The sequence below is a fragment of the Mycolicibacter sinensis genome (genome assembly GCF_001667375.1).
In the GTDB taxonomy this organism is placed as follows: domain Bacteria; phylum Actinomycetota; class Actinomycetes; order Mycobacteriales; family Mycobacteriaceae; genus Mycobacterium; species Mycobacterium sinense_A.
The window spans coordinates 1-43755 of record NZ_LZIN01000001.1 but is presented as its reverse complement, the minus strand read 5'-3'; the positions used below and the strand labels follow the sequence as shown (position 1 = coordinate 43755).

At 68.4% G+C, this 43755-nt stretch carries 46 protein-coding genes, 2 pseudogenes and 1 riboswitch; of the genes and pseudogenes, 20 read left to right on the top strand and 28 right to left on the bottom strand.

Going from position 1 to position 43755, the window contains the following annotated elements; all coding sequences use genetic code 11:
* Window positions 1–243 precede the first annotated feature (243 nt).
* Both A5771_RS00240 and A5771_RS00235 read left to right on the top strand, forming a co-directional pair.
* Window positions 244–1602, top strand: coding sequence for a hypothetical protein (locus A5771_RS00240; RefSeq protein ID WP_082946967.1), 1359 nt, complete (start codon window positions 244–246; stop codon window positions 1600–1602).
* Complete coding sequence (locus A5771_RS00235; protein WP_064853193.1) at window positions 1595–2266, top strand: maleylpyruvate isomerase family mycothiol-dependent enzyme; 672 nt, start codon at window positions 1595–1597, stop codon at window positions 2264–2266. The genes A5771_RS00240 and A5771_RS00235 overlap by 8 nt, the downstream gene beginning before the upstream one ends.
* A gap of 2 nt (window positions 2267–2268) precedes the next feature.
* Here A5771_RS00235 and A5771_RS00230 read toward each other — a convergent pair whose 3' ends face one another.
* The 4 genes from A5771_RS00230 to A5771_RS00215 form a co-directional block, all read right to left on the bottom strand.
* The gene (locus tag A5771_RS00230; protein WP_234782875.1) at window positions 2269–2880 is read right to left on the bottom strand and encodes a hypothetical protein; all 612 of its coding nucleotides are present in this window, start codon (window positions 2878–2880) and stop codon (window positions 2269–2271) included.
* Window positions 2881–2917: 37 nt separating this feature from the next.
* Window positions 2918–3760, bottom strand: a complete 843-nt coding sequence (locus A5771_RS00225; RefSeq protein WP_064853191.1) for an LLM class flavin-dependent oxidoreductase — start codon at window positions 3758–3760, stop codon at window positions 2918–2920.
* Window positions 3761–3773: 13 nt separating this feature from the next.
* Window positions 3774–5231, bottom strand: coding sequence for an aldehyde dehydrogenase family protein (locus A5771_RS00220; protein ID WP_064853190.1), 1458 nt, complete (start codon window positions 5229–5231; stop codon window positions 3774–3776).
* A 126-nt stretch (window positions 5232–5357) separates the two neighbouring features.
* The gene (locus A5771_RS00215; protein ID WP_082946966.1) at window positions 5358–6293 is read right to left on the bottom strand and encodes an oxidoreductase; all 936 of its coding nucleotides are present in this window, start codon (window positions 6291–6293) and stop codon (window positions 5358–5360) included.
* Window positions 6294–6344: 51 nt separating this feature from the next.
* Between A5771_RS00215 and A5771_RS00210 the strand changes: the two genes are divergently transcribed.
* Entirely contained in the window at window positions 6345–7571 is a 1227-nt protein-coding gene (locus tag A5771_RS00210; protein ID WP_064853189.1) for a cytochrome P450, read from the top strand.
* A gap of 12 nt (window positions 7572–7583) precedes the next feature.
* Here the strand turns inward: A5771_RS00210 and A5771_RS00205 are convergent, their stop codons facing one another.
* Window positions 7584–8087: an SRPBCC family protein gene (locus A5771_RS00205; RefSeq protein WP_064853188.1), complete on the bottom strand. Its 504-nt coding sequence runs from the start codon at window positions 8085–8087 to the stop codon at window positions 7584–7586.
* Window positions 8088–8114: 27 nt separating this feature from the next.
* Window positions 8115–9878: an N-acyl-D-amino-acid deacylase family protein gene (locus tag A5771_RS00200; RefSeq protein ID WP_064853187.1), complete on the bottom strand. Its 1764-nt coding sequence runs from the start codon at window positions 9876–9878 to the stop codon at window positions 8115–8117.
* An 81-nt stretch (window positions 9879–9959) separates the two neighbouring features.
* On the opposite strand from A5771_RS00200, the gene A5771_RS00195 reads away from it, so the two are divergent.
* From A5771_RS00195 to A5771_RS00185, 3 genes are read left to right on the top strand one after another with little or no spacing between them, the layout of a single operon-like run.
* Window positions 9960–10577, top strand: a complete 618-nt coding sequence (locus tag A5771_RS00195; RefSeq protein ID WP_165606171.1) for a TetR/AcrR family transcriptional regulator — start codon at window positions 9960–9962, stop codon at window positions 10575–10577.
* Complete coding sequence (locus A5771_RS00190; protein ID WP_064853185.1) at window positions 10574–11395, top strand: mycofactocin-coupled SDR family oxidoreductase; 822 nt, start codon at window positions 10574–10576, stop codon at window positions 11393–11395. Before A5771_RS00195 ends, A5771_RS00190 begins: the two co-directional genes overlap by 4 nt.
* A 47-nt stretch (window positions 11396–11442) precedes the next feature.
* The gene (locus A5771_RS00185; RefSeq protein WP_064853184.1) at window positions 11443–12624 is read left to right on the top strand and encodes an acyl-CoA dehydrogenase family protein; all 1182 of its coding nucleotides are present in this window, start codon (window positions 11443–11445) and stop codon (window positions 12622–12624) included.
* A 13-nt stretch (window positions 12625–12637) separates the two neighbouring features.
* Here the strand turns inward: A5771_RS00185 and A5771_RS00180 are convergent, their stop codons facing one another.
* The 5 genes from A5771_RS00180 to A5771_RS00160 are packed head-to-tail and all read right to left on the bottom strand — an operon-like array spanning window position 12638 to window position 18159.
* Window positions 12638–13891, bottom strand: coding sequence for an amidohydrolase family protein (locus A5771_RS00180; protein ID WP_064853183.1), 1254 nt, complete (start codon window positions 13889–13891; stop codon window positions 12638–12640).
* A 10-nt stretch (window positions 13892–13901) separates the two neighbouring features.
* The gene (locus A5771_RS00175) at window positions 13902–15179 is read right to left on the bottom strand and encodes an amidohydrolase family protein (protein WP_064853182.1); all 1278 of its coding nucleotides are present in this window, start codon (window positions 15177–15179) and stop codon (window positions 13902–13904) included.
* 16 nt (window positions 15180–15195) lie between these two features.
* Window positions 15196–16410 (bottom strand): amidohydrolase family protein, encoded by a 1215-nt coding sequence (locus tag A5771_RS00170; protein ID WP_064853181.1) that lies wholly within the window; start codon window positions 16408–16410, stop codon window positions 15196–15198.
* A gap of 4 nt (window positions 16411–16414) precedes the next feature.
* Window positions 16415–17212, bottom strand: coding sequence for an acetoacetate decarboxylase family protein (locus A5771_RS00165; protein WP_064853180.1), 798 nt, complete (start codon window positions 17210–17212; stop codon window positions 16415–16417).
* Complete coding sequence (locus A5771_RS00160) at window positions 17209–18159, bottom strand: SDR family oxidoreductase (protein WP_064853199.1); 951 nt, start codon at window positions 18157–18159, stop codon at window positions 17209–17211. The genes A5771_RS00165 and A5771_RS00160 overlap by 4 nt, the downstream gene beginning before the upstream one ends.
* Window positions 18160–18219: 60 nt before the next feature.
* Here A5771_RS00160 and A5771_RS00155 point away from each other — a divergent pair, with 60 nt between their 5' ends.
* On the top strand, window positions 18220–19110 hold the full coding sequence (locus A5771_RS00155) for an IclR family transcriptional regulator (RefSeq protein ID WP_064853179.1): 891 nt from the start codon (window positions 18220–18222) through the stop codon (window positions 19108–19110).
* A 1-nt stretch (window position 19111) separates the two neighbouring features.
* On the opposite strand, the gene A5771_RS00150 is transcribed toward A5771_RS00155, so the two are convergent.
* Window positions 19112–19855 (bottom strand): SCO6745 family protein, encoded by a 744-nt coding sequence (locus tag A5771_RS00150; protein WP_064853178.1) that lies wholly within the window; start codon window positions 19853–19855, stop codon window positions 19112–19114.
* A gap of 28 nt (window positions 19856–19883) precedes the next feature.
* Between A5771_RS00150 and A5771_RS00145 the strand changes: the two genes are divergently transcribed.
* Together A5771_RS00145 and A5771_RS00140 are read left to right on the top strand one after the other, a co-directional pair.
* Window positions 19884–20321 carry a hypothetical protein gene (locus A5771_RS00145; protein ID WP_064853177.1) on the top strand — a complete coding sequence of 146 codons (438 nt, stop codon included), beginning with the start codon at window positions 19884–19886 and terminating at the stop codon, window positions 20319–20321.
* An 81-nt stretch (window positions 20322–20402) separates the two neighbouring features.
* The gene (locus A5771_RS00140; protein WP_064853176.1) at window positions 20403–21431 is read left to right on the top strand and encodes a fused (3R)-hydroxyacyl-ACP dehydratase subunits HadA/HadB; all 1029 of its coding nucleotides are present in this window, start codon (window positions 20403–20405) and stop codon (window positions 21429–21431) included.
* Here A5771_RS00140 and A5771_RS00135 read toward each other — a convergent pair.
* A complete protein-coding gene (locus A5771_RS00135) occupies window positions 21358–21999 on the bottom strand; it encodes a TetR/AcrR family transcriptional regulator (protein ID WP_064853175.1) in 642 nt (213 codons plus the stop codon). The genes A5771_RS00140 and A5771_RS00135 overlap by 74 nt on opposite strands.
* A 110-nt stretch (window positions 22000–22109) precedes the next feature.
* Between A5771_RS00135 and A5771_RS00130 the strand changes: the two genes are divergently transcribed.
* Window positions 22110–22550, top strand: a complete 441-nt coding sequence (locus tag A5771_RS00130) for an SRPBCC family protein (protein ID WP_234782873.1) — start codon at window positions 22110–22112, stop codon at window positions 22548–22550.
* Complete coding sequence (locus A5771_RS00125) at window positions 22547–23413, top strand: alpha/beta fold hydrolase (protein ID WP_064853173.1); 867 nt, start codon at window positions 22547–22549, stop codon at window positions 23411–23413. Before A5771_RS00130 ends, A5771_RS00125 begins: the two co-directional genes overlap by 4 nt.
* Here A5771_RS00125 and A5771_RS00120 read toward each other — a convergent pair.
* Complete coding sequence (locus tag A5771_RS00120; RefSeq protein ID WP_064853172.1) at window positions 23349–23885, bottom strand: nuclear transport factor 2 family protein; 537 nt, start codon at window positions 23883–23885, stop codon at window positions 23349–23351. The two genes, A5771_RS00125 and A5771_RS00120, sit on opposite strands and share 65 nt — an antisense overlap.
* 11 nt (window positions 23886–23896) lie before the next feature.
* The gene (locus tag A5771_RS00115) at window positions 23897–24748 is read right to left on the bottom strand and encodes an LLM class F420-dependent oxidoreductase (RefSeq protein ID WP_064853171.1); all 852 of its coding nucleotides are present in this window, start codon (window positions 24746–24748) and stop codon (window positions 23897–23899) included.
* A gap of 112 nt (window positions 24749–24860) precedes the next feature.
* Between A5771_RS00115 and A5771_RS00110 the strand changes: the two genes are divergently transcribed.
* From A5771_RS00110 to A5771_RS00095, 4 genes are all read left to right on the top strand, one after another.
* Window positions 24861–25709, top strand: a complete 849-nt coding sequence (locus A5771_RS00110) for an SDR family NAD(P)-dependent oxidoreductase (protein WP_064853170.1) — start codon at window positions 24861–24863, stop codon at window positions 25707–25709.
* Complete coding sequence (locus tag A5771_RS00105; RefSeq protein ID WP_064853169.1) at window positions 25690–26301, top strand: TetR family transcriptional regulator; 612 nt, start codon at window positions 25690–25692, stop codon at window positions 26299–26301. The genes A5771_RS00110 and A5771_RS00105 overlap by 20 nt, the downstream gene beginning before the upstream one ends.
* A 266-nt stretch (window positions 26302–26567) precedes the next feature.
* Window positions 26568–26740: riboswitch (M-box (ykoK) riboswitch) on the top strand.
* A 279-nt stretch (window positions 26741–27019) separates the two neighbouring features.
* Window positions 27020–27319, top strand: a complete 300-nt coding sequence (locus A5771_RS00100) for a PE family protein (protein WP_064853168.1) — start codon at window positions 27020–27022, stop codon at window positions 27317–27319.
* Window positions 27320–27330: 11 nt separating this feature from the next.
* On the top strand, window positions 27331–28533 hold the full coding sequence (locus A5771_RS00095; RefSeq protein ID WP_234782871.1) for a PPE family protein: 1203 nt from the start codon (window positions 27331–27333) through the stop codon (window positions 28531–28533).
* A 54-nt stretch (window positions 28534–28587) separates the two neighbouring features.
* Here the strand turns inward: A5771_RS00095 and A5771_RS00090 are convergent, their stop codons facing one another.
* The 9 genes from A5771_RS00090 to A5771_RS00050 form a co-directional block, all read right to left on the bottom strand.
* Complete coding sequence (locus A5771_RS00090) at window positions 28588–29250, bottom strand: hypothetical protein (protein ID WP_234782870.1); 663 nt, start codon at window positions 29248–29250, stop codon at window positions 28588–28590.
* Window positions 29247–29984 carry a DUF1906 domain-containing protein gene (locus A5771_RS00085; protein WP_082946968.1) on the bottom strand — a complete coding sequence of 246 codons (738 nt, stop codon included), beginning with the start codon at window positions 29982–29984 and terminating at the stop codon, window positions 29247–29249. The genes A5771_RS00090 and A5771_RS00085 overlap by 4 nt, the downstream gene beginning before the upstream one ends.
* A gap of 64 nt (window positions 29985–30048) precedes the next feature.
* Window positions 30049–30645 (bottom strand): hypothetical protein, encoded by a 597-nt coding sequence (locus A5771_RS00080; RefSeq protein ID WP_064853165.1) that lies wholly within the window; start codon window positions 30643–30645, stop codon window positions 30049–30051.
* Window positions 30646–30675: 30 nt separating this feature from the next.
* Window positions 30676–31593 (bottom strand): LLM class F420-dependent oxidoreductase, encoded by a 918-nt coding sequence (locus A5771_RS00075; RefSeq protein WP_064853164.1) that lies wholly within the window; start codon window positions 31591–31593, stop codon window positions 30676–30678.
* A gap of 27 nt (window positions 31594–31620) precedes the next feature.
* Complete coding sequence (locus A5771_RS00070; protein ID WP_064853163.1) at window positions 31621–32436, bottom strand: SDR family NAD(P)-dependent oxidoreductase; 816 nt, start codon at window positions 32434–32436, stop codon at window positions 31621–31623.
* Between the two features lie 28 nt (window positions 32437–32464).
* Window positions 32465–33874, bottom strand: coding sequence for an aldehyde dehydrogenase family protein (locus A5771_RS00065; RefSeq protein WP_064853162.1), 1410 nt, complete (start codon window positions 33872–33874; stop codon window positions 32465–32467).
* On the bottom strand, window positions 33871–34479 hold the full coding sequence (locus tag A5771_RS00060) for a VOC family protein (RefSeq protein WP_064853161.1): 609 nt from the start codon (window positions 34477–34479) through the stop codon (window positions 33871–33873). The genes A5771_RS00065 and A5771_RS00060 overlap by 4 nt, the downstream gene beginning before the upstream one ends.
* A complete protein-coding gene (locus A5771_RS00055; RefSeq protein ID WP_064853160.1) occupies window positions 34476–35423 on the bottom strand; it encodes an acyl-CoA thioesterase in 948 nt (315 codons plus the stop codon). Before A5771_RS00055 ends, A5771_RS00060 begins: the two co-directional genes overlap by 4 nt.
* 99 nt (window positions 35424–35522) lie before the next feature.
* The gene (locus A5771_RS00050; protein ID WP_165606169.1) at window positions 35523–36413 is read right to left on the bottom strand and encodes a carotenoid biosynthesis protein; all 891 of its coding nucleotides are present in this window, start codon (window positions 36411–36413) and stop codon (window positions 35523–35525) included.
* Window positions 36414–36503: 90 nt separating this feature from the next.
* Between A5771_RS00050 and A5771_RS00045 the strand changes: the two genes are divergently transcribed.
* Entirely contained in the window at window positions 36504–37304 is an 801-nt protein-coding gene (locus tag A5771_RS00045; RefSeq protein ID WP_064853158.1) for a DUF1906 domain-containing protein, read from the top strand.
* A 17-nt stretch (window positions 37305–37321) separates the two neighbouring features.
* On the opposite strand, the gene A5771_RS00040 is transcribed toward A5771_RS00045, so the two are convergent.
* Both A5771_RS00040 and A5771_RS00035 read right to left on the bottom strand, forming a co-directional pair.
* The gene (locus A5771_RS00040) at window positions 37322–37705 is read right to left on the bottom strand and encodes a DUF4267 domain-containing protein (RefSeq protein WP_064853157.1); all 384 of its coding nucleotides are present in this window, start codon (window positions 37703–37705) and stop codon (window positions 37322–37324) included.
* Between the two features lie 36 nt (window positions 37706–37741).
* Entirely contained in the window at window positions 37742–38461 is a 720-nt protein-coding gene (locus A5771_RS00035) for an NUDIX hydrolase (RefSeq protein ID WP_064853156.1), read from the bottom strand.
* 153 nt (window positions 38462–38614) lie between these two features.
* Here A5771_RS00035 and A5771_RS00030 point away from each other — a divergent pair, with 153 nt between their 5' ends.
* The 4 genes and pseudogenes from A5771_RS00030 (at window position 38615) to A5771_RS23635 (ending at window position 41976) form a co-directional block, all read left to right on the top strand.
* Window positions 38615–39526, top strand: a complete 912-nt coding sequence (locus A5771_RS00030; protein WP_064853197.1) for an MBL fold metallo-hydrolase — start codon at window positions 38615–38617, stop codon at window positions 39524–39526.
* 427 nt (window positions 39527–39953) lie between these two features.
* Window positions 39954–41453, top strand: a complete 1500-nt coding sequence (locus A5771_RS00025) for a bifunctional phosphatase PAP2/diacylglycerol kinase family protein (RefSeq protein WP_064853196.1) — start codon at window positions 39954–39956, stop codon at window positions 41451–41453.
* A pseudogene (locus A5771_RS23640) lies at window positions 41450–41629 on the top strand (FAD-dependent oxidoreductase); the annotation flags it as partial. The gene A5771_RS00025 and the pseudogene A5771_RS23640, both read left to right, overlap by 4 nt.
* 113 nt (window positions 41630–41742) lie before the next feature.
* Entirely contained in the window at window positions 41743–41976 is a 234-nt protein-coding gene (locus A5771_RS23635; protein ID WP_064853154.1) for a hypothetical protein, read from the top strand.
* Here A5771_RS23635 and A5771_RS00010 read toward each other — a convergent pair whose 3' ends face one another.
* Entirely contained in the window at window positions 41977–43356 is a 1380-nt protein-coding gene (locus A5771_RS00010; RefSeq protein ID WP_064853195.1) for an acyl-CoA dehydrogenase family protein, read from the bottom strand.
* A gap of 117 nt (window positions 43357–43473) precedes the next feature.
* Window positions 43474–43755: pseudogene (locus A5771_RS00005) on the bottom strand (PE-PPE domain-containing protein); the annotation flags it as partial.

Genomic DNA, 43755 nt, shown 5'->3' with positions numbered 1-43755 from the left:
GCCGAATCCCCCGTCGAGTCCCCCGTCCCCGCCGAGCGTGAAGGCAGCTTCACTCCCGGCGCCCAACGTGAAGGCAGCTTCACGTTCGCGCCGACACCCCCGCTGCCGGCAGGCTAAACATCTTACTGTTACGCCAAGATACTCTTATTTTTCTTAATTTACCTGTATCGTGGGTCCCTTGCGTCGGGAGAGGGGCTTGCATTGGGCGAAACGAGGACGTCTGCGGTAGTGCTGGGAGCCGGTATGGCCGGCCTGCTGGCGGCACGGGTGGCAGCGGAGTTCTACGACTCCGTCACGGTGGTGGACCGCGACCGGCTGCCCGACCACCCGGCGCACCGCAAGGGGGTGCCGCAGGGCCGACACCTGCACAGCTTCCTGTCCGGCGGCACCGGCATCCTCGGTGAGTTGTTTCCCGGCATCCTCGACGACCTCGCCGCCGCCGGCGCGGTGGTCATCGACAACGCCGACCTATCCGGGCGCTATGCCCGGATCGGCCGGCACGAGCTGAACCGGACCGGCAGGCTCGCCGATCCCCGGGCGCTGGCGGTCTACAGCGCGAGCCGGCCGTTCGTGGAGTTTCACGTGCGACAGCGCGTGGACAAGCTCGGCAACGTCGCGTTCCTCGACGGCCATGACGCGCTCGAGCCGGTGGTGGAACACGGGGTCGTCACCGGCGTGCGAATCACGAATCGGCGCAACAGGTTGACGCAGATTCTGCACGCCGATCTGGTCATCGACGCGACGGGGCGATCCGCCCACACCGCCGCGTTCCTCGCCGATCACGGCTTCGGCAGCGTGCCCGAGCAGCGGCTCGAGCCGGCCTCGGGCTACTCGAGCCAATTGCTGCGTATCCCGCCGGGACGGATCACCGACCAGATGATCTTCATCAACGGGGGCCGGGCCGAGCCTGGGCTGTTGCTGGCGGCCTACGAGCACGACACCTGGATGCTGGCCATCGCCCACCACGGCGACTATGGCGCTCCCCCAGCCGATTTCACTGCCATGCTGGCCGCGGCCAGGCAGCTGCTGCCGCCGGCCATCATGGCCGGGCTGCGCGACGCCACGCCGGTGGGCGACATCGCGGTCTCCCGTGACACCGGCGCGCTGTGGCACCGCTACGACCGAATGCCGCGCTTCCCCGCCGGGCTGGTGGTGATCGGCGACGGCCTGTGCCGGCTCAATCCGCTCCACGGGCAGGGCATGACGATGGCTGCGCTTGAAGCGCTCGCGCTGCGCGACTGCCTGCGGCAGCGCGGATCCGATTTGCCGCAGCGGTTCTTTCGGGCCGCCGGCAGCCGGATCGCACCGATCTGGGCTGCGAACGCATCCAGCGATGCCTCACCCGATCACTCGCACCCGATCCGCCACCGGCTGCGCGGGTGGTTCGCCGACGCGGTGGGAACAGCCGCCGCCCGCGACATCGCCGTCACCGAACGCATCCTCCGGATGCGCAACCTCGTCGACCCGCCCTCGCGGCTACGCGACCCGGTGCTGCTGTGGCGGATCCTGCGCGCCAACCTGCCAGGCCGCCGCCTTGCGCATCATGAACCGCGTTTGGGCACACTGGCTCCGGTCCCGACTGCAGGAGGCTCCCATGCTTGACGCGATCTACCGCGCCGCTCGCGACCGGATCGGGGCATTGGCTGCCGGGCTCGGCGATCACCAGCTGCGGACCCCGGTTCCAGCGACGCCCGGCTGGACGGTGCACGATGTGCTGGCCCATATGGTCGGCGGCGCCGCAGACGTCCTGGCCGGCCGGCTCGACGGCGCGCCGGGCGACTCCTGGACCGCGCGGCACGTCGCCGAACGCCGCGAGCGTCCGGTCGAGGAGTTGCTCGCCGAGTGGGAGCGCGCGGCCCCGGCGGTCGAGTCGAGCCTGCCGCAGCAGCACAAGGGTCCGAACCTGGCCGCGGACGCGATCTGCCACGAAGCCGACCTGCACGAGGCGTTGGGTCTGCCGCGCACCGGCCGCGAGCACTGGCAGCCGTTTCTGGAGGTGATGGTTCATCTACCCGGCAGGCGCTTGGCCGACACCGCGACGCTGGTGATCACCGATGAGTTGGGGCAGCAATGGCGGAGCGGCTCAGGGGTATCGGTGTTGGAGTTGCGCGCCGACGGCTACGAGCTGCTGCGGGGCGTGTTCAGCCGGCGTTCGCGTCGCCAGATCGCCGGCTGGGACTGGTCACTCGAACCGCCCGGTGAAGTGGTCGACCGTTTCGGCGCGTTCGGGCCACGCGACGACGACCAGCCGGTCCCGACCGGCTGAGTTCACCCGTTGCAGGCGGTCAGCCGTGGCGGGGAGAATGTCACCGAGCCGACTCCGCCGACGATCATTCCGTTCTCGGCCAGCGTCATCGCGGTCACATACGAGCAGGTCTGAATCTCGGTCAGCCCGTTGAGGTAGACCACGTCGAAGGTGTATGCGAAGTTGCGCACCAACTGTCCCGCCGTCCAGGGCACGTCGACGACGAAGCCCAACGACGATCCCGACCGGGCGCCGAGCACCCGGGGTCCCGCCTCACCGATGTGCGGCGTGATCGAGAAGGGCACGCCGTCGCGTTTGGTGCCGGTCAGACCGGTGCTGTTGATCCGGTAGCCGGTGGCGGCCGCGGGCACCAACGGGCCGGGGCGGATATTGGTGCTGAACAGAATCGAGTAGTTCGTGCCGCCGACGACGGCGGTGGTGCTGAAGCTGGTCGAGGTGAACTCCTCGGGCAGTTGCACCACGCAGTTCTCGATCAGTTCGTTCGGGTCACCGCAGTCCTGCGAGCCGGGCGGCGCCGCCAGGACACGTGGCGCAGTGAGCGCGAGACCGACGGCCGGCACCGACCAGGCGGCGCCGCGCACAAAGGTGCGCCGGGAAATGGACTTGCTCGACATCTCCGTCACGGGTGCCCCTTCCTGCCGGGCGTCGCTGTCATTCTCCCAGGGCCGAAATTACCCGCTTTCCGAATTCGGCGATCGTCTCCGGCGCCGCGAAATCGGAGAACCACACATAGAACCGCTGTGCGCCCTGGCTGCGCAGGCCGGCGAAGTAGTCGACCAGTTCATCGGCGCGACCACAGACCAGTCCGGGGCCGAGCTGGCTGAACCGGCGGTGCGCCTTGGCGGTCACCGTCTCGGCATCAGCGCTGTCGCCGATGAAGCCGACCATCTGCTGCACCGAGGCCCGCGCCGAGCCGACCTTGGGCAGCAGATCCGGCAGTTCGTCGACGTGGGTCGCCGGCAGATTCCACCAATCCGCATACCGGGCCACCAATCCCAGCATCCGCGGGCCGCGCCCGGCGAGCAGCAGCGGGATCGGAGCGCCCGGCGTCGGCAACTGGGTGTCCTCCCCCCCGGCCCAGTAGCGCCGCAGCGCGATCACGGTCTGTTCCAGGGCACTGACCCGCTGACCGGCGGTCGGTGCACCGAGCCCGAACCGGGACAGTTCGTCGGGCATCGACCCGGAGCCCAGACCCAGCTCGAACCGCCCGCCGGAGGCCTCGGCCAGCGTCACCGCCTGCTTGGCCAGCACCGCCGGATGCCGAAACGCGTCGCAGAGCACCAGGTGGCCGATCTTCAGCCGTTCGGTGCAGGCGGCGACCCAGGTGGCGATCGTCATCGCTTCCCAGATCGGGGCGGCCGGGTCCATCGGGGTTTCCAGGTGGTCGATGAACGCCACCCCGTCGTAGGCACTGTCCTCGGCGGTGCGCGCCCGCAGCACGATGTCGTCGACATTCTGCCTGCTCTGCGGCAAGAACAAGAACCACTCGGTCATCGATTGCCCCGGACTACAGCGCCGCCCAGATCGACTTGGTCTTCAGATAGGCCTCGATGCCTTCGGCGCCGAATTCCTTGCCGACGCCGGACTGCTTGTAGCCGCCGAAGGGTACGTTGTGGTCGAACGTCAGCTGGCAGTTCAGCCCCACCATGCCGGCGTTGAGCCGCTTGCCCAGGTTGTGCGCGCGGGCCAGGTTGGTGGTCCAGGCGGTGGCGGCCAGCCCGTAGCTGGTGTCATTGGCCATCGCCACGGCTTCGTCGTCGTCGTCGAACGGCAGAATCGTGACGACCGGGCCGAAGATCTCCTCCTTGTAGAGCCGGCTGGTGGCCGGATCGACCCCGGTGACCACGGTGGGTTTGACGAAGTAGCCCTTGCGGTCCAACCGGTAACCGCCGCTGACGATCTCGACGCCGTCCTGTTTGCCTTGGTCGATGTAGCCCAGTACCCGGTCGAGCTGCTTCTGGCTGACCAACGGGCTGATCATGGCGCCCTCGTCCTTGGGGCCGCCCAGCACCAGGTTGTCGCCGATCATCGCGATACCGGCTACCACGCGCTCATAGACGCTGCGCTGCACGAAGACTCGCGAACCGCAGACGCAGCCCTGACCGGAGTGCACGAAGATGCCCATCGAGGCCATCATGATCGCCATGTCCAGATCGGCGTCGTCGTAGATGAGTACCGGGGACTTGCCGCCCAACTCGAGGGTGACCTTCTTCAGGTTGTCCGCGGAGTTGCGCATGATCTGTTTGCCGACCTCCGTCGAGCCGGTGAAGGCGACCTTCTCCACATCGGGATGCGCGGTGATCGCCGCACCGGCGGTGGCGCCGTAGCCGATCACGAAGTTGGTGACGCCCTCGGGCACACCGGCCTGGGCGATCAGCCGCTCCAGCAGCACCGCCGACAGCGGGGTCTCCTCCGCCGGCTTGACGACACTGGAGCACCCGGCGGCCAGGGCCGGAGCGACCTTGGCGCAGGCGTTGAACAGTGGGCCGTTCCACGGGTAGATCAAGCCGACGACGCCGTACGGCTCCTTGTGGGTGTAGGCGTGGAAATTGGCGTGGGTGCTGTTGACTCCGCCCTCCATCTGGACCTGGTAGCTGTTGCCGTTGATCTTGGTGCACCAGCCGGCGTAGTAGCGGAAGAACTCCGCGCAGGTGGACACGATCATCTCGGCCTGCGCCGGCGGCATGCCGGCGTCCAGGGATTCCAGCTCGGCGAACTCCTTGGCGTGCTCGTCGATCAGGTCGCCGAGTTTCCACAGCACCTTGGCGCGCTGGCGGGCCGGGATGTCGGTCCACACGCCCGATTCGTAGGCGGCCTTGGCGGCGGCCACCGCCTCGTCGACGGCTTCGGGCCCGGCATCGCGGAACTCGGTGATCTGCTCCTCGGTGGCCGGGTCGATCACCGGGATCACCTCGCCCGTGCCGGGGCGCTTCGCCAGATCATCGATTACCGACTGCAGTGCCATGGGTGGACCCTTCCAACGAGAACAGAGATGCTGGGCATCTGCTTAGCATCCGGCCCGCGGCCGGGTCAAGGTCAACCGTGACATTTCGTCCGCGATCTGTAAAGGAATGTGTGGCGCTCGCCCTGGTCAGGCGGTGACCGGGTAAGCCACGCCGGTGAGTTCTTCGGCGATCTTCCAGAGCCGCTGCTGGGCGTCGACGTCGTGGGCGCGGCCGGCGGCGCGGACCAGCACCGGCGGGCCGATCTGCTCGAAACGCCCGCCCGGGCCGTAGAACTGGCCGCCCGCGGCGGTCAGATCGGTGGCCGCCCGCAGCGTCGGCAGTGCACCGTCGGTGGGGTCTTGGGTGAACCAGCCCGTCAGATGACGGAAGCGACGATTGAACACCCAACGCACCGAACGGGATTGCTCGCGCAGGATTCCGGTGCGGGTGCCGCCGGGGTGTGCGGCCAGCGAGATCGCCCGGCTGCCCAGCGCTTCGAGTCTGCGCTGCAGTTCGAACACCGCCATCAGCTGAGCGAGTTTGGACTGGGTGTAGGCCACCGCCGGGGTGAACGACGCCGCCAAGTGCAGATCGTCGAACGCGATCCGGCCGCCCCGGCTGGTTTTGCTGTTCACCGCAATGATCCGCCCCGCCGACGAGGCCAGCACGCGGTCCAGCAGCAGACCTGTGAGCGCAAATGGCCCAAGGAAATTCGTGCCGAAGTCGCCCTCGAAGCCGTCGACCGTCAGCTGTCGGGTCTGGTGCATGACGCCGGCGTTGTTGATCAGGGTGTCGATGACGGGGTAGCCGGCTCGTAACTGCTCCGCACAGGCGCGCACCGACGCCAGGTCGCTGACGTCAAGGCGAACCACGTCGATGCGCGCGCCCGGAACCGTCGCAAGAATGTCCGCGCGGGCGGCCGCCGCGGCGTCGCTGTTGCGGCAGGCCAGCACCACGGTGGCTCCCAGGCGCGCCAGTCCCCGGGCGACTTCGAGGCCGACGCCGGTGTTCGCCCCGGTCACGACGGCTGTCCGGCCGTCCTGGGACAAGCCGTGCTCCAGGGTCCAGTGCGGCGCGTTCACAGGCCGAACTATAGAGGGGACACCGTTTTCGCTGTGTAGGGTCGGTGATTGATGCACGACGACATCGACCTCACCGACCTGGACCGGTTCACGTCCGGCTTCCCGCACCACGTGTTCGACGTGCTGCGCCGGGAATCGCCGGTCTGGTTCCATCCGGCCACCGCTCATACGCCCGGCGGTGAAGGATTCTGGGTGCTCAGCCGCTACGCCGACATCGTGGCCGCGGCCACCGACCACGAGACGTTCTCCTCGGAGACCGGCGGCGAGCGCGACGGCGGCGGCACCACGCTGGAGGACATGCCGCAGGGTTTCGCCGTCGGCGCCCTGCTGAACATGATGGACGATCCGCGGCACGCGAAATTCCGAAAGCTGCTGATGCCCAGCATGACTCCGCGGGCACTGCGCGGTATCGAGGAGGATCTGCGCCGGCGCGCGGTCGACATCGTGGATGCCGCGCTGGCCAAGCACGACTGCGATTTCCTGGTCGACGTCGCCGCCGAGCTGCCGCTGCAGGCGGTCGCGGAGCTGGTGGGTGTCCCGCAGGAAGATCGCCACGAGCTGATGAACTGGGCCAACGTCACGCTGGATTACGAAGATCGCGAGATCGGCGAGGTCAACGACCGGCTGATGCAGGCGCAGGCCCGGATGGTGGCCTACGGCACGGATCTGCTGGAACGCAAGCGGGTTCAGCCCGCCGATGACCTGCTCTCGGTGGTGACGCACGCGGAGATCGACGGCGCGCCGCTCACCGCCAACGAGCAGCGTATGTTCCTGAGCCTGATCATGGCCGCGGGCAGTGAGACGACGCGCAATTCGATCGCGATCGGGATGGCGGCGCTCAGCGTGCACCGCGAGGCGTGGGAACGGTTGCGCGCGGATCGGGAGCTGCTGCCGGTGGCCGTCGAGGAGCTGCTGCGCTGGGCGTCGTCGACGCCGTATAACCGGCGGACCGCCACCCGCGATGTCGAACTGCACGGCCGGCAGATCCGCGCCGGCGACAAGGTCAGCCTGTGGTGGGCCTCGGCGAATCGCGACGAATCGGTGTTCGCTGATCCCTACACCTTGAATATCGCCCGGAACCCCAACCCGCACTTGACGTTCGGTCGCGGCGTACACTTCTGCCTCGGCTCGACCCTGGCCCGCCTCGAGATGCGGGTCATCTTCGACGTGCTGTTGGACCGGGTCGGCGCCGTCACCTTGACGGGGCCGATCGAGTACGTCCGCAGCAACAAGCACGCCGGGGTCCGGCACATGCCGGTCACCATCGAGGCCCGCTGAGGGCGGCTACCCCTATCCGCGTCCCGCCGTGGCAAACCGCTTGTCGGTGTAGCGGCGCAAATTGGTCAGGAAGCGGCGAAACGCCAGATTCATCAGCGGCCCGCTCACCGGGGAGAACAGTTTCGCCGGTCCGGTAAGCCGGTTGGCCAGGGTCCAGGTGAGCCGGCAGCCTTGAGCGGTGGCCTCGATGCGATAGTCCTCGACGAAGACCGCCAGCGCCGAGGTCGAGCTCGCGTTGAACCGAAAGGCCATGTGCCGGCCCGGTTCCCAGGCCAGGAACTCCTCGTCGCCGACGATGCCGCCGCGCATGTCGACGACGCGTGTGGTGCCGACGCCGTGCGGTTCGGGACTGGTCCAGATCACGTTGGTGATCACTGAGGCCCAGTGCGGCCAGGCTTCGGCGTCGGCGAGCACCTCCCAGATCTCGTCGGGCGTCACCGCCAGGTCGACGCTGTTGCTGAACCGCTGCGGCGCCCGGTCGAGAAATTCGAGGCCGACCTGCTCACACGGGTACATCCGAGACAACTGCTGCTTCCTTTCCAGTTAGCGCGCGCCGCGCACTACACGGCCCGGCCGCGCGCCGGTGTCGGCGCCGTGGCGCCGGGTGACAGTACCGCTGACGATCGTGGCAACATACCCGCTCGCGTCCTGCAGCAGCCGGCGGCCACCGGCCGGCAGGTCATAGGCCATCCGGGCCGGGTGCAAGGTCAGCGCATCCATGTCGATCACGTTGATGTCGGCCTTCTTGCCGACCTCGATGACCCCGCGATCGGTCAGACCGAACAGCGCCGCGGTGTCCCGGCACTGCTTGCGCACCACGTACTCCAACGGCAGCTTGTCCCCGCGATGCCGATCGCGGGCCCAGTGCGTGAGCAAGTAGGTGGGATAGGAAGCGTCGCAGATCATTCCGCAGTGCGCGCCGCCGTCGGAGAGCCCCAGCACCCCGGCGGGATGGGTGAGCATCTCGCGGATCGCATCGTGGTTGCCGTCGGCGTAGTTGAAAAACGGCAACATCAGCATGGTTCCGGCATCGGCCCGCAACATCAGGTCATACAGCGTGGACAATGGATTCTCGCCGCGCGCGGCGGCGATCGCCGCCACCGAGCGGTCCGGAGTCGGCTCGTAGTCCGGCGGATCACCCAGGTCATAGATGCGATGCAGCGAGTGCTGCACCAGCGCGAACATCGCGTCGAACTGCACGGAGGCGTCGGGCGGCAGATCCTCTTCGGACAGGATCGCGGCCTTGACCGCCGGCTCGGCGAGCCGTTGCGCGAGTTCCGCGCGGCTGCACTCGGCTTTCAGCCGGCGGTAGGTCGGCCGGTGGGTGAACGCGTGGTGCCCGGGGAAGCCGAGCAGCATCCCGAACGGCCGCGCGGCGATCTGCGGATACAACGCACTGCCGGCCTGGTGGGCGGCCGCGGAGACGTCCAGCTGCTCGCGCCACAAATTCGGGTCGGCATCGACCTGGATCAGTGCGAACGACAGCGGCCGGTCGATCTCGCCGGCGAGGCGCTGCATCCATTCCAGCTCTTTCTTCGGCGCGACGATGTCCTCACCGGCCGCACCTTGCGGGGCCAACTCGAACACCGCCTGCCCGCCGGCCGCCATGGCCCGGCCCAGCCCGAACAGTTCGTCTTCGGCGGCAAAGGTTCCGGGCACCGGTTCGCCGTCCATCGCCCGGTGCGCCAGCGTGCGTGACGTCGAGAAGCCCAGTGCGCCAGCCTCGATCGCTTCCTGAACCAGTCGGCTCATCGCGGCGATGTCGTCCGGGGTGGCCGGCTCGTTGCGGGCGCCGCGCTCTCCCATGGCGTAGGCGCGGATCGCCCCGTGCGCGACCTGGCTGCCGACGTCGACGGCCAGCTTCTGACGCTCGAGTTGGTCGAGGTACTCCGGGTAGCTCTCCCAGCCCCAGGTGATGCCTTCGGTCAGGGCGGTGCCAGGAATGTCCTCAACACCCTCCATCAGCTTGATCAGCCACTCTTCGCGGCCCGGCTTCACCGGAGCGAAGCCCACCCCGCAGTTGCCGGTGACCACCGTCGTCACACCATGGCCGCTGGACGGCTCCAACAGACTGTCCCAGCTCACCTGGCCGTCGTAGTGGGTGTGGATGTCGACGAAACCCGGCGCGACGATCCGGTCGGTGGCGTCGATGGTCTCGGCGCCCTCGCCGGTCAGGCCGGGATCGTCGGTTCCGGTGCGGCGGCGGACCGCGACGATCCGGCCGTCTTTGACTCCGACATCGGCGAGGTAGCGGTCGGCTCCGGTTCCGTCGACGACGGTTCCCCCGGTGATCGTGAGGTCGTACACGGACAGCTCCTTCGATCAGGGTATCGGACGTGCCGAGAAAGGATATTGGTCAATTTGTACACATCTCGATAATGTGTGCAAGTGCCCGGCGATCCGAAGACGCTCCCGACGCCATTGCTCGTCGCGGCCGCTGAGACGCTGCGCCACCTCGGCCCGCGCCGGTTCAGCCTCACCGCCGTCGCCGAAACGGCCGGCGTGTCACGGGGCACGGTGCACAACACCCTGGGGACCCGAGACGCCGCGATCAGCGCGGCGCTGGATCACCTGTCCGCGGCCTTCATCGAATCCCTGACCGCTGAGATCAACCAGCAGACCACCCTGGCCGATCAGGTGGCCGCCGCGGCGGTGCTCATCTCGGCGCATCGCCGCAAAAAGGCGAGCACCCCGCGCGGCATCAACCAGGGTGTACTGATTCTTTTGCTGGAACACGGCAACGAGGCGTTGATCCGGCGCTCCGTCCAGTTGTGGAAGCCGCTGGTACGTGCCGCCAAGCACCGCGGCGAAGTGGCGGCAGGGACCGACGCCGGCCGGGCCAGTGAATGGATCATGCGCATGCTGTTCAGCTTCGAGTTGCTGCCGCCCATCCACGTGGACCTGGACAGTCCCCGCGCCGTGCGCCGCTTCGTCGGCGACCACATCGTCGCCGGTCTGAACGGGGCGAGCCACCCAACGCAGCAGGTTAAGGAGATCTCCGCATGACCGACTCCGCACTGTCCGGCAAAGTCGCCTACGTGACCGGGGCTGCCCGGGGGCAGGGCCGCTCGCACTGCGTCCGGTTGGCCCGCGCCGGGGCCGACATCGTGGCCATCGACGCGTGCGCTCCGGTGACCGACCACAACGGCTATCCGCCCGCCACATCCGAAAACCTCGCCGAAACCGTGCGTCTGGTCGAGGGCGAGGGCCGCAAGATCCTCGTCGGCGAGATCGACGTGCGCGACCTGGCCGGCCAGCAGCGCATCGTGGCCGACGCCATCGAGCAGTTCGGGCGCCTGGACATCGTCGTCGCCAATGCCGCGGTGCTCAACTGGGGCCGGCTGTGGGAGATCTCGGCGAGTCAGTGGCAAGACACCCTGGACATCAATCTGACCGGCCTGTGGAACACCGTCAAAGCCGCTGTCCCGTCGATGATCGCCGCCGGCAACGGCGGGTCCATCATCGCCGTCAGCTCGGCGGCGGGAATCAAGGCCGTGCCCGGCTGCGGCCACTACTGCGCCACCAAGTTCGGCGTCGTCGGCCTGACCAACTCGCTTGCCGTCGAGCTCGGCGAATTCGGGATCCGGGTCAACTCGGTGCACCCGTACGGCACCGACACTCCGATGGGCAACGACGTGTCGATCTACGAGATGCTGCGCGACCACCCCAACTACATCCACAGCTTCTCACCGGGAGCGCTGCCCACTGACTCCCTGATCTCGCCCGAGCAGGTGTCCGACATCGTGGTCTGGCTGGCCGGCGACGAGTCGTCGCTGATCACCGCCGCACAGATCCCCGCAGAAAAGGGCTACCTCAAGATCTGATCTTTGACACCATCGTTTTCGAAGTCCACGACGCAAAGGACGACAACATGGGTGAGCGGGTAATCGACCGGCTGATGGCTGTCGCCGATGACTTGCGCGAGCAGGCCGGCGAGGCGGAGAAGATCGGCCGGCTGACCGATCAGACGGTCAAGGCGATGAAGGACGCCGGCTCGATCCGCCTGTTGCAGTCGGCCGAACACGGCGGCTACCAGGTGCATCCCCGGGAATGGGCCGAGACCGTGATGGCCACCGCAGCGCTGGACCCCTCGGCGGGATGGGTGACCGGCGTCGTCGGCGTACACCCCTATCAGTTGGCCTACGCCGATCCACGTGTCGGCCAAGAGATCTGGGGCACCGATGTCGACACCTGGATGGCATCGCCGTATGCGCCGCAGGGCATCGCCAAGCCGGTCGACGGTGGTTATCTGTTCAACGGGCACTGGCAGTTCAGCTCCGGCACCGACCATTGCGACTGGATCATCCTCGGCGCCATCGTCGCCGGTGACGACGGGGTTCCGGTCATGCCACCGACCATTTTGCACATGATCCTGCCCCGTACCGACTACGAGATCGTCGACGACTCCTGGGATGTGGTGGGGCTGCGTGGAACCGGATCCAAGGACGTCGTCATCAAAGACGCGTTCGTCCCGAGCTACCGCACCATGGACGGCCTGAAGGTGATGGACGGAAGCGCCCAACGGGAAGCCGGTATGACCGATCCGCTGTATCTGATGCCGTGGTCGACGATGTTTCCGCTCGGCATCTCCTCGGCGGTCATCGGCATCGCCGAAGGCGCGCTGGCCGCCCACCTGGACTATCAGCGGGCGCGGGTCAGCGCCACCGGAACGGCAATCAAAGATGATCCCTACGTGATGTATTCGATCGGTGAGGCGGCCGCCGACATCAACGCCGCCCGCCAGGAACTGTTGGCCAACGCCGACCGGATCTACGACATGGTGGCCGCCGGGAAGGACGTCTCGTTCGCTGACCGTGCCGCCGGACGCCGCACCCAGGTTCGGGCGGTATGGCGGGCGGTGATGGCCGTCGACCAGATCTTCGCCCGGTCGGGTGGCAACGCGTTACGGATGGACAAACCGCTGCAACGGTATTGGCGCGACGCTCATGCCGGGCTCAATCACGCCATCCATGTGCCCGGCACCGTGTACCACGCGTCCGCGCTGAGCTCGTTGGGTATCGAACCGGAGGGTCCGCTGCGGGTGATGATCTGAAGGCGCCGCACCCTTACCCGCGTTCGGGAGCCAGTCTCTTGAGGGCCAGCCCGCCTTCGAACGGCCGGTAGCCGAACCCGCCGGGGGCCACATAGCCGGTGTCGCCCAGCGGTGTCGCCACTTCGGCGACGGTGGGTCCGATGTTGGCGGCGACGGGTGCCAGCGCGTCGAGGTCGAACCGGTACAGCCGAGCCGCGTTGGCACCCAGGATCTTTCGGCACTCGTCGACCGACCGATCATGCAGTGCCCAGCGGATCGCCAGCTTGGAGTGCGGCGCGAAACCCTCCTCGTGCGGATAGTCACTGCCCCACATGACGTGGTCGGCGCCGAGAAAATCGATGGTCGCCGCGTCATAGGGTGTCAGCTCGCTGGCCAGATAGCAGTTCCTTTTGGCGTACTCACTGGGCAGCAGAGTCATCTCGTCGACGGACGAGCCGCCGAACATCCCGTAGGTGCGGTTGTGCGCCTCGGCCTTCATCGAGGGCACCAGCGCGTCGAGCATCATCAGTTGCTGATGCACCCACAGCGTGCCTTGCTCGGTCGGCACGAACCGCAGGGTGGGATACCGCTCGAATACCCCGGCGAGTATCAGGTGGCCCAGGGTGCGCTGGGCCCACAGCGCCATCTCGGTGATCAGAACCGCATTGGAGGCCGGCTGGTCCATCGGCATCTCAGGACTGCCGGCCCCGGCATGCTGCACCACGGTCAGGTCCAGGTCAGCGCACAACGCCCAGATCGGTTCGTACCGTGTGTGAAACAGCGGCGCCACCTGCGGGTCACCCGGCGAGACGGCCGGGATCAGCACCCCGCCGAAACACGCCTGCTGCGCGCCCCAGCGAATCTCGTCGAGCGCCAGTTCGATGTCGTTGGGGAAGATCTGGATCAGCCCGCGGCGCCGGGCCGGGGCCAGCGCACAGAAGTCGACCTGCCAACGGTTGTGGGCCTGCACCCCGGCCCACCGCTTCTCGAAGTCGTCGCGCGTCCTGGGCAGACTGATGGTGATGTTCGGGGTGGTCGGGAAGAACGGCGGAACGGTGTTGGGCAGCAGCACTTCGGCGGCCACCCCGTCAGCGTCCATCTCCGCGATCCGCAACCCGTGGTCCCAGTTCCGGCTGGCGGTCGCCACGATCAGATCATCGAACGGACTACTGTACGTCCTTGCCCAGGAATCGAATTCGTCGTGCAGCCGCGCCGGCAGATATGGTTTGTAGTCGTAGAGATCGGCCCCGGCGTGGGTGTCCGTCGAGATGACAACGTAATGATCCATCGTGGGTTCCTCAGTTCTCCACCAACTCCGAGATCGGCTCGGCGTCGGTGAGCCAGTGCCGGCCGATCAGGCGGGCCGCCTCCCATTTGGGGATGCTCACCGCGTCGTCCTGGCCCAGGTCTTGCGGGGTGGGCCCGATGCGCTCGGCCAGCGGCGCCAACGCAGCCAGGTCGAAGTTGTACAGCTCGGCTGCCGCCAGGCCCAGCATCTGGCGGGTCTCCTCGACCGGGATGTCCCAGAACGAGCGCCGCAACCACTCACGGGTATGCGGCCAGGTCCCCTCCGGATGGGGAAAGTCGTTGCCCCACAACAGGTTGGAGACGCCGATCTCGTAGCGTCGGGCCAGTTCCCGACGCTCGGTGGTGGTGGCCCCGATGAAGCAGTTCCGGTCGAAGTAGGCCGACGGCGGCATCGTCAGATCACCCTCCATCTGACGGCTCATCTTCTTGGCCGAGTGCTCCCGCAGAAACCGGGTGTCCATCAGCCAGAGCAGATCGTTGGCCCAGAACGCACCGCACTCGGTGACTCCCCAGTGCAGGCCTGGGAAACGCTCGAACACCCCCGACCACAACGCGAACCACAACGGCCGGGCACCCCACCAGCGCACCTCGGTGACATAGATGCCCAGATGCCCGCCGTACTCCTCCTGCGGGGCGGGCCCGGAGTGGGTGTGCACGGGCATCTGCAGGTCCTGGCAGGCCGCCCAGACCTTGTCGTAGCGGCGGTCATGATACGGCGGGTAGCCGACCCAGCGGGCCGGGATCAGGATGCCGCCCCGCAACCCGGACTCCGCCGCGCGGGTGATCTCGGCGACCGCCGCGTCTACGTCGGCCAGGATCGGTACGACGGCAACCCCGGCCCGTCGCTCGGGGCTGTGGCTGCACAGTTCGGCGAGCCACCGGTTGTGCGCCCGCGCGCCGGCCATCGCCCGCCCCGGGTCCAGGTCGCCCGATTGGCCCAGGCCGGCCCCGAACGGCGCCCCGGCCACGCCGGTCACCGCGTCGGCGTCGGGGAAGATGACCTCACCGACCACGCCGTCGCCGTCGAGTTCCCGGTCCCGCAGGGCGACATCCCAGCCGCCGGCGATGCCGTCACCGTGCTCGGAGAACCACTCTTGCGCGAACTCCTCGTCGATGAAGCCGCCCGCCTTGGCCGCGGCTGTCTTCTCCGCCAGGTACACCTCGAAGTCGTCCAGGTACTCGGGGTCGACGTATTCGCGGTATCGCTCGGTCGGGAGTTCGGCGTGGGTGTCGGCGGAGATGATCGTGTAGGGCGTTTCACGGTTCATTGAGCTGGGCCTTTCGCTACCAGGTACGGATCGGATCGGGCTCGAATACGGTGCTGCTCGCGTCGGCGGGCACCTCGGTCAGTGGCTCGGCGACCTCGGCCACGGTCGGGCCGATCCGGTCGGTCAACGGGGCGAGTGCAGCCACGTCGAAGCCGTACACCACCGCCGCGTTCCCGCCCAGCATGGCGGCCACTTCGGCGGCCGGGACGCCACTGAAGGTGTGGCGCAACGCCTCTCGGGTGTAGGGCGCGGTCCCCTCGTAGTGCGGATAGTCGCTGCCCCACATGATCTTGTCGACGCCGATCAGGTCCCGCTCGGCGCACTCGACCGGTCGCATGAAGCTGGCGCCGACGTAGCACTGTCGGGTCCAGTACTGGCTGGGCCGCAGGCTCAGCGAGCCGGCGGTGGGCCCGGCGAAGCGGGCGATCGCCGAGCCGGGCCGGGCGTAGCGACCGGCCGCGACGTCGAGCGAGTCCAGCGTCGCCGGTATCCACCCGGCGCCCTGCTCGGTGAAAACCACGGTCAGCTCCGGGTGCTGGTCCAGCACGCCACTGAAGATCAGGTGCCACAGCGCCCGGTGCGCATACCAATGCGTCTCGTACACCCACACCGCGAACGAGCTGCCCCACCCGTCGGTCGGGGTCGGTCCGGCGCTGCCGCCGTGGTGGTTGACCACCACGCCCGCGTCGTCGCAGGCCGCCCACAGCGGCGCCCAGTGCTCGGCGTAGAGCTGCGGGATGGCGGCGCCGGGTGCGACCCCGGGCAGCAGCACCCCTCCGCGCAGCCCCGATCTCGCGATCTGTGCGACTTCGGCGATCGCCTGATCGAGGTCTTCCAACATGATCTGGCCCACGCCGGCGCGCCGGGCGGGCGACAGGGAGCAGAAGTCGGCCAGCCAGCGATTGTGTGCCCGCAGTCCGGCCCAGCGCAGTTCGACCTCCCGGGCGGATTCCGGTGGAGGAGCCGCCAGGCTGCCGCTCGGAAAGAACGGCGGCACGGTATTGGGGTAGATGACCTCGCCGGCAACGCCTTCGGAATCCAGGTCGGCGTTGCGCCGTTCGCTGTTCCAGCTACGTTCGGCGTCGGGCTCGGTGAGGTCGCCGAACGGGTTGACGTATGTCTTGGCCCATCCGTCGAACTCGTCCCGATAATCCGGGTCGAGGTACTGCCGATAGTCCAGCAGGTCGGCACCGGCGTGACAGTCGGCGGAGATGACCGTATAGCGATCCATGCGCCTACGCCCGTGTCGGCCGGGGGGCTGCGAGCAGCGCCACGTCGTCGTAGCGCTGGTGCACGTAGGGCAGCAGCCATTCGGCCGGGACCCGCTCGGCGATCCGCCCCACCTGGACGGTGCGGCGGCGACACCAGGTGATCGAACGGATCTCCCGGATCACGATGTCGGCCACCGGATCCAGTGGCGACTCTCCCAGCTCGACGGTGCCGTCGATGTTCTCCAGCAACTCGTAGTGCCGGTGGTATTCGCCGTAGACCAGGTGCGGGTCGGTGATGCCGTTGCCGTCGGGGGCGCGCAGGAACTTGAAGTAGAACTCGGTGTTCACCTGATCGGGCGGCAGCTCGGCCGGACCGTTCACCTGACCAGTCACCGTGATGAGCCGATTGCCCAGCCGCTCCACCCCCGCGGTGACTCGATCCCCCTCGCGATCAACCTCGATGTGGGCCAGTTTCTTTGGCTCGCCGAATGTTTCGCGGCCGCCGGTGACCGATTGTTCGGTGGACTGCGGCATGAACAGCGGATAGTCGCCGTCGACGTCGCCGTGCCGCGCGGTCACCGAGAACACCGCCGAAGTGAACGTCGGCATGCCGTCGATTCGGACGCGCTGCAGCTGAATGCGCACCAGCGGCTCACCCGCGGGCACCAGCGGCTGGGGCAGCACGGCCGCGACGATCTCCGGATCGGTGAGATAGGTGATGGTCACCGCCTCGGTAGCGATGGGCGCGGTGGTGGCGTCGATCTCGTGGTCGACCCGCGCTTCCGGTGCACGAGGACCGTATCGAACTGCGCTGGCATTCAACGCTTTCCTCCGTTCTCCGAGGCGCTGTCAGCGTGCTGGCCCAACACGTCGACCAGGTAGTCGGGCTCGCCGCGCCCCAGGATCGACGCCGCCTTGGCGCTCACGACCTGATCGGCGGGGGTGGGCGGGCCCATCATCCAGAAGCGGTCTGCCGCAATACCGTCGATCACCTGCTCGGCGACCGTCTCGAGGGGGGTGAACTCGACATGGGCACCGGCCGCCTCGAAGCGGTCCACCACGCCTGCCAGGGTCGTCTCGGGGGTGCGGCGCTGCTGGGTTGCGGCGTAGCGCTGCGGGCGGTGTCGCCACGACTCCCAGATGCCGGTGTTCAGAAAGCCACCCGGGAACAGGACATGCGCCCGCACCCGCGTCCCGGTCATCTCCAGGTGGGTGTAGAGGCTTTCGGTCAGGCACAGCACCGCCGCCTTGGTCATCGGGTAGACGGCGGTGGCCGGCCCGCCCATGGCGCCGCGGGCGATCGGGGCGAACCCGCCGTTGCCCGAGCAGGTGTTGATCACGTGTCCCCCGCCGGCTTCGAGCAGGATCGGCACAAACGCCTTGATGCCGTGGATGACGCCGAGCACGTTGACGTCGATTCCCCACCGCCAGTCGGCCAGGTCGTGCTCCCACAGGTAGCCCTCGGAGACCGCGCCGGTGCCGGCGTTGTTGCACACCACGTGCACGGCGCCGAACCGATCCAGCGCCGCCTTGGCCAGGGCTTCGACCGAGTCGTAGTCGGTGACGTCGGCGACCACCCCGACGGCCTCGATGCCCTCGTCCCGCAGCGCCCGGGTCGCCTCGTCCAGGGGATCGGCGAGCACATCGGCGAGCACCACCTTCATGCCCTCGTGGCCGAAACGCCGGCCCAGGGCTCGGCCGATCCCGCCGGCCCCGCCGGTGATCACCGCCGTCTTGCCTTGAAGGTCGATCATTGTGGCCATCGTCACATGGTCGCGCATACCACCGCAAGGAGTCGCACTATGCGACTCCAGGGCTAGGGTTCTGCTATGGCGCCGCGTCCCTCCCCGCAGACCGAACGGGTGGTGCACCTGTTCGACCATCTGACCGGTCTCGGGAACGAGGGCCTGACGCTGGCCGAGATATCGCGCCGGCTGGGCGTGCACAAGGCCAGCTGCCACTCGATGCTGGCCGAACTGCTGCGGGCCGGCTGGCTGCTGCGCGACCCGGTTCGCAAGACCTACCACCTCGGTCCCGCTCTAGTCCGGCTCGGCCGGGAGGCAGCCGACCGCTACCCGGCCCTGGTGCTGGCCCGCTCGGCGATGGCCGAGCTGTCGGCGGCCACCGGCGCGCATTGCGTCGCCTTCTCGGTCAGCGGTGACCACTCCACCGTCGTCGATCAGGTCCGCAGCCCCCAGGGCGGCGGTCACCCGATGCCGATCGGCACTCAGTTTCCGCACCGCCCGCCCTACGGGGCGTCGATCGTCGCCTGGTCCGGGCCGGATGCCCGGGAGCAGTGGCTGGCCGCGCTTCCCGAGGACGTGCGCAACCACTACCGCCGGGCGCTGGCCGCCGCCGAACAACGCGGCTACACGGTCGGGCTGCACATTCTGCCCGACCTACGCCTGCAGGAACTTGCGCTGATCGTGCGCAGTGCCGAGGTGCGCACCACCCGCCTGAGCCAGCTGGCGCAGCAATTGACCGACGAACTGATCCGCACCGAGGAGTGGTTCCCGATCAGCCTGGCACCCGACCGCACCTACAAACTCAGCCACATCGACTCCCCCATCCTGGGGCCGGGAAGCCGCGTCGCCCTGATGCTGAGCCTGGTTCCCAGCGCCGACCCGATGAGCGGCGCGGCGGTCACCCGGCTGGGGACGCAGCTGTCTACGGCGACCCGCCGGCTCAGCGCCGCCCTGGCCGACGAGGCGCCGGGTTAAGTCAGCCCGGAACGGCGGACTGCATCGACGCCAGCGCGTCGGTGCTCAACTGGGCCAGCTCCTCGGCTTCTTCCGCGGTCAGGGCGGCCGCGAACAGCTCCGCCATACGCCGGTTGGTCGCCTGTTCGATCTGGTCGTAGCGGTCCTTCTTGCCGGTACCGTCGGCGAACGGCTCGGGCCAGCCGAACATCGCGGCGTATTGCGGCCCCTTGTTGAGCATGTGCGCCTCAATCGGCGAGATGCCAGAGATCACGAGCGCATTGAAATGCACGCCGGCCCGCAGCTCCCGCAGGACGAACATCACCTGCAGCGCCCGGGCTGCGGCATCGTCGGCCAGCGGCATCGCTCGCCAGCCGGCGAACAGCGGCAAACCCGCGATGGGCGTCGCGGCGATGACCTTCTCCCCCAGGTCGGCAATGCGAGCCAGCCCCTGGGCGCCGGAGAAGTACTTGCGTCCGAACTCGGCCGTCTGGGCCCAATATTGTTGGGCTGCACCGGCAGCGCCGCGCACCGCGACGCCCTCGTCCCACATCGCGCTCAGTCCGGTCGGTTCGAACACTGCGAACACCGCGCCGACGGTGGTGCCGGCGGCCTCGCCCAGCACGCCACCGCGCCCGGCAACGTAGCCGGCGAGTGGATTCTGATATCCGGCGGCGATGCTGTCCGCGAAGGTCTCCGGGTGCAGCATGAACACCGCGACGGCCTGCTCCATCGCCGATCCGGTGGCAGCGGCCGAGGTCTCCATATCGCTCACCTGGCTAGGCTGACACAAAATGAGCACAGTTGTCTTGCATACCGAGCTACCGCTTTCAGCGGAGCACGCCGCGGCGTTGGCACGCAAACCCGCATTGATGCAATTCGTGCTGGCACCGGTCGTGAAATTGCCCGCACTGGCTGCTCCTGACCGCATCGAGGTGGGAACCCGCGCGTCGGCGCGGCTGTGGTGGTTCGGTGTGATCCCGGCTTGGACCCACCACATCGAAATCACCGAACTCGACGACCTGATGATCTACACCAACGAGCACGGCGGTCCAGTGCGCACCTGGAACCACCGACTCACGTTCACCCCCATCGATGAGCATCGCTGCCGCTACACCGATGAGATCGAAATCGATGCCGGCATCAAAGGATTGGCCACTCGCCTGTTCATCCGGTTGATGTTCGCCCACCGACACCGCCGCTGGCGTGCGCTTGCTGCCATCCTCGCCTGACCTCCGACGGCACCGGGTAGAGGCGCTAGGGTGCTCTGGTCGGGACCAGCAAACAAACCGACAGAACGGTTGAGCACATTCATGACCGCAGCAGAAGCATCCCCCATGGAAGCCCGGGTCGGCCACTACTACCAGATGGACGGCACCTACCTGGTCGGCCGGGAGAAGGTCCGCGAGTACGCCCGAGCAGTGCAGGACTACCACCCGTCGCACTGGGACGTCGCCGCGGCCGCGGAGATGGGCTACCCGGACGTGGTCGCGCCGCTGACGTTCACCTCGACGCCGGGCATGAGCTGCAACCGCGAGATGTTCGAGTCGGTGGTCGTCGGCTACGACACCTACATGCAGACCGAAGAGGTCTTCGAGCAGCACCGCCCGATCGTCGCCGGCGACGAGCTCAAGATCGATGTCGAGCTGACGTCGGTGCGCCGGATCGCCGGCCGCGACCTGATCACCGTCACTAACACCTTCACCGACACCGCCGGCGAGCGGGTGCACACGCTGCACACCACCGTCGTCGGTGTCACCGCCGAGGACATCGGCCCGGACGTCAAGTCCGCCGTGCACAACGCGATGATGCACGACGTCAACATCCTCGGCATCGGTGAATCCGATGCCGCCTACGAGAAGACCGTGCGGCCCGGGGACGCGGCCCCGCTGTCCGAGGGCGGCCTTTCCCGCACCCCGGCGACGCCGTCCTTCGACGAGGTGAAGGTCGGCGACGTGCTGCCGGTGCGCCACACCCGGCTGTCCCGGGGCGACCTGGTGAACTACGCCGGCGTGGCCGGTGACGCCAACCCGATCCACTGGGATGAGGAGATCGCCAAGCTGGCCGGCCTGCCCGACGTCATCGCCCACGGCATGCTCACCATGGGCCTGGGCGCCGGTTTCGCCTCAGCTTGGACCGGTGACCCCGGGGCGGTCACCCGGTATGCGGTGCGACTGTCGGCGCCGGCGATCGTGTCGGCCAAAGAGGGCGCCGACATCGAGTTCAGCGGCAAGATCAAATCGCTGGATCCGGAGACCCGCACCGGTGTCATTTTGGTCGGCGCGAAGTCGGCGGAAAAGAAGATCTTCGGCCTGGCGACGTTGCACGTCCGGTTCCGCTAGCCAGCAGCCTGCGCGCGACGTCGGCCGCCAACTCGGCGGTATCGGCATCGGGGCCGCCGGCCGCGAGACTGCTACGTACCAAGGCCAGCGGCGCGTCGATGACTGCCAGCCGCACCCGGGCACGATCGCCCGCCGGGAACCGGGCCAGGAAGCCGTCGAGCGCTTCGGCCGCGCGCCGGTCCAGTGCGTCGGCCTCCGCCAGGACCGCGGCAGAGCAGTCGGCGCTGACGAGATCGGAGCGGCTGTAGCGAGCCAGCAGGGCGGCCGCTTCCTGGTGATCGGCGCTCCAGCGCAGCACGTGACGTGCGGCCGAAATGCCGGTCCCCACCGGATCGCCGTCGGCGGCGAGCACCGGCAGGAAGTCGTCCTGGAAGCGGCGCACCGGCGTCAGCCAGGCCTCGGCGAGTAGATCGCGCCGCGTCGGGAACCGGTGGTACACCGAGCCGCTGGGCGCCCCGACCGCCTGGGCGACCGCGGTCGCGGTGGCCGCCCCCGGCCCGCCCGCCAGGATCAGTGCTATGGCCGCGTCGACGAAGTCGCCTGCGGCGAACTTCTCTGGCATCGGCATGAAGTAGAGAGTACTCTCTAATCAATTAGCGAATCATCTCTAGATTGGAGTGTGGGATGCGAGTCGGCAATGTGCACAGCCGGGTGTTCAGCGCCGATAGCCTCGATCGGGTGGGTGCCGTGATAGACAGTCTCGCCGGCGACGACGATCGCCTGTGGCCCCGGGAGAACTGGCCGGCGATGCGGCTGGACCGGCCGTTGGCGGTCGGTGCGACGGGCGGGCACGGACCGATCCGCTATCACGTCAGCGAATACCAGCCGGCCCGGCGGGTTCGGTTCGCCTTCCGCAGGCCCGCCGGACTGGTCGGCTATCACGAGTGGGAAGCCCGGGCGGTGCCCGCCGGCTACGAGCTGCGCCACCGCCTGGTCGCAAACACCGTGGGCTGGACCCGGCTGAGCTGGCCGTTGATGTGGCGATGGCTGCATGACGCACTCGTCGAGGACGCCCTGGACAAGGCGGCGGCGAACCTGGGCTGCCGCGGGCCGCGCAGCTCGTGGTCGATGTATGTGCGGATGTTGCGACGTGCCGCGAGTCTGCGGGGCCGGCCGTGATCTTCGACAACTACACCGACCTCACCATCTGCGGCGGGCCGGTCCGGTGCTACCGCGGCGGCGATACCGGGTTGCCGCTGCTGCTGCTGCACGGGGCGATGCTCGACACCGCGCAGGGGGTATGGCGCCGGGTCGCGCCGGCGCTGGCGGCCGATTTCCGGGTGCACGTGATCGATCTGCCCCGCCATGGGGCCAGCAGGCCGTGGCACGGCGTGCTCGACGACGCCTTCTTCCGCCGCTTCCTCGCCGGACTGCTCGACACGCTGGAACTGCCACGGGCGGCGTTCATCGGACTGTCGCTGGGCGCCGGTATCGCCACCGGCTTCGCCCTGGCGCAGCCCGAGCGGGTGAGCGCCCTGGTCGCGGTCGGGCCCGGCGGACTCGATGCCAAGCGCCCGGCGCAGTTCTTGACCTGGCTGGCCATGCGCACACCCGGCCTGCTGCGCGCCGGCTCCTGGTACCTGGCCCGGTTTCCCGCCGCCATCCGCCAGTCCATGAGCGCCAATCTGGCTGCGGCACAGCGCACTCCGGATTTCGACGCCATCGTCGCCGCCGCGGTGGATGAGGCCCGTGCCAAGCACCGGCACGGCGAAAAGGCACTGGACGACTGGCAGATCCAGGCCTACGGCCCGACCTCGATGCGGCTCAATCTCCTGCCCGAGCTGCCGCGTCTGTCGACGCCGACGCTGTGGGTCCGCGGCGCCGACGATCCGCTGGTCGGTGCCGCCGAGCTGGCGAAAGCACATGCCGCCAGCCCTAATTCACAGCTGGCCACCATCGCCGGTGCCGGGCACATCGTCAGCTACGACCGGCCCGAGGAGTTCGTCCGCCTGGTGCGGGAGTTTCTCGAATCCGTCCCCTGACTCCGTCCACCAACAAAGAGCGGCTCTCGGCGCTGCCGTCCAGGCGGCGGGTGATCCGGGTGACGATCTGCCACTGTCCGGTTTCGGCGTCCCGCCGGAAGTGGAAGTAGTTGGCGCCGCCGCGTGCCACCTGATAGCCGGTGTCGCGTTTGACCAGCAGCGTCGACGCGCACACCGCGACCGCGTCCTCGCCGTGGACGGTGACCACGGCCGGGCCCAGGAAGTGCACACAGCCCCGGTTGATCAGCTCCTGATGTCCAGCCGAGCGCACCATCGCCGCGATGTCGTCGTGGCCCTGCATAAGCCAGTTCTCGACGTCGTACACCCCGTCGTCAGCCCACAGGGCGGCGGCGGCGTCGGCGTCGCCGGCATCCACCAGTGGGCCGTAGGAGGCGATCAGCCGCTCGATCGCGCGTTCGTCCTCGATCTCCTGCAGCCGGCGCTCGAGATCGGCCAGCCGTTGCTCATTCATGGGCGCTCCGTTCAGGCGAGGTCGGTGAGCTGCGCAAGGGCCGCCAGCTGCGCGCGGAAATGCGCCGAGGATCGTGCTGAGATCACGCAGCTGACATCCGTGGCTCCGGCTTCGGCCAGGCGGCCGATCTGCTCGGTGACCTGCTGCGGGGCGCCGAGCGGGTCCAGCGGCGGTGTCGCCAGCACGACGGTGAAATCGTCTGGAAGCTCCACGGAGTCCAGCAGTTTCGCGATCTCGGCCGGCGCGAGCCCGAACGGGGTCCAGCCGTCACCCAGTTCCGCGGCGCGCCGAAGGGACCGGCGCGTGCGTCCGCCCACCCAGATCGGCACCCGTGGTTGCAGCGCGCAAGGCTCCACGACCACCGCGTCATAGCGGTAGTAGGCGCCGTCATAGCTGGGCCGACTGTTCGACAAGGATGCACGCAGGGCCCGCATCGCGTCGTCGGCGCGGGCACCGCGATCCTCCCACTCGCAGCCGAGCAGGTCGAACTCCTCGCGCAGCGAACCGACACCCACGCCCAGGGTGAGCCGGCCGCCGCTGATCCGATCCAGGGTCCCGTAGCGCTTGGCGATTTCCAGGGGATGGTGATAGCCCAGCACCACCACCGACGTCACCAGCCTGATCCGCGAGGTCCGCGCGGCCAGAAACGCCAAGGTGGCCAACGGGTCCCAATAGGTCGCGCCGCGGACGGCGGCAACGTCGACCGGGACCGCGACGTGCTCGGAGCAGGTGAGATGGGCGAACCCCAATTCATCGGCGGTCGCGGCGATCGCGGCGACGTCGTCGATACCGCCGCCGGCCTCCCAGTCGGACGCCGTGCCGGGGACCTGGATGACCACCGGCGTGAACAGGCCGATGCGCATCAACGGGTCCGAGGGGCGTCGTACCGCACTGGCTTCATGCACTTTCCTTGCACCGCGTGGCCGAGGTAGCCTCGGGATAAACTAAAGTGAATTTTAGTTAAGGAGGCAGCTGTTGTCCAGCGGTGACGAACCGGCCTGGGGGCCGCAGTACGGGCCCTGGGCCGTGATCGCGGGAGGCTCGGAAGGCGTGGGTGCGGAGTTCGCCCGGTTGCTGGCCCGGGCGGGGATCAACCTGGTCCTGATCGCCCGCAAGCCGGAACCGCTGCGCGACACCGCTGATCGCTGCCGGGAACTCGGCGTGGACGTCCGCGAACTGGCCGTGGATCTGTCCCGGGCCGACAGCGTCGCGCAGATCATCGCGGCCACAACGGATCTCGAGATCGGGCTGCTGATCTACAACGCGGGCGCCAACACCCACAGCGCGGAGTTCCTCGACGGCGACCTGGCCGCATTCCACCAGGTGATCGACCTGAACGTGACCACGCCGCTGGCGCTGATCCATCACTTCGCCGGCTCGATGCGCGCTCGGCGCCGCGGCGGGGTACTGCTGATCGGCTCGCTCACCGGTTATCTGGGCTCGGCGCGGCACACCGTGTACGGCGGCGTGAAAGCGTTCACCCGGATCTATGCCGAGGGCCTGTGGCTGGAACTGCGTCAGTACAACGTGCACGTTCTCGAACTCGTGCTCGGCGTTACCAAGACCCCGGCCATGCAGCGGGTTGGGCTGAACTTCGACATTCCCGGGATGCGGGTGTCCGATCCCGCGGACGTTGCCCACGAAGGTCTCAGGCAACTCCCCCACGGCCCCGTGCACGTTGTCGCTGCCCACGCCGACAACCCGGCACTGCACGCCGGATCGGACCGGGCCGAAGCCGTCCTCGCCTCCCACCGGATGATGCAGAAGCTGTTGCGCGGCACGCCGTCAGCGGCGCGAGGCCGCGATGCCCCGGCCGCCGAGTGACCGCGAGCCGGCAACTCCCCGGACACCCGCGCAGCGTCAACGCTGCGAACGGATTCTTGCCACCGCTGCCCGGCTCGGTGCCCGCGACGGCTTGGAAGGTGTCCGGATGCAGGACGTGGCGGATCAATCGGCGGTATCGATCGCGACGGTCTACCGCTACTACCCGACGAAGCATCATCTGTTTTCGGCACTGCTGCTGCACTACACCCGCGCCGTCAAACCACCCGGGCCGCCCACGAGGCGCCCGGCCGCCGATGTCACCGAACTCATGGTCGGCGTCTGCCGCAGCATGCTGGCCCGGCCGCTGCTGGCCCGGGCGATGATTACCTCGGTCAACGCCCGGCGGGCGGAGTCCACCGCCGGCGGCGACTTCAACCTGCGCGGCACCATCGTGTCCGTTGCCGGGATCGCCGAGCCGACGGCTAAGGACACCCAGCTCGCACTGCTGGTCGAGCAGTGCGCTTACGGCATCCTGTCGTGGGCGGTGATGGGCGAGACCACACCCGCGCAGGCCGAGGCCGACATGCGCCGCGCGTGCGAACTGCTGTTGGCGCCCTGGCGTGGCACCCGACTGCCCGCTACCGGCACATAGCGCATTGCCACGCCGCGCACAGCGAGTTCTACGCTGACTCAACGGCGCGCCTCTCGCAGGCAGATTCACTCTGATGAATGCAGCCGATAGACAGCGCATTTCGATTTGCATTGCATCGACTCGGCGTCCGCTTGGGCTTCGCGTGCCGTTTCTCTGCGAAACATGCTTGTTTCCAGTCGATTTCCGCGCCGCGATTGCACCGGTACAACAGGAGCGCCACGCCGGTCGAGTTGACTCCGCCCACCGTTGCTGCCACTATGGCCGCGAACGCACCTCGTTAGGCGAGGCGTCTGTACGGATACAGGCCACTGACCTCCAACGTCGAGAGACGCCCAGGGTCAGGACAGCTCCTCCCGGCTTAAGGGTTGAGCCCAAGTGGCTTCCGGATTCTGGCCGGATACGCCGTGCAGTGCTGAAACTCTGACGAGAGGGGTGCCGGCCGGCTGTTCTGTGGGCCCGGCTCTCCCTGTGTGCATGCCGCGCCGGCATCCCCGTGTGCCCTGGCCGTCAGGAGGTGAGAGCGACATTGAGTCCGAGCGATAGTCCTTATCCGAGTTCGACGATCACTTCGTTCGAACCCGTTCGCGGCGCCGCTTTCACTTTCTGAATCGGTTGGCCCGTTCCGTATCCGCGCTGTCCGGCCACTGGCCTGAGCGCGTTTTCCGCGCACGAATTTCACGGCTCAGCAGTGTAATTCGCAATTCCTAAAGGAGTTTTGATGTCTTTTGTGTCCGCACTTCCCGACGAGCTGACCGCGACAGCGGCCGATCTGCGCGGTATCGGCGACGCCGTGGCCGCGCAGAGCATGGCTGCCGCCGGCCCGACGACCGGCGTGGTCCCGGCAGCTGCCGACGAGGTCTCTGCCCTGACCGCCGCTCAGTTCGCCCGACATGCACAGACGTACCAGGCGATCAGCAAGCGGGCCGCTGTGGTGCACGAAATGTTCGTGACCACGCTGCAGCGCAGCGCGCAGTCCTACGCCGCAACCGACGCTGCCAACGTCATCTCGATCTGGTGAAAGGTGTTCTGATGATGGATTACGGAGCCGTTCCCCCGGAAATCAATTCTGCACGCATGTACGCCGGGCCCGGTGCCGGGCCGATGCTGTCCGCCGCAGCAGCCTGGAACCTGCTGGCGGCGGAATTGCGTTCTGCAGCGGTATCTTTCGAATGGGCGGTAGCGAGTCTGGTCAGCCAGGGCTGGTGGGGTCCTTCGGCGTCGGCGATGACTACGGCCGCCGAGCCGTACATCAGCTGGATGAGCATCACCGCCGAACAGGCAGAGCAGACCGCGGCGCAGGCCTACGCCGCCGCCGATGCCTACGCGTCGGCCTACGCCATGACGGTGCCGCCGCCGGCTGTCGCGGACAATCGGGTGATGTTGGCGGCATTGGTCAAGACGAACGCCCTGGGGCAGAACACCCCGGCGATCGCGGCGAACGAAGCGCGCTACGCGCAGATGTGGGCGCAGGACGCCGTCGCGATGTACAGCTACGCCGCCGCTTCGGCGACCGCCACCCAACTGGTTCCGTTCGCGGTCGCGCCGGAGACCACCAGTCCGGAAGAGCAGGGCAGCTCGGGCGGCCTGCCGGCCGACACCGGTGCGCACTCCCAGGTGCCCGGCGCATTGCGCAGCATGGCGTCGCCGGCGGAGGGGACAAGGCCGACGGACCCAGACTGGCATTGGACGAAGTTCTTCGACGGCCTCTTCGACGGAACCTGGGGCCACGACGACGGCTCGGGCTTGAACATCAATGCGCAGCTGTGGAACACGATCGCCGCAACCGGGATCTTCGACCCGGGCGGGAACCTCGAGGGCTTTGCAGGTCTGGCCACGCTCGGGTTTTTGGCCCGCGGCTTGGACGGCGGCACGGCCGCCCTTACCGGTGGCGGGCTCAGCTCCGCGCCCGGTGTGACACTGGCGTCGACCGAGACCGCCGGCCGTGCTGCCGGAGCTGCGGTCGGCGGCGCCGGCGCCCCGGTGTCGGCCGGAATGGGCAGGGCGACCCTGGTCGGATCCTTGTCCACGCCTCCGAATTGGGCGACCGCCGTCCCGACGGCTGCGCCGGCGGCCGGAGCGGGCAGTGGCTGGACGGCCGCCCCGGAGAGCAGGTCGATGACCGCCATGCCGCCACCGATGCATGGTGGCGGGCGCAGCGGTGGCTCCGGCTTCGGGCTGCCACGCTATGGCGTCAAACCCACCGTCATGCCACGTCCGGTCGTGGTCGGGTAGCTACATCGGTGCGGGCTGGCGTGCGCAGCGGGAGCGTAATGGCGGCCTCGGTCACTACGGCCTGCGCGGCATCGCCAGCGCCGTTCCGAGAATCCAGGCGAACAACAACCCCGGCATCCCGGTGATCGAAAAACCCTCCAGCGACAGCGGTCCGTCGTCGACGATGAACGCCAGCAGGAGCAGCGGATGCACCACGGCGGCGGCCAGCGCAAGGTGGGCGGTGTAGCGCGGCAGCACCTGGTGGGTATACACCGCGACGGCGAATGCTCCCAGGGCCACCACGGTGGGCATGCCCGACATGGCCAGCAGCCCAAAGGCCAGGTCGTAGAGCAGTCCAGCTATCTCCGGGCTGTGGTTCTGCCGATAGAGCAGCAGATCGAACGCGGTGAAGCCGCTCAGCAGCAGGGTCACGCAGGCGACGAAACCGGCGGCGAAACACAGCGGCAGCATCGATCGCACCGGAAGGCGGTCCCGCAGATACGTCCACACCGCTGCGCCGAAGACCAGCCAGATCGTCACGCCGACCGTATTGAGCAGCATCGTCGCGACCAGCCGGTCGTGGTGAACCACGGTCCACTGCGCCACGTCGGTGGCCAGCGTTTGGGTGCCCGGGAACGACCAGATCGGATACACCACCAGCGTGAGCGCGGGAACGACGAATCCGAGCGTGCCGGACCAGCGCGCCACCCGCGCTGCGTCCCATGACTTGTCACTCAACGGACCAGATCCCACTGGCCGAAGTCGTGCGCCAGGACGTCGTCCACGTCGACGTGGATCTCGTCGATCATGAAGCCCGGGTCGATTGCGGTGACGACTTCGCGCTGGAAGAGCACGGCCGCCGGTTCGCGATCACCGCCCGACCACGCCTTGGTCTGCCATGCCCACCGGTGACCCGGGCTGGTCGAGTGCCCGATGACACCGTCGGCGATCGCCCACCCGAGCTGGCGGGCGCCGCCGTAGATTCCGGTGCGCGCCGCGCCCAGCACCGAGTTGATGCCGCGGAACCACTGCACGGCTTGGCTTTTCCACGTCTTGGCGTCGATGTCTTCGTCGACGCTGAAGAAGATCGGCGCTGAGTCGGGGCCTCCGGCGGCGTTGTGCAGCCGTAGCGCGGTGCGGGCGTCGGCCACTCCCCCATCGAAGCCGCGGGTGAAGTCCGACGGGGAGTTCGCCCATCCGGGCTTGCCGTACTGGTAGCAGCTGACGACCTGCAGGCCGGCGGCACGCAGCCGGTCTGCATAGTCGCGGGTGACCGGCTTGAAATCGAAAGTGGCGCCAGGCCGCAGCTCTGAAACATAGACCAGGGCCCCGGCGAAGCCGGCCGCTTTGATCTGCTCGGGCTGAACCAGCCGGTCGGCGAAGTCGATGAGCTGCACACCTTCGGCCGCCGCTGTCGGGGTGCCGATCATTGCCCCGAGGGCACCGGGGATGGCCAGGGCCGGCGCGAGCACCGCGGAGTACCGCAGGACCTTGCGCCGGGAAACCGCTCGCCTCACAGGGGAAGGGTAGCCGTCGTCAGCGATCTTGTCCGGCGTGGCCCGAGCGCATCAGGGCGTTGCCGGGACGCAAGAACCCGGGCTGCTGCAATCGGCGGACCGCCCGCACCACGCCCGAGGGGATCACCCGCTTGAAGAAGACGCCGGCGTCGAAGGCTCCGCGCACCTCGCTGACGTAGGAGCGCGGCAGGCCGAACCTGATCAAGCCCTGGCTCACGTCGACCAGGTCGGCCCGGCGAACCGCCTCGACCAGCGGCGCGTACGGGCGAGAGGAGCCGTATCCGGCCAGCCGATGATGCTGGGCGATGATGAGCGCCAACTCGTTCGACCACGCCTCGCGGCCGGTCTCGCGTAGCCAGGCGTCCTGCGCCTCGATTGAGGGCACCAGGTAGTCGATCGTGTCGAATGCGGCCAGGTCGTGAAAAGCCGCGGCGATCGCTAGCTTCTCGTCGCGCTCGGGACTCTGCGGTGTCAGCGCGCGGGCGAAATTGAAGATCCGGTAGACGTGGGCTTTGTAGGCGTCCCAACCGATGTCGTCACCGTGGGCCCGGTGGCGGTGGGATTCGAGAATCTCCTCGGCCAGCGGCACATTGCGGATGATCTGCGGCACAGTCACGACCCCACACTAATGCCGTTGGAGCATTTCTTACCGGGCCTCCTTGATCACCGATTCGCCGAATTGCTCGATCGCCTCGATCGCGCCGGTGAGGCTGTCGCCGGGAACGGCGACCTGTACCCAGGTGACCCCCACATCGGTGAGACGACCCAGGCCGTCCAGATAGGCGCTCGCGTCGAAGTCGTCGTAGCCCAGGCGGCCCCCGGCCAGATTGGAGAAGCAGATGTCGATGGTGGACCAATCCCGGTTCGCCTGATCGCAGCGCCGCCGCAGATCCTCGATTCCCGCGGCCAGGGCGTCGAGGGAATCCATGGCGGCAGTCCGGGCGGTGCCGGCCAGGCCCGCCGGCGCCGCGAACGGCGCCCATCCGTCACCGCGGGTGGCGGCCCGTTGCCGGGCCCTGCCGGTGTTGCCGCCGATCCAGATCGGCGGGCAACTGCTCGGACGCGGGTGCGCGGTGATCCCCCGGGCAGAAAAGTGCCTGCCCTCAAATGACACGTCGTCCCCGGTCCAGATGGCTCGGATGACGTCCAGGCTCTCCTCGACCAGTGCGGTGCGCTCATCGAAATCCACACCCAGCGCCGCGAATTCGCCCTTGAGGTAGCCCACGCCGACGGCCAGGGTGAACCTGCCGCCGGACAACAGTTCCAGTGTGGCCCCGGACTTCGCCACCACGAACGGGTTCCGGTAGGGAAGCACGACGACGTTCGGGATGAATCGCAGCGTTCGGGTGTGCGCCGCCGCGAATCCCATGGCCACGAACGGGTCCAGGCTGTCGTGGCCGCCGGCGTCGAGCCAGCGCTGCGTCGGCGCCGGGTGGTCGGTGAAGCCCATGGCGTCGAAACCGGCGGCTTCGGCGGCCTTCGCCACCGCGGTCACCCCGTGCGGAGACACCAGTTCCGGGTTGCAGGGATGCGTGATGATCGGGTAGGTGAACGCGAACCGCATACGGGTCCTTTCGGCTCTGAACGGTACCTAGCCGGTGGGCGGCGGCCCGAGGATGTAGTCGCCGCTGTCCGGATGGTGATACCAGCCGCCCGCGGCATGTGTGCCGCCGTCGACGTGCAGTGTCTGGCCGGTCACATACGAACTGAGCTCGCCGGCCAGAAACACCGCGGCGCCGGCCATCTCGTCGACATGGCCGGTCCGGCCCATCGGGATCATGTGGTCGGCGTTGGCCAGCATCTCGGCCGAGCCGACACGCACGATCCCTTCGGTGAGCGTGAGGTCTGGGGCCAGGCAGTTGACTCGGATGCCGTGCGGCGCCAACTCCAGCGCCGCGGTTTTGGTGAAGTTGACTACGCCCGCTTTCGCGGCCGCGTAGGCCGCGTAACCGGGTGCGGCGCGGGCGCCCTCGATGCTGGCGATGTTGATGATGCTGCCCGGCGCGCCGTGTTGCACCAGGGCCTGCGCGATGCGCTGCGTGCAGAGCAGGACCTGGGTCAGATTAGAGCGGATCAGGGTGTCCCACCCCTTTGGCGCGGTTTCCAGCAACGGTGAGGCGAACGTCCCGCCGGCGTTGTTGACCAGAACCGTGGGCAGCCCCACCTCGGCGACGGTGCTGGCCAACGCCGCGTCGACCTGGTCGGGATCGCGGACATCGATCGCACAGGACAGACCTCCGACCGCGGCGGCCGTACTCTCCGCGGCCTGCGGGTCGCGCTCCCAGATCACTACGCGGGCACCGAATTCCGCGAAGGACTCGGCGATGCCGCGGCCGATCCCGTTGCCGCCTCCGGTGATGACGGCTACCCGACCGTCCAAGGCCGGCGCGTCTTTGCGCAGTACCACCAGCCACCTCCGGGCAGTGTCGAGGCGGTCAGAGGCTGATGTAGACCGACTTGGTGTTGAAGTAGGCCTCCAGGCCCTTGCGGCCGCGCTCGCCGCCCCAACCGGATTGCTTGTGCCCGCAGATCGGCATGGAGGGGTCGGCGGCCAGGGCGGAGTTCACCCAGATCTGGCCGCCGCGAAGCTGGTTCGCGACGCGGTGGGCGCGACTGAGGTTCTCGGTCCAGATGGCGCCGGCCAGCCCGTACTCGGTGTCGTTGGCGGCGGCGATCGCCTCGTCCTCGTCGTCGAAGGGGATCACCGATCCGACCGGGCCGAAGATCTCCTCGCGGATCAGCCGCATGTCGGGCGTGGTGTTGGTGATGATCGTCGCCTCGTAGAAGTAGCCGCGCCGATCCATCGGCTTGCCGCCGGTGATCACCTGCGCGCCAGCGGCCACCCCGTCGTTGACGATGCCTGCCACCCGTTGGCGCTGCTTCTCACTGATCAGCGGGCCCAGCACCGAATTGGGGTCGTCGCTGCCGCCCATCGGCAGCATCTGGGCGAAGTTGGCCAGGCCCTCGACGACCTTGTCGTAGATGCCGCGCTGGACGTAGATCCGCGAAGTGCAGGAACAGTTTTGGCCTGAGCCGGCCAGCAGCCCCATGCCGGCCATCATGATGGCCTTGTCGAGATTGGCGTCGTCGAACATGATCAGCGGCGACTTGCCGCCGAGTTCCAGCGTGAGGCGCTTGAGGTTGCCGGCAGCCGCCTTGACGATCAGCCGGCCCACCTCGGTGGACCCGGTGAACGAGATCTTGTCGACTCCCGCGTGGGCGGTCAGTGCCGCACCGGTGGTCTCGCCGTATCCGGTCACCACGTTCAGCACGCCGTCGGGCAGGCCGGCCTCGCGGAAGATCTCTTCGAGCTTCAACGCGGTCAGCGGGGTCTCCTCGGCGGGCTTGAGCACACAGCTGCAGCCCGCCGCCAGCGCCGGCGCCACCTTGAGCATCGCGACGAAGAACGGCCCGTTCCACGGGATGATCAGACCGACCACTCCGACCGGCTCGAGCTGGGTGAAGGTGTGGTACTCCTCGAAGTGCCCGAGCAACCCGTCGGAGACCAGGTTGGATGACTCGCCGTGGATTTTGCCGACCCAACCGGCGTAGTAGGTCAGCATCTCCTGGGAGACCTTGATGATCTGGCTGGCCCCCATCGCGGTCATCCCGTTGTCGCGGGACTCGATCTCGGCGAGTTCGGCGGTGCGCTCTTTGATGATTTCGGCGGCGCGGAACATGACCTCGGCGCGGCGCGCGGCGGGCAGCTTGCGCCACACCCCTGATTCGAAGCTTTCCCGTGCCCGGGCCACCGCCGCGTCGACGGCGGCCTGGTCGGAATCGGGGACCTCGGCGATCTGCTCCTCGGTTGACGGGTTGAAGACCGGGATGATAGTGCTGGTCACTGGCTTTCGTCCTTTCCTAATTCGGGTATGCGGTAGCCGTCGCGGGTCAGCATCCGGATCGGATCCGTCCCGTCCCAGCTTTCGCAGGTGCGGGCGATCGTGGCGAGGTGGGCCTGGAAGCTGGGCTTTTCTTCGACGATCTCGGTGAAGAACCCGAATTCGGCAACGGTGTCAAGGAACGCCACGCGTTGTCCGGAATCGCCGAATTCGCAGGCAAGTTCGTAGTGCTGGTCGAGGTAGTGGGCGAGCTTGGCGTCGTAGTCGCGGGTCAGGGTGGACACCTGGTGGAACCCGAACGGGTTGCGGCCCTGGCGCGATGCCATCTCGGCGAACACCGAAGCGCCCCGGCTGTGGTCGCGGATCAGTTCGATCTGTACCGGCCCGGCCTGGGCGACGCCGATCTGGATATCAACGTCGGCATCGGTGCCACGATAGCGGCAGGCGCTCCGGATGCGGGGCATGATGTGAAACGGGCCGACGCCGAAGACCTGTACCCATCGGGATGCGGCGCTGAACAGATCGGCCACCACGAATCCCAGTTGGAACAATCGGAATTCCCCGTCGGGCCAACGGTGTTCGAACAGCGGACGGGCGGCGACGGTCACGTTGCGCGCCCGGTCATCGGCCGGACCAGGACTTCCTGGGCGGTGCTGGCCACGTGCCGGCCCGCGGCGTCGACGATGGTTCCGTGCACCAGGGCGCGATGCCCGCCGACGGCGACCGTCTGTTGGGTGTAGGAATGCCACTGGTCGAATTGCACCGGACGGTGCAGCCAGAGCGTGTGGTCGAGGGTCAGCCCCCGGTGGGTGCCGTAGCTGACCGGGTGCGGGTGCGAGCGCAAGGCCATATCCACCAGCAGATAGTCGCTGGCGTAGCCGAGCAACGCCGCATGCTCCGCGGGGCCGCCGGTGACCTTGCGCGGCAGCCGCATCCAGTGGACGCGCTGCCCGGGTGTCTGTGCGCCGCCGAGGAAGATCGGCGCTTCGCCGATGCGCATCTCCAGTGGAGGCGGCGTGTCGATCCAGGTACTTCCCGGGGCGGCCAGCCCTGCGGGGGCACGCTGCGCCCAATGCTGCAGCAACGGCAGCGATTCCGGGGTGGCCGGCGGCTCCACTGCGGTGAGGACATCGGCGCCCTCCGGATTGTCGAAGGACACCGTCGCCGTCACCAGGGCCTTGCCGTCTTGCTCGACCACGACGTGGCGCACCGACATCGAGCGCCCGTCGCGGGTGCGCTCGACAATGATGTCCAGCGGTGCGCTCGAGTCACCGGGCCGCAGGAACGACGCGTGAATCGAATGCGGGGTGAGGTCGGTGACGGTGGCCGCAGCCGCGGACGTCGCCTGGGCGACTAGTTGTCCGCCGAAGATCCGGCCGAACCGGGCGGCCTCACTGACCGCGCGGAAGCGGCCGTCGCCGACCGGTTCCAGCGTGAGCACCTGTTGCAGCTCATCGAGGGCGCGCAGGGTGCCCAGTTCCAGCGGGCTGCCCGACCCGCGGAGGGGACCGCCGAATTCGGCGTGGGCGGTGGCCTCAGGCGGCGACGACATGGGCCTCCTCGACGGATCGCCGACCCGGGAACCGGCGGCGTCACCTGAGTTAAGTCAACCGCTTGACTTATGTCAAGGGCTTCCGGCGGACATCCGGTCTCAGGTGGAGGCCGGCGTTTCCGCCGAGAACAGCCGTACCACGCTGATGACCACCACTAGGCCCATCATGAACCAGGTCATCTCCGCACACGTCTCGTAGATGTCGGCCAGTGCCACCGATTTGCCCTGGATTGTGGTCGTGGCGTCGCCGACCCGTAGCAGCCCGAGGTTCACCTGCAGGCCCAATCCGAACCAGATGACGGCTGGCATCAACAGAGCCGATCGGGTGGCGGCGGTGGGTTCGCGCCGCCACCGCCGTTCGACCAAGGCGAAGGCCTGGAACAGCACCCATCCCGTGATCAACCAACCGACGTAGTTGCTCAACGGGACGCCGAGCGCCCCACTCGGTGAGCGGTAGGCGTACAAGTGCAGCACGTACGAACCCAACGGATCGATCACCAGGTCGTAGCCGCCGACGACAAGGGCGGCGACGACAGGTGTCGCAACCACCGACAGGCGTCGACTCCGGCACTCCCCCACGATCACCCGGGCCAGAACCCAAGCCACCCAGCCCAGAATCACCCAGGCCGCTACGACTGTGAACGGCACGCCGAGAGCGCGGGGCCCTGCCCCGTAGTGGGTGTAGAAGCCGAAGGGGAAGCCCGTCGCGATACTGCACGCCTCGAGGCCGAACGCCACCGTCCCGGCGATCGCGACGTAGGCGATGGCTCCGGCGGGTCGGTAGAGCATCAGGGTATGGAGCAGCACGAACGCCAGCAACGCGGCGCCCGAGATGGCTTGGGCGGCAGCGGCCGTCGATGACCCGGCACTCCATGCGTTCGTTACCGTCGCGACGAACCAGATCGCGACGACACCCCAACCGGCGGTCACCAGGCCGGTTCCCGATGCACGCGAGGCCCGCAACAATGCGCTGCTCACCGGTGTCGACATCGTCGTATCGTAGCGGCGGACGACGCGCTGTCCGGGCAGTTTCGGCGCGGACAACGCCATTAACACCAGCCACATTGTTAACATCGGGGCGTGTCTGACTCGCCGCGGACTTCCGACCGCCGGAACCACGTTCCCCGACGTGACGTGCTGCGCTACGCCTCCGCTGCGGCGCTGGCCGGGGTGGGCGCGGCAGCCGCGGCCTCCGGCACGCCCACGGCCTCGGCCGCCGCGCCCACGCTGATCGACTACGCCATGCGCCAGATTCCCGCGCAGGACATCCGCGCCGCCGGCCATGCCGGGGTGATCAACTACGTGTCGACGTCACGTCCCGGATCGAACTTCGGCGCCAAACCCATCACCCGCCCCTACGCCGAGTCCTTGACCGCTGCGGGACTGGTGATCGTCAGCAACTACCAGTACGGCAAGCCGGGCGGGACGGCGCCGTCGGACTTCACCCGCGGTTACGCCGGCGGCGTCGCCGACGCGCAGACCGCCTGGAATCTGCACACCGCGGCCGGCGGCGGGCGCAGCGCCCCGATCTTCTTCAGCGTCGACGACGACATCAACCGTGATACCTGGAACAACGTTGCGCTGCAGTGGTTTCGCGGTATCAATTCGGTGCTCGGGGTGCAGCGCACCGGTGTCTACGGCGGTGTCAACGTCTGCCAGTGGGCCGCCGCCGACGGGGTGATCGGCAACTCGCGCACCCCCGGACACCGCTGGGCCTGGCAGACCCGATCCTGGTCACGCGGCCAGATATTTCCCGGGGCGGTACTTTTCCAGCGCATCGTGAGCACCGCGTCGACACCGGGCCCGATCGTCGGTGGAATCGAGGTCGACGTCAACGACGTGCTGGCCCAGGACTGCGGGCAGTGGAACCTGCACCCGTGAGGTAATGCCGCGCGGAGCTACGGCGTGGCACTCCGATCGCGACGCGTGGCGCCCCACAGCCCCACGCCGATGCCGACAACCGCTCCCCCGAGGCCGATGATCTGCTGGCCGCGCTTGAGATCGGCATGCACGCTCATACCGCCGAGCAGGTCGGCCGCATCGGCGCCACCGGATGCCAGAAACCAACCGCGGGTGTCTCGGCCGCGCACCGCCGCGGTCAGGAGCAGCCCTCCGATCAGGGCGTCGCGGTACCCCATGGAACGAAGCAGCAGCCGCGCGGACGGGCCCGGATCGTCCGGCTCTCCCCACCACCGGTTCGCCCGAAGCGGGTCGACGAGGAAGGACAGGCCCGAGGCCAGCCGAATGGCGCCCGCGACAACCGCGGCGCGGTCTTTGATCATGCACCGCAGCCTAGGTCCGGTCGCCGGCGCCCGGAGCTACTTCCAGGCGAACACCGGCTGTTCCAACTCGTCGACGCGGTCGGATCGGCCCTCCAGGCACAGCCACCGCAACTGCAGTAGCACGGCACCGGTCGGCGCGTGGATGAGATCGTTGCCCAACGGGATCTGCACGACCGGGCGTGGGCTCTCCGGAATGTCGATGAAGCGCGGCGAATCGTCGCGCTGCAGTTGGTGCAGCCCCACTCGGTAGGCCGCCACCACCTCATCGGGCGCGGGCCGGGGCTCCAGGCGTCCACCGCCCCAGATCACCACCGGCGTGATGACGTATCCCGACCGGGTCGGGTAGTCGTCGAGCAGGCCCAGCACGGCCAAGTCCGGCAGCCTGATGCCGAGCTCCTCGTCCAGCTCGCGCAGCGCGGCATCGACCGCGGTCTCGCCAGGATCGAGCCGGCCGCCGGGCAGCGCCCATTGGGCGGCGTGCGAATTGAGCCGAGACGCCCTGCGGCACAGGAAGAATGCCGCACCGCCGGAGACGTCGATCATGCGGCCATCGAGACCGGCTTCCGGCATGGGCCGTCCGGCGATCCAGTCGTCCACCGGCGCCGGATCAACCCGGTCCTCGCCGATGTCGGAGTCCACGATCACTACCGCGACGGCCGCGTGCCGTTTGGTCGGGTCGGTCACGGCCCGGCGGTCGTGCCCGCCCAGATGGGTCCGGATCTGCTCCTGCAGCGCCTGGTCGTAGCTGATCGTCACCGTTTGACCATAGGCAGCGCGGCCGGGCCACGCCCACCGACTACGTACTTTCAAGGGCGCGCGGGACAACGTTGACGCGCCATTGTCAATCCGGATCGCATCAGCTCAGCGGCGCCGACCGACCGTCACGCCGCACGGACCGAGGAGATGACCATGAGCTTGGACAACGCCTTACAACCCGGTACGCCCGCCCCAGAATTGGTCCCGTCGCGCTACGCAGTACAGGTCGGCGAGATCGAGGTGCTGGTGATCAGCGACGGGGTGTTACCGATCACCGCGGCGACCATGGCCACGAACGTCGACTCCGCGGACCTGACGCGCTGGCTGGACGCCATGTTCCTGCCGCCGGAGGTGATCAACTGGCCGCTGAACGTGGTCGTGGTGCGCACCGGCGGCCGAACCATCCTCGTCGACGCCGGCCTGGGCGTGGAGTTTCCGGACTTCCCGCGGGCGGGGCAGACCGTCCAGCGACTGGAGGCCGCCGGCATCGATCCCTCGGCGGTGACCGACGTGGTGCTGACCCACCTGCACATGGACCACGTGGGCGGGTTGCTCACCGACGGGCTGAAGGCACGGCTGCGCCCGAACCTGCGGATTCATCTGGCGGCCGCCGAGGCGGAGTTCTGGGAGGCGCCGGACTTCTCCGGTACCCAGATGCCGGCGCCGGTGCCCGGTGCGCTCCGGTCGATCGCGACGCGGTTCTTGGACGAATACCGCGACCGGCTGCGTCCGTTCGAGACGGAGTACGAGGTCGCGCCGGGGGTGCTGGTCTGCCGCACCGGCGGCCACACACCCGGGCACAGCGTGGTCCGCCTGGCCTCGGGCGGCGACCGCCTGACCTTCGCCGGCGACGCCGTCTTCCAGGTCGGGTTCGAGAATCCGGAATGGCACAACGGGTTCGAACACGACCCCGAGGAGGCAGCTCGGGTCCGGATTCGTCTTCTGCAGGAGTTGGCGTCGACCGGCGAGTCGCTGGTGGCCACCCACCTGCCGTTCCCGTCGGTATGCCGGGTGGCCGTCGCCGGCAACGCCTTCCGCTGCGTACCGGCGGTCTGGGATTACTGAGCGGTGGGCGGCTAGATCAGGCCCCGATTGACAAAAACAGTGCCAGGGTAAGCAGCACGACGCACGCGACGCACGTAGTGACTCCCAAGGTCGCTGACGCCATAGGTCGGTTCCTATCTGTGATGAGTCGGTTGGTCGACGGCCGATCTGCGCAGTTCGCGCGGGTGACGGCCTGCCGGATCGTGACCAAGCTAGCCGTACGGCTTGGTGGACGTCAACAAAGGTCAGCACCGAGGCCGCTCGAGTTGCGTTCAGGCGTAGAGCGGGAGAGGGAGACGAGTGAGGACCGAATACGCCTCCTTCTCTCCACACCCGCGTCGCCGCGGCTGGCAGGTAGCGGAGATGCGTTTCCCGGCCGGTAAGCGGGTATAGGGAACCCCGTACGGCACCGGGGCCGGCGGACGGAGGATTCAGTGCTGTGGTCAAGATGACGCCATTGCGGCGCCGACGTTCCGGGCTTCGCCAGATCACCCAAGGCCTCGGCGAGCTCGACGCCGAGGTGTTCAAGGCGATCGCGCACTCGCCCAGCCGACTGCTCGACACCACCATGCCGCCGCTGACCCGCGCCGCTGATTACTCCAAACTGTGGCTGGCCCTCGCGGCGGTGATGGCCGCGACCGGGCGCGCGTCCGCCCAGCGCGCCGCCGCGCGCGGGGTGGTCAGCCTGGCGCTCACCAGCCTGGTGACCAACCAGGTGGTCAAACGAATCCGGCCCCGGGCGCGCCCGGACATCTTGCAGGTACCCCTGCTGCGCCGGGCGCGCCGGCTGCCGCTGTCGAACTCGTTGCCGTCGGGGCACTCCGCCAGCGCGGCGGCGTTCGCCACCGGGGTGGGGTTGGAGAGCCCGCTGCTGGGTCTTCCGATCGCCGGGCTGGCCGGTCTAGTCGGCCTTTCCCGAATCGCCACCGGCGCCCACTATCCCGGCGATGTGCTCGCCGGGCTGGGCATCGGTGCATCCATCGCGGTGGTCGGGGCGAAGCTGGTGCCGCCGATCCCATCACCGCCCCCGCAACACGTCGATGCACTGCGGGTCGCCTGCCTGCCGCGCCCCGACGGCGCCGGTGTGACCCTGGTGGTCAACCCCCGCTCCGGCGGCGGGCGCGCCGGCGAGGTCGCCGAGCAGGTGCGCACAGCGCTACCGGCCGTCACCGTCGTCGAACTCGGCCCCGACGACGACGTGGCCGAAGCGGTCCGCCGGGCGGCCGATTCCGCCGAGGTGCTGGCGATCGCCGGCGGCGACGGGTCGGTGGCCGCGGCCGCCGGCGTCGCGGTGGAGCGCGATCTGCCGCTGGCGGTGTTTCCCGGCGGCACCTTGAACCACTTCGCCAAGGACATCGGCTGCGACACCACCGCGAAAACCGTCCGGGCCATCGCCGAGGGCAGCTTGTCCCGAGTGGACGTGGTCCAGTTCAACGACGAGACGACGGTGGTCAACACCGCCAGCGTCGGCGCCTACCCGGCGTTCGTTCGCCGTCGTGAACGGTTGCAGCACAAAGTCGGCAAGCCGGTGGCCAGCGTCTATGCGATGTTGATGACGCTGCGTCGCGAACAACCGGTGCGCATCACCTACGACGACAAGACGCTGCAGACGTCGCTGTTCTTCCTCGGCAACTCCGCCTATCTGCCGGTCGGCTTCGCGCCGGCCGTACGGAACCGGATGGACGACGGGCTGCTGGACGTGCGGATCCTGGAAACCGGGCGGCCGTGGTCCACGCTTCGAATCCTGGTCGCCCTGCTGACCGGACGGCTGCAGCGCAGTCGGCTCTACCACGAGCTGCAGGTCCCGCAGTTCCGGTTCACCGCACCCGACGGCCCGGTGCCCCTCGCCCGCGACGGAGAGGTCGACAGCCCTTGCGCGGAGGCCGAATTCACCGTGCGCTATCGCGCCTTGCAGGTGTTCCGGCCGATGCCGCCGGAGCGGCGGTGACAGCCGTCGACGTCGGAGTGGTCGGGGGCGGGATCGTCGGCCTGAGCACCGCGTACGCCCTGACCGAGCTGGGCGCCACGGTGCGTGTGTATGAAAGCGGCGTGCCGGGTGACGGGCAGTCCGGCGGCGAATCCCGGATCTTTCGGCACGCCCACGACGACGCGCGGCTGGTAGCACTGGCGCGGGCCAGTCGGGCGATCTGGGCGGAGTGGGCCTCGCGGGCCGGCACCGAGCTGGTTTCGACCGACGGCGCGGTCGCGATCGGCCTCGCCGTGAACAAGCGCTGGCGGTGCTGGACGAGGTGGGCGGGGTGCCGGTGGGATACCGGCACTGCTGGGTCACCCGGGTGCCGTGGAGCGACGACGGTTTCGCGGCCTGGCAGCGCGACGGCTTGGTGTTCCTCGCCGGCCACAACCTGTTCAAGCAGGCTCCGGCGATCGGGCGGGCGGTGGCGCGGCTGGCGGTGGGTGAGCAGCCCGAGGTGGACGTGGCGCCCGAATGCCGGCTGGGCGCTGGTTCCTGATTACCTCGGAGGCCGCAACAGCTTCATGGCGGCCCGCAGCACCGGTGCGGGGATGCGGTCCTGCATCGCCAGCGCGCCGGCGGCCGCGCGGGTGCGCAGTGGTGCGCCGCGCCCGAACATCCGGTTCAACGGTCCGCCGGACGGCTCGATCTCGACGTGCAGCGGCGGAGTGCCGACCGCGGCGCCGAGCGCTTGGGCGATCACCATCCGCTGAATCTCGCTGGTGCCTTCGAAGATGGTGTACAGCTTGGCATCTCGGTACCATTTCTCCACCGGATGGTCGGTGATGTAGCCCCAGCCGCCCAGCGTCTGGATGGCGCGCTCGGTGACGCGCACCGCCGTTTCACTGGCGGCCAGCTTGGCCATCGATCCCTCGCCGTGGTTGAAGCTGATCCCGTTGGCCGCCATCCAGGACGCCCGCCAGGTCAGCAGCCGTGCGGCGTCGATCGCGGTGGCCAGCTCGGCCAGCGGAAATGCGATGCCCTGGTTGTCGATGATGGGGCCGCCGAAGGCCTCTCGGCGGGTGGCGTAGTCGGTTGCGTATTCCAGTGCGGCGCGGGCGATGCCGATCGCCTGGGCGGCGACCATCGGGCGGGTCTGCTCGAAGGTGCCCAGCGTGGCCGAGCCGGAATGTTTTGCGCCCGCCACTATTTCGCGGGCCTTGGCGAGCTTGCGCTCCAGTTTGTCCTGTCCGCCAAGCAGGTTCTCCGCCGGGATGCGGACACCGTCGAAGCGCAGTTCGGCGGTGTGGGACGCTCGGCAGCCCAGCTTGTCGAGCTTGCGCACCAGCTCCAGTCCGGGGGTGCCGCCGGGCACAATGAACAGCGCCTGGCCGCGATGACCCAGGTCCGGGTCGACGACCGCGTTGACGACGTGCACGTTGGCGATGCCGCCGTTGCCGATCCACATCTTGTGGCCGTCGATGATCCAGTCGTCACCGTCGCGGCGGGCGGTGGTGCGCAGGTTGCGGACGTCGCTGCCGCCTTCGGGCTCGGAGATCGCCAGGGCCGCGAGTTTGAGATCGCCTGGGGTGCCGAAGCATTCCGGTGCCCACTGCAGCATCTGTTCGCCGGTGGCGGCCTGTCCGATCGCCGAGAGCGCTAGCGCGGGCATCACGATCGCCAAACCGATTCCGGCACAGCCCCAGAACAGCTCTTCCATGAACATCGGCAACGACAAGCCCGTCGAGTCGCCGATCAGGTCGCGGTAGAACAGCGGGCTGTAGAAGCCTTGGACGGCGGCCTCCTCGAGCACCGGCCATGGGAATTCCTGGCGCTGGTCGTAGTCGAGTGCGACCGGCCGGATGACCGATTCGGCGAATTGGTGGGTGCGGCGGGCGAGGTCGTGCTGCGCCGCCGTCGGCGTGAGGTCGAAGCCCATGGACCGGCCCCCTGCCGTGATCGCGGCCGGCGTCGGGGTCGCCGGCCCGAACACCTGGGATTGCCGGTTCTCCGCCGGGTCAAACGCCTCGCAGGCGAGAGCTCGACCCGGATCGGGTCAGACCTCCGGCGGGAACCAGTAGTCGAGCGTGTCTTCCACCCCGCCCCAGTCGATGCCCATCCATTCGGTGAAGAAGCCCTCGATGTTGCCGAAGGCGTTGTAAATGAAGGCCACAATCGAATTGAACAGGGCGTCCAACCCGGCGCTGTCGAGCAACCCGTTACCGAACGCGTTGAGCCAGGCGCTGAACTGGTCGATGTCGCCGGAGATGTCGATGTTGGTGAGCATGCCGTCGGTGGTTGCGGTGTGGTCGGCAACCTGTTCGGGGGTCAGCCCCAG

Coding starts and splice junctions, on each gene's coding strand:
- A5771_RS00205 (WP_064853188.1), bottom strand. CDS start 8,087: ATGTACCCGTGTGAGCAGGTCGGCCTCGAATTTCTCGACCGGGCGCCG.
- A5771_RS00225 (WP_064853191.1), bottom strand. CDS start 3,760: ATGACCGAGTGGTTCTTGTTCTTGCCGCAGAGCAGGCAGAATGTCGAC.
- A5771_RS00055 (WP_064853160.1), bottom strand. CDS start 35,423: ATGTCGTCGCCGCCTGAGGCCACCGCCCACGCCGAATTCGGCGGTCCC.
- A5771_RS00140 (WP_064853176.1), top strand. CDS start 20,403: ATGACCGCAGCAGAAGCATCCCCCATGGAAGCCCGGGTCGGCCACTAC.
- A5771_RS00010 (WP_064853195.1), bottom strand. CDS start 43,356: ATGGGCTTCGACCTCACGCCGACGGCGGCGCAGCACGACCTCGCCCGC.
- A5771_RS00240 (WP_082946967.1), top strand. CDS start 244: ATGGCCGGCCTGCTGGCGGCACGGGTGGCAGCGGAGTTCTACGACTCC.
- A5771_RS00170 (WP_064853181.1), bottom strand. CDS start 16,410: ATGGATCGCTATACGGTCATCTCCGCCGACTGTCACGCCGGTGCCGAC.
- A5771_RS00150 (WP_064853178.1), bottom strand. CDS start 19,855: ATGGAGACCTCGGCCGCTGCCACCGGATCGGCGATGGAGCAGGCCGTC.
- A5771_RS00145 (WP_064853177.1), top strand. CDS start 19,884: ATGAGCACAGTTGTCTTGCATACCGAGCTACCGCTTTCAGCGGAGCAC.
- A5771_RS00025 (WP_064853196.1), top strand. CDS start 39,954: ATGACGCCATTGCGGCGCCGACGTTCCGGGCTTCGCCAGATCACCCAA.
- A5771_RS00050 (WP_165606169.1), bottom strand. CDS start 36,413: ATGTCGACACCGGTGAGCAGCGCATTGTTGCGGGCCTCGCGTGCATCG.
- A5771_RS00120 (WP_064853172.1), bottom strand. CDS start 23,885: ATGAATGAGCAACGGCTGGCCGATCTCGAGCGCCGGCTGCAGGAGATC.
- A5771_RS00105 (WP_064853169.1), top strand. CDS start 25,690: ATGCCCCGGCCGCCGAGTGACCGCGAGCCGGCAACTCCCCGGACACCC.
- A5771_RS00185 (WP_064853184.1), top strand. CDS start 11,443: ATGGGTGAGCGGGTAATCGACCGGCTGATGGCTGTCGCCGATGACTTG.
- A5771_RS00040 (WP_064853157.1), bottom strand. CDS start 37,705: ATGATCAAAGACCGCGCCGCGGTTGTCGCGGGCGCCATTCGGCTGGCC.
- A5771_RS00095 (WP_234782871.1), top strand. CDS start 27,331: ATGATGGATTACGGAGCCGTTCCCCCGGAAATCAATTCTGCACGCATG.
- A5771_RS00175 (WP_064853182.1), bottom strand. CDS start 15,179: ATGAACCGTGAAACGCCCTACACGATCATCTCCGCCGACACCCACGCC.
- A5771_RS00180 (WP_064853183.1), bottom strand. CDS start 13,891: ATGGATCATTACGTTGTCATCTCGACGGACACCCACGCCGGGGCCGAT.
- A5771_RS00030 (WP_064853197.1), top strand. CDS start 38,615: ATGAGCTTGGACAACGCCTTACAACCCGGTACGCCCGCCCCAGAATTG.
- A5771_RS00230 (WP_234782875.1), bottom strand. CDS start 2,880: ATGTCGAGCAAGTCCATTTCCCGGCGCACCTTTGTGCGCGGCGCCGCC.
- A5771_RS00210 (WP_064853189.1), top strand. CDS start 6,345: ATGCACGACGACATCGACCTCACCGACCTGGACCGGTTCACGTCCGGC.
- A5771_RS00115 (WP_064853171.1), bottom strand. CDS start 24,748: ATGCGCATCGGCCTGTTCACGCCGGTGGTCATCCAGGTCCCCGGCACG.
- A5771_RS00235 (WP_064853193.1), top strand. CDS start 1,595: ATGCTTGACGCGATCTACCGCGCCGCTCGCGACCGGATCGGGGCATTG.
- A5771_RS00220 (WP_064853190.1), bottom strand. CDS start 5,231: ATGGCACTGCAGTCGGTAATCGATGATCTGGCGAAGCGCCCCGGCACG.
- A5771_RS00190 (WP_064853185.1), top strand. CDS start 10,574: ATGACCGACTCCGCACTGTCCGGCAAAGTCGCCTACGTGACCGGGGCT.
- A5771_RS00155 (WP_064853179.1), top strand. CDS start 18,220: ATGGCGCCGCGTCCCTCCCCGCAGACCGAACGGGTGGTGCACCTGTTC.
- A5771_RS00100 (WP_064853168.1), top strand. CDS start 27,020: ATGTCTTTTGTGTCCGCACTTCCCGACGAGCTGACCGCGACAGCGGCC.
- A5771_RS00075 (WP_064853164.1), bottom strand. CDS start 31,593: ATGCGGTTCGCGTTCACCTACCCGATCATCACGCATCCCTGCAACCCG.
- A5771_RS00135 (WP_064853175.1), bottom strand. CDS start 21,999: ATGCCGATGCCAGAGAAGTTCGCCGCAGGCGACTTCGTCGACGCGGCC.